Source organism: Streptomyces sp. 3N207 (assembly GCF_052246355.1).
In the GTDB taxonomy this organism is placed as follows: Bacteria; Actinomycetota; Actinomycetes; order Streptomycetales; family Streptomycetaceae; genus Streptomyces.
On the sequence record NZ_JBQQBV010000001.1, the window covers coordinates 57,672 to 112,833 of the forward strand.

Genomic DNA, 55,162 nt, shown 5'->3' on the forward strand with positions numbered 1-55,162 from the left:
GTGGGACGTGCGGGAAGTCACCCGCCCGGAGGCGGGCTGTTCCTCACGTAACACTGCCATGGGCTATCTCATTCCGAGACACCTGTTCCAAGGCACGAGACGAGCTCGTCCCAGTAGCCGGGCAGCGCCGCCCACGGGTCCTGGCCCCTGGCCCTTGTCCGGTCCGTGAAGCAGACAGTGCCGGCGCCCTGCCAGCGGGCGATCCGCAGCGCCTCCTCCAGATGCGTACGCGGCAGCGAGTGCACCAGATGACAGAAGCGCTCGGCGGGGTATGCGGCCGTCCACTCCTCGGCCCGTGACCAGCGGTAGTCCGCCCAGCTTCCGGTGTAGGTGACGAGCTGGTCGGCACATTGCAGATATTCCGGATGCGGGTGGCTGTCGTGAGCCAGCACCAGATGTCCACTGCGCACCTCTCCACACTGGGCACGGCGACCGGGCCCGGTTCCGCCGTCGGCACCGCCGCACAGGGCGCGCAGGGTGGCGGTGAGGCGCTGGACGTGCCCCAGCCGGCCCGGGTCGCCGGGACAGTGCGCCAGGCAGAAGCCGTCGACCCGGTACCAGTCGAGGAACCGGTGCGCCTCGGAGACCAGCTCACCGAACGTCCGCGCACCGTCTCGCATGTCGAGACGACCGAGCACGGCGACGCCCGCGGACCGCAGCGCCGCTGCGGCAGGGGCACAGAAGGGGTCGGGCCGAGCGCCCGGTCCGTCCGAAATATCCAGCACCACCCAGTGCAGCGGGCCCGCGTCACCGCCGGGCCCGGCACCGGCGCCGAGCCCGGGCCGGGAGAGCTCCGCCCACTCCATGGGCGCCAGCATCGGGTGAGCACAGCCCGGCACCCCGAGCCCCAGCCGCTGCCGGACCGCTCCACTGCTGTCACCGGCCGGCCGGACCTGCCCCGGAGGTGTCGTCAGATACGGCATGCCGCCTCCATCCAGATGTCGGCCAGCGACTCCTCCAGGCCGATCCGGGGCCGCCAGCCGAGCCGGTCGCGCGCCGTGCGGACATCCGCCTGCTGCCAGGCTCCGCAGCCGTCGGGATACGGATACGACGCGGGCTGCGGAGGGTGCACCGGGGCGGCCTGACTGCCGTGGCTCTGCGCCGGGATGACGGGAGCGCTGCCGGCCAGCCTGCCTGCCAAGCCGTCCGGGCCCGACGCAACACCTGCCGGATGGCCCTCTCCTGACCCCTGCCCCGCCGGCCCGCCGCCCTGCTCGTGCACGGCCCCCGCGTACCCGGCGACGCGGGCCAGCAGCGAGGCGGCGTCCCGCAGCCGCACCGCCCTCCCGGTGCCGATGTTGACGATGCCCTGCGCCGCCGACAGGGAGGCTGCGTGCACGGCCCGCGCGACGTCCCGGACGTCCACGAAGTCGCGCTGCACGCTCAGCCCGCCCAGCTTCAGTTCGCTGTCGCCCTGCTGCATCGCCCGCCGCATCGCCTCCGCGACCCGCCCCAGGGGCGAGCCCGCAGGGGTGCCGGGGCCGATGGGTGAGAAGACCCGCAGCACGACGGCGTCCAGCCCGGAGGCGAGTACCAGTTCGGTGCCGGCGAGCTTGCTCACCCCGTACGGCCCTCCCGGGCGCGGCGCCGCGTCCTCGCCGGTGGAGGAGCCGATCTGGGAGGGCCCGTACTCGGCGGCGCACCCGAGGTGCACCAGGCGCGCACCACAGCCGCTGCGGCGCAGCGACTCGCAGACGGCCGCCGTGGCGACCACGTTGTGCCGGATCAGTTCGCGCCCGTTGCCCCTGGTGGTCCCGGAGCAGTTGATGACGACGCCCGGGTGGACGGCATCCAGGAAGCGGGTGAGGGCGCCCGGGCTACCGGTGGACAGGTCGAAGCGGACGTCCGCCTCGTCGCTCCTGCCGAGCGCGGTCAGCTGCACGGCGGGGTCGGCAAGCAGCCGGTCGGCGACGAAACGGCCCAGGTATCCGCTGGCGCCCAGCAGTAGCACTCTCATCGTGCGACCTCCACGGACGAGAGGGGAACCCGGCGCTGCCGCACGCCGGCGTGCGGTTGTCGTCCGGTCGTGCCACTGTGTGCCAACTGCGCGTGGATCATGGGGGCTTGCTCCTTGTCGGTGTCGCACGGGCGGGTTCGTAAGCCCGTGCCGGAACGTGGGGTCGAGAGGGGGCCTGCGCTCATGCGGGCACCGCCTCCCGGTGGTGTGCCGAGGCGCCCGCCAGCACAGTGGTCGCGTACGCCAGCAGAACGAGCGCCGCACAGCCGCAGGCGGCGAGGGGGACGGCTGATGCGCCCTGGTGCGCCACCAGCGCCTCCACAGGGCGGCCCAGCACCGCGAGCCCGGGCAGCCGCGCGGCCGGTACGGAGAGCAGTGCCGCGGCCTCCAGTGCGCCGGCTGCGGCGAGCCCGGCCGAGGCCGCGCGCCGGAACCCGTGCGCAGCCAGCAGCAGGGCGACGAACAACAGCATGCCGAGGGCGCCCGCGCCCGCCGCCGCACCGGAGCGCACCGGGATCTGCGGACCCTGCCCGCCCCCGGGGACGCCGTCGGCGCCGGGGGTGCCGGACAGGGCGAGGGGGCCGTCGATGAGCAGGTGGGCCGCCCACTGGAGCGCCGGGAGGCTCACCGCGACGCCGCATACGGCGAGCGCCAGCAGGGGCCGCACCCCGGAGGCGAACTCCTCCAGGCTGCGACTGCCCACCAGCCTGCGCCGCGCCGCCAGAGCGAACCCCCGCGCACACCACACAGCGGGCGCGACAGCCAGCGCGAGCCCCAACGGAACGGCAGGCGAAGGGATACGGGGTGCCCCGCCCGGGAACTCGGGCCCGCCGGCCAGCAGTTGCTCCAGCAGCCAGTCGCCGTACAGCGCGTATCCGGTCAACCAGCAGGCACACAGGAAGAGCACTGCGGGAAACGCAGACGTGCCGACAGCGCGCGGGACGCGAGGAACGACGCGTACGGCCACGATCACGCCGACCAGCACGGCAGCCGCGCCCAGGGCACACAGACCGGCCCGCACAGCCGCGGGTCCGCCGCCCAGCAGAGCGAGCCAGGCGAGCGTGCCCGTACACAGCAGTCCGGGCAGCAGCGGAAGGGCGAACGGCGCCCACCAGGCGGGCAGCCGCCATCCGGCTGCCCTTCGCCACCGCCGCTTGCTCCCGGTGCCTTGGCAAACGCCATGTTCTGCGCGCGGGTCGCTGTCCGACGGGGCGCTGCCTGACGGGTACGGGGCGCGCGCATACAGCTCCTCCGCGAGGGAGAAGACATCACGATGGCGGCACCGGGCGGCCGTCCGGTCGGTGATTCCGCTGGCTTCCAGGCCGGCGGCGATCTCCAGCGGGTCGACGGCGCACTCGCACAATGCCCGGTGCCGGCGCAGCAGTACGCGTACCGGGTCACCGGCCGCGGGAGGTGTCGTCATGGCGCTGTCGCCTCCCCCGGCTCGGCACCGACGGCCGCCCGCTCCGACCGGGCCCAGCTCGGCACATGCCCGGATCCGCCCGGCACCCGCGGCCCGCCCGGGCGCCGCCCGGGTCGGCTGCTCGTACGGCGCCCCTCCGCCCAGCGGCCGGGCAGATGTGATTCAGTCGGGCGCGCGAAAGGGCGCGCCCCTTCCGTCCCCATGGCGTCCTCGGCCTCGGTCTCTTCCCGGCCGACCGGATGGCGCGACATCAGCTCCAGGTAGATACCGCGGAACGCCTCGACGTTCTGCTGCACCGTGAACAGCTCCAGTGCCCGCGCACGCGCGGCGGCGCCCAGCCGGGCGGCGCGCGCCGGGTCCCGCAGCAGCGCCGTACAGGCGTCAGCCAGCGCACCCGGGTCACGCGGCGGGACGAGGAGCCCGGTTCCGCCGACGACTTCGAGAGCTGCCCCGACATCGGTCGAGACCGTGGCCCGGCCGCAGAACATCGCCTCCACCAGCGGCACAGGAAAGCCCTCCACCACGCTGGAGAGCACCACGACCCCGCCCAGCGCGTAGGCGTCCGCGAGGGTCGGCACGGCAGCGCTGCCCAACTCCTCGAAGGTGACCGGGCTCTCGGCGTCGGGCGCCGGCACCGGGAAGAGCCGCGCGGCAAGCGCCCGGCAGTGCGCCGGATAGGCACCGTCCCGCTCCCCGGTCCCGTCCGCGTTCCCGCACGCTCCACCCGTACGCCCGGCCGGCACACCGTCCGGCCCGTCCGTACGCCCGTCCGCCCCCTCCGCGCCCCCAGCACGCCCGCCCGTCTCGACGATCCGCAGCCGTGCGGTCGGCAGCGCCTCGTGCACCCTGGCGAAGGCGTGCAGCAGGGTGCCCAGATCCTTGGCCGGGCTGCTCGCGCCGACCCACACCAGCGTGGGCGTTCCGGCGGACCGCGGACCGTCCGACGGCGGCAGATGTGCGGCCTGCTCCCCCACGGCGTCGAAGAGTGCAGCGTCCATCCCCGGGTAGACGGTGCGCAGCCGCTCGCTGTCGGCACCGCACCGCTCCTGCCAGCGCCGCGCGTGGGCGTTCCCCGGGGTGATCAGCTGCGCCTGTGCGTACGCCTCGCGGGCGAGCCGCCGCTGGAAGGAGGCGAGCAGCGCGCGTACGGGGGCGCCCGCGACCCCGCGTGCGACGGCGCCGAGGGCGCTGGTCAGATAGTGCTCCCGCAGCCGTACGCCGTACTCGCTGATCAGCAGCGGCACCCCGAACGCCCGCTTGGCCAACAGCCCCGGCAGCGCGGCGGGTCCGGCTCCGACGGCGTGGCACAGGTCGGCGACCGACAGCCCGGGGTCCTCGCCCCGCTGCCCGTACCAGTCCAGCGAGAGGGGGCGCAGGGCGCGTTCCAGGCGCTCGGTGACGGCGAGCAGGTCGGGTACCTGGGCTGCGTGCGCTGCGGGGAGTGCGCCGGGCGCGCGGCAGGCGGACTCCAGGATGCGCACGGCGCTCTCGGAGCGGAGCGCGGTGGCCAGTCCGCCGCGCTCGGCGGCCAGTTCGGCGAGCCCGTACAGACCTGTGGCGAAACGGTCCGCCTGACGGTCGGAGTGGACGGCGCCGAAGCTGGAGGCGCCCGCGGCACCGTCGGCCGCTGCCGTCGGCCGCCCCGCGGCGGGCCGGCCGGTGCCCGCCGGATCGGCGTCCGTCCCGGTTCCGCAGACGGCTTCGGCGAGGGCAGCGAAGTGCTCGCGGAAGCGGCGCTTCTCCCGCCGTCCGTAGGAGCCGCAAGCGAGCCCGCGTGCGCCCCCCGCGGTCGGCCCCGGGCCCCACAGCGGCGCGGTGCGCACCCTGGCGACGTTGGAGGGCAGCTCGCACCAGCCGCTCTCCTCCTGCCGGGCACTGCGGCTGAGGGCGTACACCGCGAACTCGTGGCCGTCCAAGCCGCGCAGCAGGCGGTCGCACCACAGCGCGGACTCACCCCTCACATAGGGGTAACCACCCTCCGTAAGCAGTGCGATGCGCACGTGCGCACCCCCGATCACTCTCGTGGCGTGCCGCGCACCGGACACGGCTCAGCGTGTGGCGCAGCGGCGGAACGTTGAAGACGCAGCAGACGCTATGCAAGCGCCCCCACCGCGTGCTGGACGGTTGTCCGTCACGCCACCAGAAGGGGTGAACACCCGTGACTTTCGAGCGAGTCGCGCGTTCGCACGCCGTTTACCCGGCAAACGGCCGGTGGCGAGAACGCTAACCGCGGGGGAACGGCCAGGCGTTGATGCTGCAGGTCCTGCCGTGCGTGGTGAGGTACTTGGTCTGCTGCATCATCACCGGCGCCGGCTTGCCGTCGGCCGGGCAGCCCACGTGGTCGTGGCCGAGCCGGTGACCGACCTCGTGGTTGACGAGCATCTGCCGGTAGGCGTGCATCTGACCGGGGCCGTACGTTGCGGCGCCGCGCGCCCACCGCCACGCGTTGATCATGATGCGCTCGGTGGCGGCCGAGTCGCAGGACACCTTCTCCTCGCTGGTGTCCAGTCCGGATTTGGCGCACCACTTGTCGGTGGTGCCGGGGCTGGCCAGGGTGATGACGAAGTCGGCCTTGCCGGAGGAGACCCGCTCGAAGCTGCGCTTGCCGCCGTGCGCCCAGCTGCGCTTGTCATTGAGCGTCTTGTGCACCGCCTCGGCGAACAGCTTGCCGTCCAGCGGCAGTCCGCTCTCGATGTCGACGCGGTAGCGCACCACCTTGCCCTTGCCCGGGGCCTTCTCGTGGCCGGGCACGGGCGTGAACTTGCCGGAGCCCTTCAGGTCGTCGGCCAGCGGGTACTGCCGTGCCATCTTCGCCTCGTACGAAGCCGGCCCGGCGCCCGGGGTGGGGCGGGTGCCACGGTCGGCACGCTCGGGTGCGGAGGGCACGTCGACTCCTTCCGGGGTGCGCTCGCCGGTCTTCAGCCCCCGGTCGGCCTCCCCGGCGCCGGGCTCGCCGCCCGTGACCTGGGCGGCAACGACGAAGGCCAGCACGGTCGTGATGGCTGCGGCGACGATCCCGGTGGTCGCACGGACGCGGGTGCCCTGCTTCGGCGGCTCCGGGCCCGGCTCGGCTGACGTCTGCGGCGCTGCGGACGGGGCATCACCGGCGGCGCCGTCCTGCCGCACTCCCGGCTCACCCGGGAAAACCGGCCCGGCCGGTGCAGGTGCAGCGGCGTGGGCGGCTTCCGCCGGGTTGCTGCCGGGCCGGACGGCACCGGGGGCACCCGCCGCGAAGACGTCGTCCTCGAAGGCGTCCAGATAATCCTGACGCGGCCCGCCGGACCGCCCCCGCTGACCGGGCACATGGCCGTAGCCGTAACTGTTCCCGTGGCTCTGGCCATAGCCCTGCCCGGGGCCGTGGTACGGCGAGGGGCCGCCCTCCGGCTGCTGCGGGTGGCCGCCGCGGGCGGGCTGCTCGTCGGTGAACACCGGCATGCCGTGCGCGGGGGTGCCCTGCGGCCCTGGGTGCCCCGGGTACCGACCGTGCCCCGGGGGCACGGCGGGTGACGGGGCGGCGCGGGCACCGGGCGCGGGGACGCCGTACTCCCGTCCTCCGGTGGCGCCGTGCTCGCCCGGGACGGTGCCGGGGCGGGAGCGGCCAGCTGCGACGGGACCTGGGCCTTGGGGTATCCGGGAGCGTTCCTCTCTGCGCCCGGTACCTGCCTTGCCCTTGCGGCTATGGCGTCCCACTAGTCACCTTCCGGAGTCGCCGGAGCCTGTATGACGGCACCGGCCGAGTTGTTCAGCCGCTGTATCGCCGTGGCCGAGTCGTCGATCAGCTCGCGAACGGCAGCCGCGACGATCTCCGGGTACTCCATCATGGCGACGTGCCCCGCCTCCGGCAGCGCGAGCAGCCGGGAGTCACGAAAAGCGGCAGAGGCACGCCGCGCCATACGGAAGGCGACCAGCTGGTCGCGCCCACCGTAGACCAGAAGCGTGGGTGCCAACACCCGCTCGGCCTGCCGCCACAGCGCGTGCTGCCCGCCCAGTGTGTAGGCGTCGACGATGCCCCGCGTCGAGCGGACCATGGCGTCCCAGAAATACGGCAGCTTCTCCCTGCGTGCGTACTCCTCGGCGGCGATCGCGAAGTCCTCGGGCGAGACCCGTGCGGGGTCGCCGTAACAGAGCCCGAGCACGCCGCCCGTGCGCCGTTCCGGGGGCCAGTCCCGGGTCAGCCTGGTGAACAGCGCGGCGATGCCGGGCACCGCCAGCATCGCCGTCGGCCAGGCGGTGCGCTGCGGCGGGATCTCCGGCAGCGCGGGCGAGACGAGCGTCAGCGTCCGGACGAGGTCGGGCCGCACCGCTGCCACCCGGGTCGTCACCGCGCCGCCCAGGGAGTTGCCCATCAGGTGTACGGGAGCGTGGCCGCAGGCATCCAGATAGCGGATGACGGCGCGGGCGTGCCCGGAGACCGAATAGTCCCCGCTGTCGGGCGGCGGGGAGTCACCGAAGCCGGGCAGGTCGATCGCCTCACCGCGCACATGGGGGGCGAGCTCACGCATCAGCGCTGACCAGTTGAGGGAAGAGCCCCCCAGCCCGTGCACATACAGGGCGGCCGGGCGAGTGTCGCCGGCCCGGTTCGCGCCATCCTCACGCCGCCCCCGCAGAGCCAGCGTCAGGCCGGGCAACGAGACCGTCCGCAGTGTCTCTTGCTCCCCGATGCGGGACCGCGTGAGCGAGGGCGACGGCGCAGCAGTGCGGGTCTTGGAGGTGGGGACTCCCGGCTGCTCGGTCGATGACATGGAGCAATGTTACGAGACGATCACATGCGTCCTCACGTGTTCACCGTCACAAGAAGAAGCACACTGGTGTACAGGAGAGGCATGGGTCCTCACCCGTCGCAGCCGCCGCCGGGAAGCATCCGGAAGTATGCAGTGGAGAAGCGGGAGGCATGCGGCGTGCGCCCCCGGTGACCCGCTCGTAGTCTCGTAAGTAGGGCCCGCGTGGTCGGGCCCCGCCTGGAAAGGGGAACGGCATGTCTGTCGATCCGACCGATCCGGAAACCATCGACCCCTATGACGCCTACGACGCCTATGACTCCTACGAGGAGGAACCTGAAGGGAACGGGGCCCCGGAGGCCCCCGAGGCGGACGCGGCGGAACAGCAGGCCGACCTGCTGGCACAACGCGACGACCCGCTGACCGGGCGCAGCAACCACGAGGTGGATCCGGCCGACGCGGCGGAACAAGCGCGCGTGGTGGAGCTGAACGAGGACGAGTACCGATAGCGCGTACCGGACGAGTGCCGAGAACGCGTACCGACAGAGCACACACAACAGAGCGCATACCGATAACAGGACGAGTGCCGCCAAAGCGCCCATCGCATCGGGACACCTGAGGGAACGGACCCGGACACCGGAGCGAAAATTCGCGGGCCGGGAAGCTACCACCTCCGTTACCGAAAAGTACGATGGCGGCGCAGCGCAGCTCGCGCTCAGGAACATTCAGGGAGGCGGCGTGACAGCCATCGAGCAGACCGAGGCGCGCCCGCGTGGCACGCGTCTGCCCCGCCGGGCACGGCGTAACCAACTGCTGGGCGCGGCTCAGGAGGTCTTCGTCGCGCAGGGCTACCACGCGGCGGCAATGGACGACATCGCCGACCGTGCCGGAGTCAGCAAGCCGGTGCTCTACCAGCACTTTCCGGGAAAGCTCGAGCTGTACCTCGCGCTCTTGGACCAGCACTGCGAGGCGCTGCTCCAGGCCGTGCGCGCGGCTCTGGAGTCCACCACGGACAACAAGCAGCGGGTGGCGGCGACCATGGACGCCTACTTCGCCTTCGTGGAGAACGAGGGCGGCGCCTTCCGGCTGGTCTTCGAGTCCGACCTGACCAACGAGCCCGCGGTCCGCGAGCGCGTGGACAAGGTCAGCCTGGACTGTGCACAGGCCGTCAGCGAGGTCATCTCCGAGGACACCAAGCTGCCCTCGGAGCAGTCGATGCTGCTGGCCGTGGGGCTGTGCGGAATGGCGCAGATCACCGCGCGCTACTGGCTGGGCGCGGGTCAGCAGATTCCGCGTGACGCAGCCGCCAAGCTGATCTCCTCGCTCTCCTGGCGCGGCATCGCCGGGTTCCCGCTGCAGTAGAGACGGTGCCGGGGCGCGGTTGTTCGCTGCCGGCGTGCGACCGCGCCCCCTCTGCGTTGCTGCTGAGAGCTAGGGTTGCTCCGTACGGCGCGGCTGGCCGCGCATCGCATCCCGGGCATCGCCACGGGATACCAGGACCGTCGGAGGGACATAGCCGTGGAGGTCAAGATCGGCGTGCAGCACGCGCCTCGCGAGATCGTCATGGAGAGCAAGCAGACTCCTGACGAGGTCGAGAGCACGGTGGCGGCGGCACTGGAGAAGGGCTCCGGAATGCTCAGCCTCACGGACGAGCACGGCCGGAAGATCCTGGTCCCGTCGGACCGCATCGCCTACGTCGAGATCGGTGAGGCAACGGGCCGCAGGGTGGGCTTCGGCGCGATCTGACCGGGCGGCGCCACCCGGGCGCCCGCACGAGACGCACGTCATGAGACACATGCAAGACGAGTCTCGTTCATGAGACTCACGCACGAGATACGCACAGAAGTACGCAGCTGACAGCACAGGCGTACGCAGGAAACGGCGGCCGCGGGATTCCTCCCACGGCCGCCGTTTCAGCCTCCGTACCCAAGGGGAGGACCGGAACGACCGCGGACCACCGGATCGCGGTCCCGCACCCGGCCCCACCCGAGGAGGTCCTCATGATCTGGGAGGCTCTCGGCTCCGCAGCCCTTGGACTCGCGCTCGCGCTCGCCGCGGCCAGGCGTTTCCCCGAGCGGCTTCCCGACCGGCGGCTGGTGCTGGCGACGGGCCCCGTCGCCGCTCTCACCGGCGGTCTCATCAGCCACACCGTGCTCGGCCCCGGCCACCCGCTGGCGAGCTGGTGCGTCGCGCTGGGCTTCAGCACGGCCCTGCTCTCGCTGCTGCTGCGGGACGAGTCGCCGGGACGACGGCAGTGGCGTCAGGACGCGCTGCCGACCGCCCCGGCACCGGTCGCCGCGAGCGCCGGCTACGGCCGGAACGCCGACTTCCGGCAGGACGTCGGCTTCCGGCAGAAGGCGGACTAGGCAGCAAGCCCCAGGGCGGCCATCCGCTTCGTATGGGCCTCGGTGATCCGGGAGAACATCTTGCCGACCTCGGCAAGGTCGAATCCGGCAGCCGCCCCGCCGACCAGCATGGTCGAGAGCGCATCCCGGTCCGCCACCACCCGCTGGGCCTGGGAGAGCGCCTCCCCCATCAGCCGCCGCGCCCACAGCGCCAGCCGACCGCCCACCCGCGGGTCGGCCTCGATGGCGGCGCGGACCTTCTCCACGGCGAAGCTGGAGTGCCCGGTGTCGTCCAGCACGCTCAGCACCAGGGCGCGGGTGTCGGCGTCGAGCCTCGTTGCGACCTCGCGGTAGAAGTCGGAGGCGATGGAGTCCCCGACGTACGCCTTGATCAGCCCCTCCAGCCAGTCGGAGGGGGCGGTGAGGCGGTGGAACTCGTCCAGCGCGGCGGCGAACGGCTGCATGGCGGCCGTGGGCTCCTCGTCGATCCGGGCCAGCTGTTCGCGCAGCTTCTCGAAGTGGTGGAACTCGGCGGAGGCCATCGAGGCCAGCTCGGCCTTGTCCGCGAGGGAGGGCGCCAGCTTGGCGTCCTCGGCGAGCCGCTCGAAGGCCGCCAGCTCTCCGTAGGCCAGGGCACCCAGCAGGTCGACGACCGCGGCGCGGTAGGTCGGGTCCGCCGACGCCTGCTCCCAGCTCTGGGTGGCGATCGAGGTGGCGGTGGCGGACTCGGATCCGGCGGCCCCGCTGTCGGCGGGCCCGGATTCGGCGGCGGTCTTGTCAGGCGTCTCCATACCTCGCACGATAGCCCGCAACCGCAGGTCGGGAAGGACCTCTCCGGCTCTCATGAGCCCCATGAGGGCTCAGGTGACCTCGTACACAACGATTGCCCCGGTACAGATGCGCGGATCCGGGGTACAGTGATATTGAGTCCACCGAATGGCGTGGACTCGCTGCATGCATGAAATGCGGATGCCCGGTCGGTGGCCCGATCGGCTCCGACCCGACAGCCTTCCGCCGGACCGTGCTCCCCGCGCGGACCGTGCTGAGAGGGACCGCTCGCGCAAGTGAGGCGCTTGAGCGGGAGACAGTGGTCCCGCGCCGCTTGGCGGGCCGCAACGACGGCCGCATGGTCGCGGTAGATCCTCTCCTCGCTCCGTCGGCCCGCCCAGAAGCTGGGTCGGCCGGACGCCGTAGCCGCATTAGCGCGTCACACAGAAGAGGCAAGCATCCTGTCCACAACGTTCAGAGATCTCGGGATTCTCCCCGAGACCGCCGAGGCCCTCGAAGCCGTCGGCATCACATCCCCCTTTCCGATCCAGGAGATGACGCTCCCCGTCGCCCTCGCCGGCACCGACGTCATCGGCCAGGCGAAGACCGGCACCGGCAAGACGCTGGGGTTCGGGCTGCCGCTGCTTGAGTCGGTCACCGTCCCCGCCGACGTCGAGCTGGGCCGCGCCAAGCCCGAGGAGCTCTCCGAGGCCCCGCAGGCCCTCGTCGTCGTCCCCACCCGTGAGCTGTGCCAGCAGGTGACGAACGACCTGCTCACGGCGGGCAAGGTGCGCAATGTCCGAGTCCTCTCGATCTACGGCGGCCGCGCCTACGAGCCCCAGGTCGAGGCCCTGAAGAAGGGCGTCGACGTGGTGGTCGGCACCCCCGGGCGGCTGCTGGACCTGGCGGGCCAGAAGAAGCTGCGGCTCTCCGAGATCAGGACGCTCGTCCTGGACGAGGCCGACGAGATGCTCGATCTGGGCTTCCTCCCCGACGTCGAGAAGATCATCGAGATGCTGCCGACCCGGCGCCAGACGATGCTCTTCTCCGCGACCATGCCCGGCCAGGTCATCTCGCTCGCCCGCCGCTACATGAGCCAGCCCACGCACATCCGCGCCACCGCGCCGGACGACGAGGGCCAGACGGTGGCGAACACCACACAGCACGTCTTCCGCGCCCACTCGATGGACAAGCCGGAGATGGTCGCGCGCATGCTGCAGGCCGAGGGCCGCGGTCTGGCGATGGTCTTCTGCCGTACGAAGCGCACGGCGGCCGATGTCGCCGAGCAGCTGTCGCGGCGCGGCTTCGCGGCCGGCGCGGTCCACGGCGACCTGGGCCAGGGTGCGCGCGAGCAGGCGCTGCGCGCGTTCCGCAACGGCAAGGTCGATGTGCTCGTGTGCACGGATGTCGCCGCGCGCGGCATCGACGTGGACAACGTCACCCACGTGATCAACTATCAGACGCCCGAGGACGAGAAGACCTACTTGCACCGCATCGGCCGCACCGGCCGTGCGGGCAACTCCGGCATCGCCGTCACGCTGGTCGACTGGGACGACATCCCGCGCTGGCAGCTGATCAACAAGGCGCTGGAGCTGGACTTCAACGACCCGGAGGAGACCTACTCCACCTCGCCGCACCTGTATGAGGCGCTGAAGATCCCCAAGGAGGCCAAGGGCATCCTGCCGCGTGCCGAGCGCACCCGTGCCGGGCTCGCGGCCGAGGAGATCGAGGACCTGGGCGAGCCCGCCAGCCGGTCGCACGGCAAGTCCGGCAAGCCTGCCGCGTCAGCCGAGCGCACCCGCCCGGCACGCCAGCCGCGCCAGCGGCGGCGCACCCGTGGGGCACTGCGCGACGATGCCGCCGCTCCGACCGCGGACACCGCGGCGGACACGGCCGTCGCCACCGCCGCGGGCGCCGAGGCGGGCGAGGGTGGCGCCGCGCGCAAGCCGCGCCGCCGTCGGCGCACCCGCGCCGGAGCCGCGCCCTCCGAGGCCGGGGCCCAGGCCCCCGCCGCAAAGCAGAGCGGCGAAGCCGCCCAGGCGGCGGTCGCCACGGAGGAGGCTCCGCGCAAGCCCCGCCGCCGCAGGACCCGCTCCAGCAGCGCGAGCAGCCGCACGGCCGGCACGGCCCAGCAGTCCGTGGAGGGCTGACCCACCGGCCCCCACCGGCCTTTCGGCAACAGCGCACGGCCCGGCATCCCACTGCGGGATGCCGGGCCGTGCGCTGTGCTGTGCCGGGCCGGAACGCCGCCCGTTCGGTGCCCCGCGGATGGCGCCGTTGGTGCCCCGGGGACGGCTGCAGGTAGCGTCGTGGCATGAGCAAGCCCCCGTTTCTCGCGCTGCCTGCCGGAGTGCGCGCGTACCGAATGGCTACCGCGCGTGGGGAGTTCGCCGTCCATGACACGGGCGGCACGGGCCGCACCGGGCCGACCGTGCTGCTGCTGCCCGGGTTCACCGGCAGCAAGGAGGACTTCATCGGACTGCTGGAGCCGCTGGCGCAGACGGGCTTCCGGGCCGTTGCGGTGGACGGGCGGGGGCAGTTCGAGACGGGCGGGCCGCCCGAGGAGGTCGCCTACGCGCAGGCCGAACTGGCCCGGGATGTGCACGCGATCGCGACCGTGCTCGAACTGGAGCGGCCAGGAACGGTGCATCTGCTCGGCCACTCGCTGGGCGGCCTGGTCGCACGCGCGGCCGTGCTGCTGGATGCCGCGCCGTTCGCCTCGCTGACGCTGATGAGCAGCGGACCGGCAGCTGTTTCACCCTCCCAGCAGAAGCGCGTCAGGCTGCTGCTGAGCGCGCTGGAGACCATGAGCATGGCGGCGATCTGGGAGGTCATGCAGGAGCTCGACCAGTCGGTCGGCTCGGCCGGCGAGGCGCCGTACTCGCGCCGGGAAGTGGAGGAGGCGTCCGCGGCGGTGGAGGAGTTCCTGCGTCACCGCTGGCTCGCCAACGTGCCTGAGCAACTTGCCGCGACGGGGCAGCAGTTGCTCGGTGAGCCGGACCGGGTTGGTGAACTGGCCTCGCTCGGGCTGCCGTTCCACGTCGTGTCCGGCACGGAGGACGACGCCTGGCCGGTGCCGCTGCTGGACCGGATGGCCCAACGGCTCGGCGCCCACCGTACGGTCGTCGCCGGCACGGGCCACTCCCCCAACGCCGAGCGGCCCGCGCAGACCGCGCGGGCCCTGGTGGACTTCTGGCTCAGCGTTTCCGCTGGATGACGCTCAACCTTTCCCCTGGATGAACTGGGTGATGCCGCCGGCGATCTGCTGGACGGCGATGGCCGAGAGCAGCATCCCCGAGAGCCCCAGCCGTCCGCGCGCTGCACGGCCAGGATGACGGAGACGATGGCGCCGGGCCCGGCCAGCAGCGGCATGCCCAGCGGGACGAGCGCCACGTTGACGTCCTTCGTCTGGGTGGGCTCGTCGGACTTGCCGGTCAGCAGGTCGAGCGCGACGAGCAGGAGCAGCAGCCCGCCCGCGACCATCAGCGCCGGGATGGAGACATGCACATAGTCGAGGATCTGCTTGCCGCAGATCCCGAACAGGGTGATCACCCCGAACGCAACAGTTGCCGCCTGCCATGCCATCCGGCGCCGGACCTTCACCGGCCGTCCGGAGGTGAGGCCGAGAAAGATGGGGGTGATGCCGGGCGGGTCCATGATGACGAAGAGGGTGAGGAAGACGGACCCGAAGAGCGCGAAATCGAACACGGTGGTGCCTGTGCCTTGCGGAGATGGAGAAGGTGGGAAGGGCGGGGAAGAAAGCCGGGAGCGCGGGCTCGTTGCAGCGCGGGCCGGGGCGCGTGCGCACGTCCGCGTAACGCCTGCGCGAGCGAGCGGGCGGTGACCCGCGGAATCGGCGCGCGGCCCTGCAGAGCGGCCTGAGCGCTGGAGAGTTGCGGTGCCGCTCAGCCCGGGATCGGCGTGGCGCCTGAGCCGCGTGCGGCGATCTCGGCGTACACGTCGGGCGCGGTGGTGAAGTCGCCGAGCGCGATGGGTTTGCGGCTGCCGTGGTAGTCGCTGGAGCCGGTGGCCAGCAGTCCGAGGTCGTCGGCGAGCGCGTGCAGCCGCTTACGGGTCTCGGGTTCGTGGTCGGCGTGGTCGGCCTCGATACCGTCGAGTCCGGCCTCCGCCAGCTCGGCTATCGCGCTCTCGGGGACGCACTGGCCGCGCTTGGCTGCCAGCGGATGCGCGAAGACGGCAACCCCGCCCGCGCCCTTGATCAGCCGCAGCGCGTCGAAGGGGTCAAGCTCGTGCTTGCTGACGTAGGCCCGCCCGTCGTTGGCGAGCCACTCCTCGGTGAAGGCGTCGGAGACGGTCTCGACGACACCCTGCTCCACCATGGCCGCCGCGATGTGCGGGCGGCCCACCGAACCGTCGCCCGCGATACGCAGGACCTGCTCCCACGTGACGGGCGCGCCCAGGTCACGCAGCTTGCCCACCATCGCCTTGGCACGCGGTACGCGGTCGTCCCGTACGAGCTCGCGCTCGCGGGCCAGTTCGGGCTCCGCGGGGTCGAAGAGGTAGGCGAGCATGTGCAGGCTGATGCCGTCCAGCCGGCAAGAGAGCTCGGCGCCGGTCACCAGGCTCAGCCCGGCGGGCAGCGCGGCGGCGGCCTCGGCGTGGCCCGCCACGGTGTCGTGGTCGGTGAGCGCCACCACGTCCAGCCCGGCAGCCGCGGCGTTGCGCACCAGCTCGGTGGGGGTGTCGGTGCCGTCCGAGGCGGTGGAGTGGGTGTGCAGGTCGATGCGCACTTCGACGGGCTCCGAACGGTGGACGGCGGGCATGACGGGCTCATGGCGAGCGCTCCCCAGGATAGCCGTACCGTCCGGCATCCCTTCCGGCCAGGAGCACCGGCACCCCCTTCCGACCAGGAGAAAGAGGGGGCGACAGGACCGTTCAGGAGATCAGGCGGGGGGAGAGTGCTCCGCAGGGCACCAGTTCCACCTCGGCTCCCGCGTCCCGCAGATCGGTCAGCACGAGTTCGTCGTAGAGCAGCAGTCCGGATTCCTGGGGCCAGACGATGGCCCACAGCCACAGCCCGCACGCCTCGCCCGCGAAGACGGCGCGGTCCTCGGGCGAGCCGCTGACGTGCCAGAGCGGGGTGGGGTGGCCCGCGGCATGGACCTTGGTCTGCGGCGGCTTGCCCGCACAGATGCCGGGCCCGGGGTCCAGGCCGTCGATACCGGCGTAGCGCGCGCCGAGGCCGACGCCCAGTTCCTCGGCGATCAGCAGCAGTTCACCGGGACCGCCGAGCGGTGCGGGGCCCGAGCAGGCGACGGCGGTGGCCCGGCCACCGCTCCTGTCGTCGCCCGCGCAGGCGACGCCGGTGAACAGCCACCCCACGGGCAGCGGCCAGGGCATCCATACGGGCACCTGTGTGCGCCCCACCACGACGGCGAGCGCTTCGACGCTGGGCGGGAGGACCGGCTGGAGCGGGTGCACGGCGCCGTGGACGCCGCACTGCCAGGTGTCGGCGAAGAGACCGGGCGCCCTGACCCGGCCACCGCACTTCGGGCAACTGGGTTCGCCCCTCATGGGCCCTAACGGTCCTACCGGGCCGCCCTCCCGTCAAGGACGATCACCCACCCGGACCTGGGGCCTTGGCAGCACCGTGCGTAAGGGACCCGGAGAACGAGGCGATGACCTGCTGATCATATAGCTGTAGCTTGCACTAGTTAGTCTGCCTAATTTAGCGTGTGTACACACCAATCATTTCTTCAGGCGAGAAACATAAGGAGCGGCAGGCATGAGTGGTGATCCGTTCGACGAAGGCGGTGGCAGTCTTCTCCGTCAGCCGAAGGCCGTATGGGCCACGGCAGGCGCGTCCGTCGTCGCCTTCATGGGCATCGGCCTGGTCGATCCGATCCTCCCCTCCATCGCGAAGGGCCTGGAGGCGACCCCCAGCGAGGTCTCCCTCCTGTTCACCTCGTACTTCCTGATCACCGCCGTGGCGATGCTGGTCACCGGCTTCGTCTCCAGCCGGATCGGCGGCCGCAAGACGCTGCTGCTCGGGCTGGCGCTCGTGGTGATCTTCGCCGGGCTCTCCGGCACCTCGCACTCCGTCGGCGAACTGGTCGGCTTCCGCGCGGGCTGGGGCCTGGGCAACGCCCTCTTCGTCTCCACCGCGCTCGCGGTGATCGTCGGCGCGGCGGCGGGAGGGAGCAGCGCGGCCGTTCTGCTGTACGAGTCCGCGCTGGGCCTCGGCATGGCCTGCGGGCCGCTGCTGGGAGCCGTGCTCGGCGATGCCAGCTGGCGCTTCCCGTTCTTCGGTACGGCCGCACTCATGGCGATCGGTTTCCTCGCCATCGCCGCATTCCTCAAGGAACAGCCCAAGCCCGCGCGGAAGACCTCGCTGCTCGACCCGGTCAAGGCGCTCGGCCACGGCGGGCTCGCCACGGCGGCCGTCTCGGCGTTCTTCTACAACTACGCCTTCTTCACGGTGCTGGCGTTCACGCCGTTCGTGCTCAACATGTCGCCCTACCGCTCCGGCGCTGTGTTCTTCGCCTGGGGCGTGCTGCTGGCGGTCTTCTCCGTACTGATCGCGCCGCGTCTCCAGCAGCGCTTCGGTTCGCTGCGGGTGCTGGGGGCCTCGCTGGTGCTCATGGCCGTCGACCTGCTGGTGCTGGGGTACGGCAACCACGCCGTGGCCATCGTCTGCACCGTGGTCTCGGGGGCCTTCATCGGGGTCAGCAACACCGTGTACACCGAGCTGGCGCTCGGGGTGTCGGACACGCCCCGGCCCGTCGCCAGTGCCGGATACAACTTCGTACGCTGGTTCGCCGCCGCCGCGGCGCCCTTTCTGGCGCCGAAGATCGAAGGGTGGGCGAACATCCATGCCCCGTTCCTGGTCGCAGCCCTTGCCGCGCTGGTGGGCGCCGGCATCGTGGCTGCCCGGCGCAGGGCTCTGACAACGGAGGCCGAGGAATTGCTCCCCGTACCCGCCGAGGCCGCAGCCTGAACCGTCTGCCGCACCGTCTGCCGCCGCCGGAAAGCAGGGGTCACTCCCCCAGCGGCACAGCCCCGCGCAGCGGATCGCGGAGGTCTGTCTCGTGGCGGAGCCACCGTTCGTGGAGCGCGTCCGCGCCATGGACTCGCTTCCACGCGGCCTCCGTCGGCGTCATGGGCAGCAGCTGCAGGAAGCGGACGGGGTCACGGGGCCCATCCAGGGCCAAGTCCTCGACCAGGCCGCCGGGTTCGGCGACCAGTACGGAGGTGAAGGGCGCTCCGGGCCACAGCGGTTCGCCGGTGTCCAGGGAGGCGCCCGGGGCGACGACGACGCCCTCGACCTGCGGCGACGCCGCCAGTACAGCCAGCGGTCGCAGCACCTTGTCCGTATCGGCGACTCCGGCCCGTACGGTCAGCAGCAGTTCGGCGCGCGGCCCCACCTCGGGATCGGCCAGCGCCTGGGCCGGGTCGGTCATCGGTGCGGCCGACATACCGAGGGTGGCATATCGCACAGTGCCCGCCTCGGCGTCCGGAAACCGCAGCACCTCGATGCGCTCCGTACCCAGAAAGGTGACCGAGGCACGGGCGTCGGGCTCGCCGAAGGCCCAGCGCAGCCGGGAGTCGACCAGAGTCAGGACGTCGTTCATCCGGCGAGCATAGAGCGCGGTTCGACCGCGCTTCGGTGCGGCTTCGGAGCAGCTCCGGTAGGTAAGGAGGCGGCAAAGGGCTGCCAGGATCGGGCGCGACGGGCACGGGGACCGTTTTTGCAGTGCTACCGTTGGCTGCCGGTCAAGGCGTGTACACATCGTCCCCCACAGGGGCCCGGCCGGAGGAGGTGGGACTGACATGGATCCGAGTCGACCGTGCAGTACCAGCCGCTCTTCCTGCCCGGCAATGACCGCGCCACTCAGACCCTGATCTTCTTTCAGACCTGATCTCCCAGCGGCCAGGGGCGCACTCTCCCCCAGGACCGAGAACCGGTTCCCACCGGGGTGCGCACGGCGGAAGAGCGTCCGCGTTTCGCAGTTTCGCATTGTTCCGTCTGTCAGCAACCGCCGTCGTCACAGCGTGCGTGTGGTGCCCGCTTTGCGGACCTCCGGGTGGTGGCCCGTAGGCCCCCGTTCCGGGCAGCACGACGCCTCGGCCGATGTCACGGCGGCATGGCACGGCACCGTTGGAGGGGCCTCATGTCGATGATCCGAGAGCTGCGCGCCGCAGTGCGCCCGGCCCTGCGCAGGGACAACCGTTCGGGATACGGCGCCGGATACGAGCGCGTCAGTGCGGCGGGCACCAGCAGCGCCGTCGTGGACTGCGGCGTCTATCTGGACGGCCGCCGGGCCCCCGAACACCTCACCCCGGCCCAGGCGCTGCGCAAGGTGCGCTCGCCGGAGGGCCAGAGCCGGAACGGGTTCGTCTGGATCGGTCTGCACGAGCCGACCGAGGAGGAGTTCTCCGACATCGCACAGGAGTACGGTCTGCACCCGCTGGCCGTCGAGGACGCGGTGCACGCGCACCAGCGCCCGAAGTTGGAGCGGTACGACGAGAGCCTGTTCACCGTCTTCAAGACGATCCACTACGTCGAGCACGCCGAACTGACCTCCACCAGCGAGGTGGTGGAGACCGGCGAGGTGATGTGCTTCACCGGCCGGGACTACGTCATCACCGTCCGGCACGGCGGCCAGGGCTCCCTGCGGGCGTTGCGGCACCGGCTGGAGGACGACCCCGAGCTGCTGAGCAAGGGCCCCTCTGCCGTGCTGCACGCCATCGCCGACCAGACCGTGGACGGCTATATGGCGGTGGCCGACGCGGTGCAGGACGACATCGACGAGGTCGAGATCGAGGTCTTCTCCGACCGCTCGGGCAGCGGCAAGCGCGGCGGTGACGCCAGCCGGATCTACCAGCTCAAGCGCGAGGTGCTGGAGTTCAAGCGCGCCGTCTCCCCGCTGATGCGGCCGCTGCAGACGCTGAGCGAGCGGCCGGTACGGCTGATCGACCCGGACATCCAGAAGTACTTCCGCGACGTGGCCGACCACCTGACCCGCGTCAACGAGCAGGTGCTGGGCTTCGACGACCTGCTCAACTCGATCCTCCAGGCGAACCTCGCCCAGGCGACGGTCGCGCAGAACGAGGACATGCGCAAGATCACCGCCTGGGCCGCCATCTTCGCGGTGCCGACGATGATCGCCGGGATCTACGGCATGAACTTCGACTACATGCCGGAGCTGCGCTGGAAGTACGGCTACCCGATGGTGCTGCTGCTGATCCTCGCCATCTGTTACGGCATCCACCGGGGCTTCAAGCGCAACGGCTGGCTGTAGCCTGCGGCTATGAGCGTGACACCGCAGCCGACCGACAGCCATCTGGACCGCGCGCTGATCGAGGAGACGGCCAAGAAGTCCGGACTCGTCTGGGTGCGCGGTCCCCAGGGTCCGGCACGCGGCCTGTGGCACGTATGGCACGAGGGAGCGGTGTGCCTGGTCGGCGACGGCTCGCTCGAACAGCCGCTCGCCGGCCTGGGCCTGACGGACGGCGGCAGCGCCACCGTCAGCGTGCGCGGCAAGGACAAGGGCGCCCGGCTCGTCGTCTGGCCGGCACGGGTACGGGAACTCCCCCCGCACGGCGAGGAGTGGGAGGCGGCCGTCGGTGAGCTCAAGGGCAAGCGGCTCAACGCGCCGGACGCCGACACCATGACCGAGCGCTGGGCCCGCGAGAGCCGGGTGCTGCGGCTGGAGCCGGAGGGCGAAGCGCTGGAGCGGCCCGGTGCGATGCCGCACGGCTCGCAGGCCGCGCCGCCACCGGCCACCCCCGTCACCACCCGTCGGTCCCAGCCCGCGGGGCTGCCGCGGCTGCTGTTCCGCCGCCGGAAGAACCGCGCCCGCGGCTGACCCCGGGCCGGTCAGCCGCCGTGCTGCTCGGGTGAGATCTTCTTGCCGTAGTCGACGGTCTCGTCCTTCTTGGGCGCGTGCAGCGCGAAGCCGTCGTTCCAGTCGCTCAGCTGCACCGTCCCCGCGCCCCCGGCGCGACGCAGCCGCAGCGGGTACGGGGTCCCCTCCAGCGAGACGTCCACGGTGCCGCCGCGGCCCTTGCCGGCCGTGACCCGGATCGTTCTGGTGCCGGCCACCGTCGAGCGCTCCCCCGTCTCGCGCTTGCCCTCCATGGTCAGCAGCCCGTCCAGGAGGGTGCTCATGTCGGTGAAGACGCTCAACTGCTTGTACGCCGGGTCCTGTTCGGGGACCTTGACGTACTTGCCCTTGAGCTTGCCCGCCGCGGCGATGTCGCTCTTGCCGGGCTTCTTGCCGCCTTCCTGCCGGGCCCAGAAGCCGGTGCCGGCCTTGAGGAAGAGGTCCCGGCCCGTGCGCAGCAGCTGGAAGGTGGAGCCGCCCTCGGCGGAGACCTCGCCGACGCCGCCGTTGCTGGTCAGCCGCATCTTGAGGCGGTAGGTCTGCCCCTTGCTGACGACGTTGCCGGAGACCCGTACGGCCTTGGCGCGCTCGGCCGCCGTTTTCGCCTTCCGTTCGATCTTCGTCGCCGAGAGCTTGCCGACCCCGTTGGTGCCCTCGTCCGGGTCCTCGCCCCCTCCTCCGCACCCGCTCAGTGCCGTACTCGCTCCGACGCAGACGAGAGCGAGCAGCGCTGCACTCCGGGGTGCGCGGGCGCGTCCAGTCACGAGGCGTTCCTCCTGTGGTCGGCGACGGCAGAGGGCACCCTACCCGGACGGACGCGGCTCCCCGGAAGGCAGCCGTCCGGAGCACCGGCTGCGACGGCTGTGGCCCCGGTCACGCTAGCCTGAAACCGGCATATATGGGCAAGAGTGATGTAAAGCCGTAAAGATCTCGACGGATCTCGACGTGGCAGCGAACGGTCGGCGCGGCCGAGGAGGGCAGGCAGCTCATGGCAGCGAGCGCTCCCCGGGTCTTCGTCTCCCACCTGGCCGGTGTCCCCGTCTTCGACCCCAACGGCGACCAGCTCGGCAGGGTCCGCGACGTGGTCGCCCTGCTGGGTGTCCGGCGGCGGCTGCCCAGCGTCCTGGGGCTGGTGGTGGAGGTCGTCAGCAGACGCCGGGTCTTCCTGCCCATGACCCGGGTGACGGGCGTGGAGTCCGGCCAGGTCATCACCACGGGGGTGCTCAACATCCGGCGGTTCGAGCGGCGCCCCAACGAACGGCTGGTCCTCGGCGAGCTGCTGGACCGCCAGGTGACCCTCCGGGAGACCGGCGAAGAGGTGACCGTCCTCGATGTCGGCCTCCAGCGGCTGCCCGCCCGCCGCGACTGGGAGATCGACCGGCTGTTCGTCCGCAAGGGGCGCAAGGGCGGCGGGCTGCGCGGCAGGCGCGGTGAGACGCTCACCGTGGAGTGGGACGCGGTGACCGGCTTCGATCTGGAGGAGCCCGAGCAGGGCACCGCCAATCTGCTGGCCACCTTCGAACAGCTGCGCCCCGCGGACCTGGCCAACGTACTGCACCACCTCTCCGCGAAGCGCCGGGCCGAGGTGGCCGCCGCGCTGCACGACGACCGGCTCGCCGACGTGCTGGAAGAGCTGCCGGACGACGACCAGGTGGAGATCATCGGCAAGCTCGCCGACGAGCGCGCCGCACTCGTCCTGGAGGCCATGGACCCCGACGACGCCGCCGACCTGCTCGGCGAGCTGCCGGAGGCCGACAAGGAGCGCCTGCTGGACCTGATGCAGCCGCAGGAGGCAGCACCGGTGCGGCGGCTGCTCAGTTATGAGGAGGGCACGGCAGGCAGCCTGATGACGCCCGAGCCGATCGTGCTGCGCCCGGACGCCAGCGTCGCGGAGGCGCTGGCCCGGGTGCGCAACGAGGACCTGTCAGCGCCGCTGGCCTCCCAGGTCTACGTATGCCGACCGCCGGACGAGACGCCGACCGGCAAGTACCTGGGCATCGTGCACTTCCAACGCCTGCTGAGGGAACCGCCGTTCGCGCTCGTGAGTGCCCTTGTGGACGCCGATCTGCGGCCGCTGCCGCCCACGGCCTCGGTGCCCGCGCTGACGAGCTATATGGCGGCCTACAACATCGTCTCGGCGCCCGTGGTGGACGAGGGCGGCCATCTGCTGGGCGCCGTCACGGTCGACGACGTGCTGGACGACCTGCTGCCGGAGGACTGGCGGGAGGCGGCGGCCGTGGGCGGGCTGCCCGGCTTCGCGCCCGGCCGGCACGAGGAACGCGAGGAGCACACGGAGCAGCAGGCACGAGGGAGCGGCGATGGCTGAGCGGGAGGGACCGCGGCTGGATCTACCGCGTACGCCCCGGCGTACGCTGCTGCCCACCTACGACCCGGACACGTTCGGGCGGGCCTCGGAGCGGATCGCGCGCTTCTTGGGCACGGGCCGCTTCCTGCTGTGGATGACGATCGTGATCATCGTCTGGATGGGCTGGAACATCGTCGCTCCGGCCGGTTGGAAGTTCGACGAGTACCCGTTCATCTTCCTGACCCTGGCCCTCTCCCTCCAGGCTTCCTACGCGGCTCCGCTCATCCTGCTGGCGCAGAACCGTCAGGACGACCGGGACCGGGTCAATCTGGAGCAGGACCGCAAACAGAACGAGCGCAGCATCGCCGACACCGAGTTCCTCAGCCGCGAGATCGCCGCGCTGCGGATGGGGCTGGGCGAGGTCGCCACCCGCGACTGGATCCGCTCGGAGCTGGCCGAACTGCTCAAGGAACTGGAGCACACCGACCGCGAGCCCGCGGGAGCCCGGGAGAGTGACCAAGACCGCTGACCGTTCGCTTAGGAGAGCCCAGCTACTGGGCCGTACCATTTGAGTCATGGCTACCGAGACCCAGGAATCCACCCCCACCGAAGACGCGGTGCGTGCGGCACTCGCCACGGTGAACGACCCGGAGATCCACCGGCCGATCACCGACCTGGGGATGGTCAAATCCATCGAGATCGCGCCCGACGGCGCGGTCGACGTCGGGGTCTATCTGACGGTCTCCGGCTGTCCGCTGCGCGAGACCATCACCGCGAACGTGACCGAGGCCGTGCAGCGGGTGCCCGGTGTCACCTCGGTCGGCGTCGAGCTGGACGTGATGAGCGACGAGCAGCGCCGGGAGCTGGCCGCGTCCCTGCGCGGCGGCAAGGCCGAGCGCGAGATCCCCTTCGCCCAGCCCGGCTCGCTGACCCGCGTCTACTGCGTGGCCTCCGGCAAGGGCGGCGTCGGCAAGTCCTCGGTGACCGTGAACCTGGCCGCGGCGCTGGCTGACGACGGCCTCAAGGTCGGCGTGGTGGACGCCGACATCTACGGCCACTCCGTCCCGCGGATGCTGGGCACGGACGGCCGGCCCACCCAGGTCGAGGACATGATCATGCCGCCCTCCGCACACGGCGTGAAGGTCATCTCGATCGGCATGTTCACCCCGGGCAACGCCCCCGTGGTCTGGCGCGGGCCCATGCTGCACCGTGCGCTCCAGCAGTTCCTCGCCGACGTCTACTGGGGCGATCTGGACGTGCTGCTGCTGGACCTGCCGCCCGGCACCGGGGACATCGCCATCTCGGTCGCCCAGCTGGTCCCGAATGCGGAGATCCTGGTGGTGACGACCCCGCAGCAGGCGGCGGCCGAGGTCGCCGAGCGCGCGGGCTCCATCGCGGTGCAGACCCACCAGAAGATCGTCGGCGTGATCGAGAACATGTCCGGCATGCCGTGCCCGCACTGCGACGAGATGGTCGACGTCTTCGGCACCGGCGGCGGCAAGCAGGTCGCCGAGGGCCTGACCCGCACCACCGGCGCGGAGGTGCCGGTGCTGGGCGGCATCCCGATCGACATCCGGCTGCGCGAGGGCGGCGACGAGGGCAAGCCCGTGGTCCTCAGCGATCCGGACTCCCCCGCCGGCAAGGCGCTGCGCACGGTCGCCGACAAGCTCAGCTCCCGCCAGCGCGGACTGTCGGGCATGTCACTGGGCCTCACCCCGAGCAACAAGTTCTGACGGCCGGCCGGACAACGCGCCTCGCCGGCGTCCCGCACAGCGCGCGGCCCCCGTACGGAAGACTCCGTACGGGGGCCGCGCGCTTGTCCGTGAGACCGGGGCGGAGTGCTCAGCTCTTTTCGTACGCGGTGATGTCCTTCACCACGGCGAAGCCGAGGCCGTACGCGCTCATCCCGCGCCCGTAGGCCCCCAGGTGGACGCCCTCCTGGGCCGAACCGGCGAGTACCCAGCCGTACTCGGACTCCCGGTAGTGGAAGTCGGTGGGGACGCCGTCCACCGGCAGCGAGAGCGTGCTCCAGCCGGAGCCGTCCAGATCGTCCGCAAGCTCCCAGGCGACGCCGGTCTGCTGGTCGAGCCAGTCCTGGCGCAGGCTGCGGTCCATCTCCATCGGGAAGCTGCACGAGAGCAGCCCCGAGCCCGCCAGCCAGGCGGCGGTGGACACGGAGGTGGCCTCCAGCGTCCCGGTGCCGTCGGCGCTGCGCCGCACCGGGCGGCTGGCGAGGGTCACGACGACGGCGAAGCTCTGGTCCTCAGGGGTGGTTTCGGCGCGGAGGGAGGGCTCCTCGCCATGGCCGGTCGAGCCGTGCTCGACGGTGCCGTCGGCCGCTGTACCGACCTGCATCAGCCAGCGTGGCCCGGTGAAGGCCGTGTCCAGGCCGTACCACGGAAAGGCAGCCATCAGATAGTCGTCCACCGCCCGCCGCGCGTTTGGTACCCCCTGCGCGGCGGGCCCGGATTCACCGGCTAGCCGACTCGTCGTCTCCATCTGTGCGACGCCTCCTCATTGCCCTGTTGCCTGGGCAGCCGAGCTCCTCGGACGGCGACCCCCGACACTGGGAGGATAGCCACACCGGTCCGCCGTGTCGGTCATGCCCGGTGGATCAGGACGCGGTACGGGTGGCGAGATGGACGGCAAACGCCGTAGATGTCCCAAGTGGTGCGAACGCCGAGGTGACGCGATCGTGGCCTGATGAGGCATCAGTCGAGGCTCAGGTCGCGTCCGCGTCGAACGGCGGCGGGTCACTCTTGCGCAGCACGTCCCCTTGCACCGGTCGGCCGTTCACCCCGTCGGAGGTGTGCTTGGTGAGGTCAGCGGCCTGCTGACCCGCGCCCTGCACGCTCTTCTTGGCCGTGTCGACCTTGCCTGAGCCGCCGTTCCGGCCGGCGCCGTTGCTGCCGCTGTCGCTGCCGTTGACCGCTTCGGTGACTTCGGCCAGATCCTTGCGCAGGTCGAAGCTGTTGCTGATCTCCTTGATGCCCAGGTCGTCGTTGTCCAGCAGATGCTTACGCGCGAACGTCTTCGGGTTCAGGTCCTCGAACTCGAAGTCCTTGAACTCCGGTCCCAGCTCACTTCTGATGTCCTCCTTCGCGCTGTCGGAGAACTGACGCACCTTGCGGATGAAACCGGCGACGTCCTGGATCACCTTGGGGAGCTTCTCGGGGCCGAACACCAGCACCGCGAGCACGATGAGTGCGACCAGCTCCAGTGGTCCTATATCGAAGAACACCGCGCAGCTCCCTCACTCCGTCCACGGCTCCTGCAGCCAGATGTCACGGTACCCGCCCACGGCCCGCAAGCGGGAGCCCGCCCTGTGTCCCGCCGGTCAACCCGTGGCGGAGCCGAGCGTCAGGCGCACCGTCCGCTGCGCGCCGTCGGGCCCGCCGCGCCGGACGGTCAGCTCCAGCTTCTCGCCGGGACGGTGGCTGCGGATGCGGACGATCAGTTCCTCACCGCTGGTCACCAGCTTGTCGCCGACCTTCGTGATCACATCGCCCGCCTTCAGCCCCGCCTTGTGCGCCGGTCCGCCGCGTACGACCGCCCCGCCATGGCCGCCCGCACCGCCGATCCGCGCGCCCTCTCCCTCGTACTCCGTATCGAGGGAGACGCCGATCACCGGATGGGTGGCCCGGCCGTCGTTGATCAGCTCCTCGGCCACCCGGCGGGCCTGGTTGACCGGGATGGCGAACCCCAGGCCGACGCTGCCGCCCTCGCCGACCTCTCCGTCGGGCAGCCCCGAGTCGCTGCCCGCGCCCTTGATCGCGCTGTTCACCCCGACGACCCGGCCCCGGCTGTCCACCAGCGGACCGCCTGAATTGCCGGGGTTTATCGGGGCGTCCGTCTGCAGCGCGTCCACATAGCTCAGCTCGCTGCCCGGCTCCCGGCTGCCCGCGGTGATGGGCCGCTCCGTTGCGCTGACGATGCCGGTGGTGACGGTGCCGTCCAGGTCGAAGGGTGCACCGAACGCGATGACGGGGTCACCGACGCGGACCGCGTCGGAATTGCCCAGCGGCAGCGGGGTGAGCCCGGAGACGCCGGAGACCTTGACGACAGCCAGGTCGTAGCCGCTGTCGCTGCCGATGACCTCGCCGGTCGCGGTCTGGCCGCCGTTGAAGGTGACCCGCACTCCGTCGCTGCCCTTGGCGGACTCCACGACGTGGTTGTTGGTGAGGATGTGGCCGCGCCGGTCCAGTACGAAACCGGTGCCGGTCGCCTCGGCACCGCCGCCGCGCGCGTGCAGTGTGACGACGCCGGGCAGGGTCTGCCGGGCGATCCCGGCAATGCTGCCCTTGGGCCGTTCACCGCCCTCGCCCGCCGGGCCCGCGGCGGTCTGGGGCAGCTTCACATCGCTCACATTGCCGTTCCGCTCCACGTACGCCCCGATGAGCCCGCCCACGCCACCCGCCACCAGCGCCAGCACCAGGGCCCCGATCGCGATACGGGACCTTCGGCGCGGACGGCCGGGAGAGGGCTGGAGGGCCGGCTGAGGCGACGGCACGGCGAGCTGCGGAACCGGCTGAGTCGGCAGAGTCGGCTGCGGCTCGGGGGCAGCCGACGCCGTGTGGGGCTGCTGTGCGCCCGACCGTTGGGCCGAGGCCGGGCCGAGCCCGGGAGCGCCGGTGGGCACCCCGTAGGGCGGCGTCGTGGCGCCGGGTGGCGGCGCCGCGGTGTCGAGTGGCCCTGTGGTGCCGGGCGCCAGGGCGACGCCGTGCGGCGGGGTCACCGTCGGTGGCGCCGCGGTGCCGCCGGGCGACAGGGGCACGCCGTGCGGCGGAGTGACCGTCGGCGGTGCCGCCGCGGTGCCGGGCGCCAGGGCCACACCGTGCGGCGGGGTCACCGTCGGCCGCTGGACGGGCGGTGCGGGCGCCCATGGGCCCGGTCCCCCGTACGGGGGTGTGGAGTACGGGTCCACACCGTGCAGCGGCTCCGGCCGGGCGGACGGTACGGGTACGGGCCCGGACACGGGCGCCGCGGTCTCCTCGGCCGCCGGTGCAGCGGAGGTGGCCTGCGCGGCCGGTGCCCCCGGTGCGGAGGCGTCCCGCGCGGGGGTGGGTTCGGTGACCGTCCGGGAGGGCTCGGCCTCGGGCTCCGGGCGCCTGCCCGGGGTCCAGCGTGGGCGGCTCCACCACTTCGGCTCCTGCCTGGTGGCTTTCGGCTCGTCCATGCCCTCTCCAGCTGGTCACCCGCACTGCTCACCCGCCCCCAGCCGGCGCCTTCGGCCTTCGGCCGAAGTACCGCCCGGTCCGGTCCGGGGATGGCCCGGAAGGTCTGCCTCCGGCTGGGCGACGGGATTGTCGAGAGGATTCAACCAGGAACGCGGCGCACCGCACAGCGGGCGTCAACGTGGTACCGCGTCAGCGACCCGCCGGGCCCGTCCCGGCAGCCGAAGCGGAGAGCGGCGAGCCCGTCGCCGGAGCCCGGCCGGGGAAGGACCGCAGCACCATGGGGTCGGGCCGCGTGCCCCCCATGGCGAGCCGTACCTCTGCAGACGGTTCCTGTGGGGCCCCGGGCAGCAGGGACGCCGACCCGCGCAGGGAGCTCATGGTCCCCGCAGCGCCGCTGTTCCCGTACCAGCCGGAGCTGTTGGTGGCAGGTGAGACCCGCGACGGCTTGAGCAGCGAGAGCGGTGAGGACCCCGAGCGCTGCAACAGGCTCACCGGCGCGGTCAGCCGCGTGGTGGGGGCAGCGACGCCGTGGGAGGCGACGGGTGCGAAGGTCGGGCCGGAGTCCGCAGCGCGGGTGCTCAGTGCTCCCCCGCGGTGGTCGCCGCCGCGGCGTCTGGCATCCCGGGAGGCACCGGAACCGGAGGCGCTGCGCACCGAGTTGGCGGACGGGTTGTCGGTGCTCCCTCCGGCGGAACTGCTCGCCGCACCGGACGCCAGGGTGCCGCCGAGGGCCAGGGCCGCGAGCGAGAACGCGCCCGCCGCTGCGAAGGCGAAGCGGCGCCCACGGGAGGCGGAGCGCTCCCGTTCGGCACGGTCCGCGGCCCGTTCGGCGGCCCGCTCGGTGCGGTCCGGCCCCGGGATCTCATGTATCCGGAAGCCGCGCTGCGGGGTGAGCGGGCTGCGCCCGCCGCCCCGGCCGGCCGGGAGGTAGTCGAACGTCCACGGGGAGCCGCCGGGCAGCGTGGTCGCGGTGAACGCGCTGCCCGCTGCTGCTTCCCCGTCCGATTTCCCGTCCGAGGAGCCCCCCGGTGTGCCGGGGCCGCGGCCGGTGTCGTCGATGCGGCCCGCGCGCAACTCACCGTCCGCGGGCAGCCCTTGAAGCCGGGCGAGGAGCCCGGCGGAGGGCGGGGGCGGGGCCGTGTCCGCGAAGACGTTCTTGAGCCGTCGCTGCGCATCGGCCTCGGCCTTGCAGCCCTGGCAGGTCGCCAGGTGCGCGAGGACCCGCTCGCGGGCGTCGTGCCCCAGCTCGCCGTCGACTAGGGCGGCGAGCCGGTCACCGAGGTGGTGTTCGGCGGAGGTCACCCGGCGCTCACCTCGCCCATCCGGGCCGTCGGCACCACCGCGCTCAGGGTGCGCTGCTGCTCGGCCCTGGCGGCGGGCGAGCGGTGCTGGAGTGCCTTACGCAGATGGGAACGGCCACGGTGGATACGGCTACGGACGGTGCCCAGCTTCACGCCGAGGGTCGCGGCGATCTCCTCGTACGACAGCCCTTCGATGTCGCAGAGCACCACGGCGGCGCGGAACTCGGGCGCGAGGGTGTCCAGGGCCTGCTGGACGTCCGCGTCGAAGTGGGTGTCGTTGAAGTGCTGCTGCGGGGTGGGCTCTCGGCTGGGGAGCCGCTCGGCGGCGTCGTCGGCGAGCGCGTCGAAACGGATGCGCTGCTTGCGCCGGACCATGTCCAGGAAGAGGTTTGTGGTGATGCGGTGCAGCCAGCCCTCGAAGGTGCCTGGCGTGTAGGTCGACAGCGACCGGAAGACGCGGACGAAGACCTCCTGGGTGAGATCCTCCGCGTCGTGCTGGTTACCGGTCAGGCGGTAGGCGAGCCGGTAGACCCGGGCACTGTGGGTGCTGACGATCTCCTCCCAGGAGGGAGGGGTCCACGCCTGCGCGTCCGCATCGGTCGCGAAAGTCGCCGTGGTCGCGGAGTCGGCGGTGCGGGACTGGTCAGCGGTGTCGGTCACGGATTTCGGCTGTCCCGTCGACCTGCGGAATCTCGAGAAGACGCCGCGGTCTCGGCTCGCAGCCGCACCTCCCCTGTCGGCTCTGGTGGTGTCCACTGGAGCCCCTACCATAGCCACATCTCCCGTTAGCTCCGGATAAGAAAATTTGCCCGGCTTTGCCGACCGCCTTTCCGCGGTCCCTGCTTTCTCAACGCCCAGTCCCATCAGCAGGTTCCCGGGCCAACGGATACAGTCACGATTGCGTGGAGGACGGGGACAGGAGAGGGCCATTACCGGCAACCGGCAGACGAGCTGGGGGTTCGCCGACGCGTACGGCGCCGAGCTGGTCGAGAACGCCGAGAGCGAAGCACTGCACTGGGCCCGCGACCGGGCCCAGGAAGCCGGGCTGCGCACGGTCTCCCCTGCCACCGGAGCGGCGCTGCGGCTGCTGGCTGCGGCCGTCGCGGCCAAGGCGGTCGCGGAGATCGGCACCGGAACCGGGGTCTCCGGGCTGCACCTGCTGCACGGGATGCGGCCCGACGGGGTGCTCACGACGGTCGACATCGAACCGGAGCGCCAGCAGTTCGCCCGCGAGGCGTTCCGTGCCGCCGGGTTCGTGGGCAACGGGGGCAACAGGGTGCGCTTCATCCCCGGCCGGGCCCTGGATGTGCTGCCCCGGCTCGCGGACGGCGGATACGACCTGGTCTTCTGCGACGGCGACCGGACGGAGTGCCTGGACTATCTCGCCGAATCGTTGCGGCTGCTGCGCGACGGCGGACTCATCTGCTTCGCGGGGGTCTTCGCCGAGGGGCGCACGGGCGAGGCGTCAGCGCACTCCCCCGAAGTACTGCGGCTGCGTGAGCTGTTGCGCACGGTGCGGGAGAGCAAGGTGCTGGTGCCCTCGCTGCTGCCCGTCGGTGACGGTCTGCTGTGTGCAGTCAAACGCGGTGAGTGACAGAGCAGTTGCACTGTGCTCATCCACCGTCACTCTCGGCGGCTGACCACCCCTGTGCCGGGAGACGACACCGCCCCGGGAGATACGCGCTGCGCGTACCTCCCGGGGCGGCGGTCTGTGACTGCTCAGCCGCAGACCTTCTTCAGTTCCTCGCCAAGCGCCGTCGCCTCATCCGGTGTCAGCTCGACGACGAGTCGCCCACCGCCTTCGAGCGGAACGCGCATGACGATGCCCCGCCCCTCTTTGGTCACCTCGAGCGGGCCGTCGCCCGTCCGCGGCTTCATGGCCGCCATGCTCGTTCCCCTTCCTGAAACCAGCCGATCGCGCCGGGGGTCCCGTAAGCGGGCACAGTTTCACCGGCATCGAACACATTGCTTCTCGGCCATTATCCCGCATGGCGGGACCCGATGACCAACATCGGTCCACATCTCTTCTTCCTCGACCGCACACAAAACCACCCAATGTGGCGATCAGCCTGCGGTACTGCCCATCTTCCGCCCTCTCGCCGGTGCCCCGCGGTTTGACGCAGGTCACATCCACCGGGTCCGGGAAGCGGGTGTGTGCCCTGTCCGGGCTCGATGATCTAGGTCATGCTGAGCGCATGTCCGACACCGTGCGCTACGAAGTGAACGAGGGACTCGCGACGGTCACCCTCAACCGCCCCGACGCGATGAACGCCCTCAACGACGAGATCAAGGTCGCCCTGCGCGACACCCTCCGGCGGGCCGCCGCCGACGACGGGGTACGCGCTGTGCTGCTCACCGGCAGCGGCCGGGCCTTCTGTGTGGGCCAGGACCTCAAGGAGCACACCAGCTCCCTGGAACAGAGCGGCGGGGACGCCCTCAACACGGTCGAGGAGCACTACAACCCGATCACGCTGGCGCTCGCGGGGATGCCCAAGCCGGTGGTGGCGGGCGTCAACGGGGTGGCGGCCGGGGCGGGCGCCGGCTTCGCGTTCGCCTGCGACTACCGGGTCGTGGCGGACACCGCGGCGTTCAACACCTCCTTCGCCGGGGTCGCGCTGACCGCGGACTCCGGCGTCTCCTGGAGCCTGCCGCGGCTGGTGGGCCCGGGGCGGGCCGCGGATCTGCTGCTCTTCCCGCGCAGCGTCAAGGCCGACGAGGCGCTGGAGCTGGGGCTGGCCAACCGTGTGGTGCCGGCCGCGGAGCTCGCCGCCGAGGCCGAGGCCGTCGCCCGCAAGCTCGCCCAGGGGCCGACCGCGGCCTACGCGGCACTCAAGGAGTCCCTCGCGTTCGGAGCCTCGCACTCACTCGCCGAGACGCTCGCCAAGGAGTCCGAGCTCCAGGTGCGGCTGGGGGCCTCCGCCGACCACCGCATCGCGGTGGAGGCGTTCGTGAAGAAAGAGCAACCGCGCTTCACAGGCCGCTGAGGATGTCGGCTAACGGCACCAGCACTCCGCCAGGTGGTCGTTGACCAGACCGCACGCCTGCATCAGCGCGTACGCGGTGGTCGGACCGACGAAGCGGAAGCCGCGCTTCTTGAGCTCCTTGGCCAGCGCTGTGGACTCGGGGGTGCTGCCGGGTACCTCCGCCGTCGTACGGGGAGCCCGCCGCGCTGCCGGGTCGGGGGCGTACGACCACACCAGGCGGTCCAGCTCGCCCGGCCCCCACTCGGCGGCCACCCGCGCGTTGTTGAGCGCCGCGCTGATCTTGGCACGGTTGCGGACGATGCCGCTGTCGGCGAGCAGCCGCTGTTCGTCGTCCTCGGTGAACCGCGCGACGGCGGGGATATGGAAGTCCGCGAAGGCGGCACGGAAGGCCGTGCGCTTGCGCAGGATGGTCAGCCAGGCCAGACCGGACTGGAAGCCCTCCAGGCACAGCCGCTCGTAGAGCGCGTCGTCACCGTGCACGGGTCGGCCCCACTCGGTGTCGTGGTAGGCCGCGTAGTCCTCCGGTGCCGTGCCCCAGGGGCAGCGCAGCCGACCGTCGGGCCCGGGCTGTGGCCCGCCTTCGGGCGCTGCGGGGGCGGTGGCCGTCACGGGTTCGGTGGTCATCGCGTGGTCCCCTCCGTGTCTTCGCCGGACTCCGGCCAGGAGGGGCCCCCGGCGTGCGGGCTGCGGTCCTGCGGTCCGTCTTCGGGCGCACCCGCTGCCTGTTGGACGCCTGCCCCCGTTGCGCGGCCCATTGCGACGGCCTGGGCACCGGCCAGCGCGGACTCCAGCTCGGCGATGCGTGCGTCGCGCTCGGCGAGCTCGGCGCCGAGCCGGTCGAGGACGTCGTCGACCTGCTCCATCCGGTAGCCGCGCACCCCGACGGCAAGGCGCAGCCCCGCCACGTCCGCGTGGGTGACGGGCCGCTCGGGCGGCAGCGGCTCGTCCAACAGGTCGGGCGGCACGTCGGAGAGCCCGCCCGTCGCGCCGTGGCTCCCGCTGCCGGACCGGTCGGCGCTCCCGACGACGGCGAGCGTCACCGCGGCGACGACCACGACAAGCGAGATCAGCAGGAACACGAACACGGATCGACTCCCGAGTGGTTGCCGGATGTGGGCCGACCCTGATCGTGCCACGGCCCGGTGACAGCTATGGTCGGCGGCGGGGATCGGTGCGCGGGCCACGCAGGTGCGGGCAGCAGGCGGGCACCGCCGAGAGGAAGAGGAAGGCTGATGTTGCGCCTGGGTACGCGCGAGTTCGGAGAACACGAGCCGGTGATCATGGCGATCGTGAACCGGACGCCGGATTCCTTCTACGACCGAGGCGCCACCTTCCGCGACGAGCCCGCGCTCGACCGGGTCGAGCAGGCGGTGGCCGAGGGCGCCGCCATCATCGACATAGGCGGGGTGAAGGCGGGCCCGGGCGACGAGGTCACAGCCGAGGAGGAGGCGCGGCGTACGGTCGGCTTCGTCGCGGAGGTACGGCGGCGCTGGCCGGAGGTGGTGATCAGCGTCGACACCTGGCGGCACGAAGTGGGCGAGGCGGTGTGCGAGGCGGGCGCCGACCTGCTCAACGACGCCTGGGGCGGCGTCGACCCCCGGCTGGCCGAGGTCGCCGCACGGTACGGCGCGGGCCTGGTGTGCACCCACGCGGGCGGCGTCGAGCCACGCACCCGTCCGCACCGGGTGATGTACGAGCCGCCGGCTGATACGGAGGGCGCGGCGGGACCCAGCGGGGTCGTCGACGACATCCTGCGGGTGACGCTCGGGCTGGCCGAGCGCGCGGTGGAGCTCGGGGTGCGCCGGGACGGCATCCTCATCGACCCCGGACACGACTTCGGCAAGTCCACCCGGCACTCGCTGGAGGCGACGCGGGAGCTGGGCCGGCTGACGGAGACGGGCTGGCCGGTGCTGGTCTCGCTGTCCAACAAGGACTTCGTGGGCGAGACCCTGGACCGCCCCGTCAAGGAGCGGCTGACCGGCACCCTGGCCACCACCGCGGTCTCCGCCTGGCTGGGGGCACGGGTCTACCGCGTGCACGAGGTGGCCGAGACCAAGCAGGTGCTCGACATGGTGGCCTCCATCGCGGGCCACCGTGCACCTGCGGTGGCCCGCCGCGGACTGGCCTAGCCCTCTTTGGGAGCTTGCACCCTCCGTTGTTCCGGTGAGGGGGTGCCCCTGCCTGTCCGACGCGGGCTGCACGCCCGTTGTGGCTTGTGGGGGCACCTCCCGGCCGGAGGCTGGGGGAGCAGTTCCCCGCGCCCCTTCGGGGCGCGCCCGGCAAGCCCTAGCCGCCGACCTCCTTGGTCACCAGCGCGATGGCCTCCTCGATGTCGTCGGTGACGTGGAAGAGCTCCAGATCCCGCTCGGACGCCTTGCCGCCGCCGACGACGGAGCCGCGCACCCAGTCGATGAGCCCCTTCCAGTACTCCGTGCCGTACAGCACGATCGGGAAGCGGGTGACCTTCTGGGTCTGCACCAGGGTCAGCGCCTCGAACAGCTCGTCCAGCGTGCCCAGGCCGCCCGGCAGGACGACGAAGCCGCTGGCGTACTTCACGAACATCGTCTTGCGGACGAAGAAGTAGCGGAAGTTGACGCCGATGTCGACGTACTTGTTCATGCCCTGCTCGAAGGGGAGCTCGATACCGAGCCCCACCGAGGTGCCGCCCGCCTCCAGCGCGCCCTTGTTGGCCGCCTCCATCGCCCCGGGACCGCCGCCGGTGATGACGGCGAAGCCCGCATCGGCCAGCGCCCGGCCGATACGCACGCCACTGTCGTACTCCGGGGATTCCACCGGGGTGCGGGCAGAGCCGAAAACGCTGACGGCGGGGCCCAGTTCGGCCAGGGCACCGAAGCCCTCGACGAACTCGGACTGGATGCGCATCACCCGCCAGGGGTCCTGGTGGATGAAGTCGGAGGGGCCCGCGGTGTCCAGCAGCCGCTGGTCCGTGGTCCCTGGCTGCACCTGGCCGCGGCGGCGCACGACAGGGCCCAGCCGTTGTTCCTTCGGCTCCTTGCCGGGTCCGTCGGTCATCTCGACACTCCTTCCGCCTGCGATCTTTCCGCTTCAGGGTATGCGGACGGCGAAGAGGCCCGTCGGGAATTCGCGCGGCCGACAGCTGTCGATCCTCTGACCGGCAGGTGGACCGGCTGCTCGCGGACAGCCGGAACAGGCGGTCCGGCCCGCGTGGATCAGGCGGTCAGCCAGCGCCGCAGCCGCTCCTCGCACCGGGTGATCAGCGCGGTCTCCACCCTCTCGTCCCTCTTGTGAGCGAGGTTGGGGTCACCCGGACCGAAGTTGACGGCAGGCACCCCCAGCGCGCTGAACCGGGAGACGTCGGTCCAGCCGTACTTGGGCAGCGGCTCGCCGCCCACCGCCTCGATGAAGGCGCGGGCCGCAGGGTGCGAGAGGCCCGGCAGCGCGCCCGGCGAGCTGTCGTCCACCTCGAACTCCTCGACGCCGCAGTCGGCGAACACCTCCCGCACGTGGTCGAGTGCTTGCTGCTCGCTGCGGTCGGGCGCGTAGCGGTAGTTGACGGTGACGGTGCACAGGTCCGGGATGACGTTGCCGGCGACCCCGCCCTCGATCCCGACAGCGTTGAGGCCCTCCCGGTACTCCAACCCGTCGATCACCGGCCGCCGCGGCTGATAGCCGGCCAGCCGCTCCAGCACCGGCCCGGCCGCGTGGATCGCGTTGGCACCCATCCAGCTGCGTGCCGAGTGCGAACGGGTGCCGCGGAGCCGCATCAGCACCCGCAGCGTGCCCTGGCAGCCGCCCTCGACCTGTCCCTCGGAGGGTTCCAGCAGTACGGCGAAATCGCCCGCCAGCCAGTCGGGATGGGCTGCTGCGACGTGGCCGAGGCCGTTGAGGTGCGCGGCGACCTCCTCGTTGTCGTAGAAGACGAACGTCAGATCGCGGTTGGGCTCACGCACGGTCGCCGCGATCCGCAGCTGCACGGCCACGCCCGCCTTCATGTCGCTGGTGCCGCAGCCCCACAGCACGCCGTCCTCGTCCAGCCGGGAGGGCACGTTCTCGGCAATCGGCACGGTGTCGATGTGGCCCGCGAGAATGACGCGCTCGGTGCGGCCGAGGCGGGTGCGGGCCACCACGTTGTTGCCGTACCGGTCGACGGTCAGATGAGGCAGCTCGGAGAGGGCCTCCTCGACAGCGTCCGCCAGCGCCTTCTCGTTCCCGCTCTCGGAAGGGAAGTCCACCAGCCGCGCGGTGAGCCGGGCGGCGTCCTGTTGCAGGTCGAGTGCGCTGTGAGACATGGGCACAGCCTACGGCGACCGCCCCGGGCTGTGCGGTGTGCCCGGGCGGAAGGCGCTGTCCCCACCAGCGCTACCTTTGAGCGCGTGCCCCACTCACGACCGGACCGCTCGCCACGCATGCCCGAGCGCACGCCCGCACCCCGGGACCGCGGCAGGCTGCCCAGGATCGCCGTGGCCTGCGCCGTGCTGCTCGCCGTCACCGCCTACGTAGCGATACGTGGACTGGCGGGCCAGAACGACCCGATGTGCACCGTACGCGCCACCGGCGGCAAGGGCGCAGGCTTCGACACGTCCGGCACCACGCGCGACGCGGACGCCTCGGAGGACTACGAACTCACGTCGGTACAGGCCGCCAACGCCGCGACCATCGCCGCCGTCGCCTCCCAACGCGGGCTGCCCGAACGGGCGGTGACCATAGCCCTGGCCACGGCCATGCAGGAGTCGCAGCTGCGCAACATCGCCCACGGGGACCGCGACTCGGTCGGGCTCTTCCAGCAGCGCCCCTCGCAGGGCTGGGGCAACGTCGAGCAGATCCAGGACCCCGTCTACTCGGCAGGGCGGTTCTACGACCACCTGGCGAAGGTTCCCGGCTACTCCAGGCTGCCGCTGACCGTCGCAGCGCAGCGGGTGCAGCGCAGCGGCTTCCCGCAGGCGTACGCCAAACACGAGATGAACGCGACGCTGCTGACCGGCGCGCTCACCGGCCGCGAACCCGCCGCGCTCACCTGCACGACAGGCGCCCAGAACGTGGGAAAGCCCGGCAACCCGCAGCACGTACGCAAGCGGCTGGTACGGGAGTTCGGCCGGGACGTACTGGCCGACGGCACCGGAACGCTCACCGCTCCGCCGGCGCGCGGCACCGCGGCACACACCGCGACGCGCCCCGCCGCGCCTGCCGCCGCCCGCACCACCGCCCGGGGGCCGATGCGCACCGCCGCGCATGTCCGGGCGCACACCGCAGCTCGCGCCGAGGCGGAGCCCACCGTCTCGGTGCCCGCGCACGGCCGGCGCCAGGGGTGGGAGCTGGCCCACTGGGCGGTCGCGAACGCCGCGGGGCTGCACATCGAGCGGATCTCCTTCGGCGGCCTGGAGTGGAGCGCCGAGCGCTCCGGGGACGGCTGGCGCGAGACGGGCACGGACGACGCGAAGAGCGGCGGCACCGGCAGCGCGGGGACCGGCGCGGTCGAGCTGCGGCTGGCCACCGGTCACTAGTCCACCCCCTCCCCCTGAGGGGGGAAGCCGGTCTACAGGATGGACGTTTCTTCCCTCGCGCGGCGGTCGCCGCGAGGGGTGAACGCGCTCGGTGAATCGTGCCTGGCAGCGGCCGGTTCGGCTCCTCCGGTACAGGTCAACCGGCTGCGAGGAATGCCCAGTTTGACGGCTCACGCGGCAAACCTGGATTGCCAATCCTTTACTCTCTTCCCCCGCAACCTTCCCGCCGTTCCGGCCGATAGGCACTGCGTCTGACCGGGGGACCCCGGCTGACACGCCAAGAACCCCTCTCCGTCAAAGGAGCACCATGTCCAACCCCCTCACGCGCCGGATCGCCCGCACCGCGCTGCTGACGGCAGCCGGCGCCGCCACCGTCGTCGGTGCCGCCGGAACCGCGAGCGCCGTGGAAATGCCCGCGAGCCCCGTGGGCGGGATCAGCAACCTGGACGGCGAGGGCGTCGGCAACACGCTGGACAAGACGGCCCGTGACACCACCACGGTCGCCGGCGAGACCGGCGGCGACGCCGTCAAGCAGGCCGTGCCGACCGTCGGCAGGACCGTGGGCAAGGCCGGCAAGACCGCGGCCCCCGCCGCGCACCACCTCGCGGGGAACGCCGCCGGTAAGGCCGGTGACGTACTGGGCGATGCCGCCTCTGCCGCTGCCGACACCAAGCTGCCCTCCACCACCAACCTCGGGGGCCTCCCCCTCGGTTGAGGGCCTGCCTGCGGCCGGACGAAGCTCGGGGGCTCCGCCCCTGAACCCCCGGCACACACCAGGGCCGCCCGGACCTCATGGTCCGGGCGGCCCTTCGCATGTGCGGAGCTCTCTTCGAGGGCTGGCGCGACGCCCCCGGCGCTACTCCTTCAACCGGCCCACTGCGGCGGCGACGCGCTCATCGGTCGCCGTCAGCGCGACCCTGACGTGCCGCGCACCGGCGGGCCCGTAGAAGTCGCCCGGCGCGACAAGAACGCCCCGCTCGGCGAGGCCGGCGACGGTGTCCCAGCAGGACTCGTCCCGCGTTGCCCACAGGTACAGCGACGCCTCGCTGTGTTCGATCCGGAAGCCCGCGGCTTCCAGCGCCCCGCGCAGCGCGGTGCGCCGCGTGCGGTAGCGCTCCCGCTGCTCGGCCACGTGGGTGTCGTCGCCGAGTGCGGCGACGGCCGCTGCCTGCACCGGTGCGGGCGTCATCATCCCGCCGTGCTTGCGGATCCCCAGCAGCTCGCCCAGAACGTCGCTGTCCCCCGCGATGAATGCCGCGCGGTACCCGGCGAGGTTGGAGCGCTTGGAGAGGGAGTGCACGGCAACCAGGCCCGCGTAGGAGCCGCCGCACACGTCCGGGTGCAGCACGGAGACCGGGTCGGTCTCCCAGCCGAGCTCCAGGTAGCACTCGTCGCTGAGGACCAGCACGCCGTGCTCGCGCGCCCAGGCGACGACGGCGCGCAGCTTCTCGGGCGGCAGCACCTGACCGGTGGGGTTGGAGGGCGAGTTGAGCCAGAGCAGCTTGAGCCCGGCCGGGTCCAGCTCCAGAGGGTCGTCGTAGGCGACGTAGTCGGCCCTGGCGAGCCGGGCGCCGACCTCGTAGGTGGGGTAGGCGAGCCGGGGGAAGGCCACCCGGTCGCCCGGGCCCAGACCGAGCTGGGTCGGCAGCCAGGCCACCAGCTCCTTCGAGCCGACGACAGGCAGCACGTTCCGGTCGGTGATGCCGTCCGCGCCCAGCCGGCGCTCGCACCAGCCGGTGAGCGCGTCCCGCAGCGCCCGGGTCCCCCACACGGTGGGGTAGCCGGGGCTGTCGGCCGCCTCGGTCAGCGCACGCTGGACCAGCGCCGGGACCGGGTCGACGGGGGTGCCGACCGACAGGTCGACGATGCCGTCGGGGTGCCCGGCGGCGGTGGTCTTGTACGGCTCGAGCCGGTCCCACGGGAAGGTGGGGAGGCGGTCGGAGACGGAGGGCATGGTGCTCACTTTCTCAGGCAGCCGGCGGCGCCCGGTCCGGCGGTACGGCAGTCCGGCGCGCCGGCGGTACGACGCGGAAAACACCGCAGTCCCGTACGGCAGGACACTGAGGCCGCCGTACGGGACTGCGAAGGAGCCACCGGCCGTGGGCCGGTGGCTCACTCGTCGGGGGTCACCCGTGGCTCACTCGTCGTGTTCCTGCGGCGGGAGCGCGGCGATGATCGGGTGGTCCTTCTCGATCAGGCCGAGTTTGCTGGCGCCGCCGGGCGAGCCGAGGTCGTCGAAGAACTCGACGTTGGCCTTGTAGTAGTCCTTCCACTCCTCGGGAGTGTCATCTTCGTAGAAGATGGCCTCGACCGGGCACACGGGCTCGCAGGCACCGCAGTCGACGCACTCGTCCGGGTGGATGTACAAGGACCGCTGGCCCTCGTAGATGCAGTCGACCGGGCACTCCTCGATGCAAGCCTTGTCCTTCAGGTCGACACAAGGCTCCGCGATGACGTAAGTCACGCTGTCGTTCCTCCTCGTTAGGGCTGGCGGGCCGGTGCCCGGCTCCGCCGCGGGCGCGCGGGAGCGCTCTTTCGCTTCGGACGGCGGCGATGCCCACACCTAGTATCTCCGTTCCCGGACACAAGACGAACAGGAGGGGCGGTCAGAACTGTGGAATTCACCACGGGCGGACGCTTGGAGGTCCGCATCACCCCTTCCGACGTGGGCAAACGTGTCTCGGTTCGGTCATTGACAGCTGCTGGAGAGCGGCACGGCCGGTTCACGGACACGGTCGGCATTCTCACATCGTGGACCGGTGGAGTGCTCAGGGTCACCCGGCGCGATGGTGAGCAGATCGAGATCGAGGAGGCGTCGATGGTCGCTGGAAAGGTGGTCCCGCACACGCCCGCGCGCCGCCGGGGGCTGCCTGCCGCCGACGTGACGGAACTCGTCACCGTCGCCGCCAGGGGCTGGCCGCCGGTCGAGTCCCGGCAGCTGGGCGGGTGGACGCTGCGGGCGGCCGGGGGGTTCACGGCGCGGGCGAACTCCGTGCTGCCGCTGGGCGACCCCGGGCTGCCGCTGCCCGAGGCGCTGGCGCGGGTCACCGGCTGGTACGCCGAGCGGGGGCTGCCGGCCCGGATGCAGGTCACCGCGGAGGAGCACGCGCTGCTCGCCGACCAGCTGCGGGAGCGCGGCTGGACGGCGGAGCGGCACGGGCTGATACAGGTCGGCGCGCTCGCCCCGCTGGCCGACCGGGAGCCGGACGGGAGAGTGCTGCTGCACCGTACGCCGGGCCAGCGGTGGCTCTCGCTCTACAACCGCGCCGACGGCGACCTGCCCGTGGACGACGCGCTGAAGGTGCTGGCCGGCGGACCCTCGGTGTGGTTCGCGACGGTGCTGGACGAGGCCGGATCACCCGTCGCGATCGGGCGGTGCGTGGTGGACGGCCGCTGGGCCGGGTTCGCCGCCATAGAGGTCGCACCCGAACGACGCCGGCAGGGGCTCGCGCAGGCGGTGACGGGCGAGCTGGCCCGCACCGCGCTGGCGGAGGGCGCCTCGGCCGCCTATCTCCAGGTGGAGCGGGACAACACGGCGGCGCGAGCCCTCTACGAGCGGCTCGGGTTCGCCGACCATCACGCGTACTGCTACCTCCGCGCCCCGCAGGACTGAGATGGGCGGCAGAAACGACGTAAGCGGCGGAAACGGTGTGGGCGACGAGGAAGTGCCCGGCGCGGCCCGGCGGCGGTTCGCCGAGGCGGCCCGCCAGGAGCGCCCCGATCTCGCGCTGCTGTGCCTGCTGATCGGCGCGGAGGCCGCCCGCAGCGCACCGGGCGACACCAAGAGCGCGTCCGGCGAGCAGGACGAGGAGGACGAGGAGGCGGCCGTCGACCGGATCGTGGACGAGGGTCAGGCGGAACTCGACCGGCTGGCCGGACTGTTGCCGTACGAGCGGGGCCGTACGCCCGCGCAGTGGGCACAGGCGCTGCGGCGGACGCTGGGTGAGGAGCAGGGGTTCGGCGGCTCCGCCTCGGACTACCAGCGGCTGGAGTCCTCGCTGCTGCCCGAGGTGCTGCGGCGACGGCGCGGGCTGCCGATCACGCTGTCGGTGGTCTGGATGGAGGTGGCCCGGCGCGCCGGTGCCCCGGTGTACGGGGTGGCACTGCCGGGACATTTCGTGGTCGGGTTCGGCGATCCGGCGGCCTTCCATGTGCTGGCCGACCCGTTCGGCGGCGGTAGGCAGCTCGACGAGGAGGAGCTGTCCCTCATGGTCGCCGGGGCCACCGGGGGGACGCCGCTGTCGGCGGCTTCGCTACGGCCGGCCGGGCCGCTGGAGACGGTGCTGCGCATCCTCAACAACATCAGGGCCTGGGCCGGCCCGCGGCCCGAGCAGTCCGGGGTGCGCCTGTGGGCGGTCGAGCTGTCGCTGCTGCTGCCGCACCACCCGGGCAGGCTCCGCTTCGAGCGGGCCCAACTGCTGGTGGAGCGGGGCGACTTCATACAGGGTGCGCGGGAGATGGAGAGCTACGCCGATGTCGTAGCGGCGATGGAGCCGAACGCTGCGGAGAACATCCGCCGGGCGGCGCGGGCAGCGCGGGCGCGGCTGAACTGATCGGGCCGGCCGCTGAACTGATCCGTCCGGCCGGAGACGGCCTACAGCCACCCTTTGTCGCGGGCGATACGGACGGCCTCGGTGCGGTTGCGGGCCCCGGTCTTCTGGATGGCCGTGGACAGGTAGTTGCGGACCGTGCCGTGCGACAGGTGCAGCGCGGTGGCGATCTCGGCGTTGCCGGCGCCCTCGCGGGCCGCGCTCAGTACGTCGCGCTCCCGGTCGGTGAGCGGGCTGGCGCCCTCGGCGAGCGCGGCCGCGGCCAGCCCCGGGTCGATGACGCGCTCGCCCGCCCGTACCCGGCGTACGGCGTCGGCGAGTTGGGCGGCGGGGGCGTCCTTGACCAGGAACGCGTCGGCGCCCGACTCCATGGCCCGGCGCAGATAGCCGGGCCGGCCGAACGTGGTGAGGATGACAACCTTCAGCGCCGGGTGCCGCGACCGCAGCCCCTCCAGAGCATCGAGTCCGGACAGGCCGGGCATCTCGATGTCCAGCAGCGCGACGTCCGGCTGGTGGGCCGTGACCGCGTCCAGTACCTCGTCCCCCCTGCCGACCTGGGCGGCGATCTCGATGTCCGGTTCCAGGCTCAGCAGCGCGGCGAGCGCCTCGCGGACCATCGCCTGGTCCTCCGCGAGCAGCAGTCTGATCACCGCCTCAGGGTACTGAGGGCACGGTGGCGCTCAGCGTGAAGCCCCCGTTAACACCCGCCGAGGTGGACAGCGAGCCGTCGGCCAGCGCCAGCCGCTCCCGCAGCCCGCTCAGCCCGTTGCCCTCCCGGGCGCCCGAGGGCCCCTTGCCGTCGTCGGCGACGGTGAGCCGCAGCAGGCCGTCACCGGCGCTCCCCCGGCCCCGGGCCTGGAGGGTCACCGTGCAGCGGGTGGCGCCGCTGTGCCGTACGACGTTGGTGACCGCTTCGCGCAGCGCCCACGCCAGGGCGCCCTCCTGCTCGGGCGCCAGCCTTACGGCCGGCGGCCGGTGCGGCAGCTCTGCGTCGATGCCGACCGTGTCCAACGCGGTGCGGGCTCCGGCCAGTTCGACGGCGAGGGTGGGCCGACGGTAGCCGCCGACCGCCTCACGGACGTCGACGAGTGCCTGCCGGCTGACCCGTTCGATGTCGGCGACCTGGGTGGCGGCCTCCTCGGGGCGTGCGGGCAGCATCCGGCCCGCCAGCTCGCTCTTGAGGGTGATGAGGGAGAGCGAGTGTCCCAGCAGGTCGTGCAGGTCCCGGGCGAGCCGCAGTCGCTCCTCGTTGGCCGCGAGCTCCGCCACCACCGCGCGGGCCTCCCGCAGCTCCCACATCGTAATGACGGTCTTCCGCGCGGACATCAGCGCGAACCCGCCCAGTACGCAGGGGATGACGACCGACGTCCACCCGCCCCACCCGGCCCGTGCCCCGAAGTCCGTACCGACCGCTGCCAGCGCCAGCACGCACGCCGCCACAGCAACCACCGCATGCCGCACGGGCAGCACCGCGCCGGTCGCCACCGCGACATAGACGAACAGCACCAGCCACCGCTCGCTCGCCGCGAGGGAGAGGGTGAGGGCCAGGGCATAGAGCGAGGCGACGAGCGGGTACACGACCCGCCCGGGGAGCGGCGACCTGGTGTGCCGGTAGACAAGCGTGACGTAGGCGACGAGGAACGCCGCGAATCCGGTGAGCGCCCCGGCGAGCGCCGGTCCACTGTGGTCGCCCGTCCACAGGTCGCCCACGGGGCCGGCGAGGAAGACCATCCAGACGGCGATCATGGCGATCCGGGCCCGCTTCTGCCGCGGGCTGTCGGCGGGGTTCCCGAGGGCCGGGATCCGGTCGTCGGCCTTCTCCGGCCACCAGGTGCCGAACGGCCCCCGGCGGCCTCCGCCGGGGCGGAGACCCTCCTCCGCCGCGGCCGGCTGCCGGGTGTCTGCCATGACACGGCTCCTCATGTCGTATGCGTCCCTATGTCGTGCGCGTTCTCATGTCATGCGCGTTCTCATGTCGTGCGCGGGTGCATCATGCCTTGCGGGTGTCCTTGCGGTAGAGCCAGGCGGCAGCTCCGGCGAAGAGCACGAGATAGCCCAGCAGCAGCCCCGCGTCGTCCAGATGCGGCGCCTCACCGACCTCCACCGCCTGGCCCAGCGCGGTGTAGGCGTGGGTGGGCATCCACTCACCGATGTTCTGCACCCAGTCGGGAAGGCTCGACATCGGCAGCCACAGCCCGCCCATGAACGCCAGCCCGAAGTAGAACAGCATCGTGATCGGCCGCACCGCGTCGCCTGTCGCCAGATAGCCGATGGCCACCCCCAGCGCCGCGAAGACGAAGCTTCCCGCCCAAGAGCACAGTGCGACAGCACCCCACTGCCACGCGTCCAGCCGTACGCCCATGACAGTGGCGCCGGTCAGCAGGACGAGCAGGATGGACGGCAGGCTGACGGTGGCGGCCGAGGCGATCTTCGCGGTGACGTAGCTGCGTCCCGGCAGGGCGGTGAGCCGCAACTGCCGGACCCAGCCGATCTCCCGCTCCTTGGCGATGCGTTCGCTGTTGCCCATCAGGACGGCGGTCATCGCACCGAAGGCGGCCATCGCGACCATGTAGTACAGCTTCAGGTCCACCGGCAGCCCCGGCATGTTCCCCGGAGTGTCCCGTCCTGCGATCAGCACATAGAGCAGCGGCGGGTAGATCACCGAGAAGAACATGAACTTCTTGTTGCGCAGCGAGCGCATGATCTCCAGCTTGACGAGGGTCTTCACTTGGCGGCCGCCTTCCGGTGCGTGTCGAGGCCGAGTTCGGGGTTGCTGGACGGGTGGGTCTGTTCCGCGCGGGAGGTGAGGGTGACGAACGCCTCCTCCAGGCCGAGCCCGGTGACCTCCAGGCCGTGCGGGTAGAGCCCCAGCGCGTAGAGGGCGTGCACGGTGGCGTCCGCGTCGGCGGAGCGCAGCCGTACGGCGGCTCCGGCCAGGTCCAGTTCGCTCACTCCCGGCAGGGCGCGCAGCTGCGCCTCCAGCACCCCGTCGGGCACCATCTCCAGCGTGAAGCCGACCCGGCGGACGCCCGCCATGGCCTTGATCTCGGCCGCGCTGCCGTCGGCGAGCAGCCGCCCGCGGTGCAGCACCAGTACCCGGTCGGCCACCTCGTCCGCCTCCTCCAGGTAGTGGGTGGCGAACAGCACCGTGCGGCCCGCGGCTGCCTGGGCCCGCATGGCCGACCAGAAGGTGCGGCGCGCGGTGACATCCATGCCGGTGGTGGGCTCGTCCAGCACGATCAGGTCGCTGTTCCCCGCGGTCGCCAGCGCGAACCGCACGCGCTGCTCCTGGCCGCCGGACAGCTTGCCCACCATCCGGTCGGCCAGCTCGGTGATCCCGGCCTCGGCCAGCACCCGCTCCGTGGCGTTCCCACGCGGATGCAGATCGCAGGCCACCTCGACGAGTTCGCGGACCCGTACGCCCTCCATCAGCCCGCCGGACTGGAGCATGGCGCCCACCCGGCCGTCGGTGACCGCCTGCCGCGGCGTCGTACCGAACAGCCGCACCCGGCCGCCCGGATCGGGATTACGGAGCCCGAGCAGCAGGTCGAGCGTGGTGGACTTGCCCGCCCCGTTGGGGCCGAGGAGGGCGACGGTCTCGCCGGGGTGGAGGCTGACGGTCAGCCCGTCGAGCGCCCGTACGGAGCCGTAGGTCTTGCCGGCCGAGGTGAACTCCACGGCCGGTGCCGTGGCGTGGGTCGATGTCATGCCCCAAGGCTCGCCGCACAGCAGGTGCCCAGGGCAGTGTCGGCGGTCGTGACCTGGCGCTGACAGATGTCATGCCCCGAAGATGACGGGAAGCGCCCGGGGCATCAGGCAGAGCGAGGGGCGCCCCACCAGCTCGGCGGGGCGCCCCTCGGTTCCGTCTCGCGGAGCCGGGTCAGCGGGAACTGGCTCCCGGAACCTCGGCGACGCGCTGCGCGGGCTCCGCCGGCGCCTTCTTCCGCAGGGCCTGGACCATGGTGGCAGCCGCGTGCCTCGGGGTCATCTTGACCTTGCCGGCACCGCCCTCGACCACCACGTTGTCGAACGCCGAACCGTAGGTGGCCTTCAGCTTCGCGGTGTCGATGACCGGCTGGAGCGTTCCGCTGCCGACCGCCCGCATCGTGAGGAACTTCCCGATGGTCTTCTGGCTGAACGGCACCTTCACATCGCCCGCCTTGAGCCACACCCAGCCGGACATCGCGGTACGGCCGAACCCGTTCACCGCCTTGTCCAGTTGCGCGTCGGTCACCTTGGGCTTGCTGACCGTGCCGGGCAGTTCGACCGGCTCGTTCTTGCCGGAGACCGCCCGCTGCTTGAACGCCTTCTCCAGCGCGGCGGGCGCCTTGTCGACGTCGACGACCTTGTGCGGAGTGCCCTTGACGGCCACCGCCTTGCCGCCGGTGAACTTGACCATGCCTTCGGACGGGGACTTCGCCTCGGCCTTCTCGACCACGGGTTTGAGCGCGGCCCGCACCTTGGCCTCGTCCACCTTGACGGCCGGGTCCGCCTCGCGGGTGCCGCCCATGAGGGAGCCGATGACGGAGACGGGGTTGTAGTCGCGGCCCGCGGCTGCGCGCACGGTGGCCTCGGTGTCGAGGGTCACCCCGGCGACGGTGGGCTTCAGCTCCGTACGGCCGCCGCTCGTCTCGATCTGGAACGGTTCCTTCGCCCGGTCGCCCAGCTCGGCGTCCAGTTTGTTGACGGCCTCGTGCTTGGTCAGCCCGCCGATCTCCACGCCGAGCACCGTGGTGCCCTTGGGGACGTCCGCGTGATCGAGCAGCAGGCCGGTGCCGTAGGCGACGCCGACCACGCCGACCACGGCGACTCCCGCGAGCACCAGCTTCGAACGGCCGCCCTTCTTGGCCGCTTTGGGAGGCTTCGTCCCAGCCGGTGCCGACTGCGCACCCGTGGGACCGGTGCCGGGCGGGGGCGACGCGGGGGCGGGCGGCGGCACGGCGGGCCCGTCGGCCGCACCGCCTGCCTGCGGTACGCCGCTGATCATGGTGTCGCTCGACAGCCGGGCCTCGCCACCGGGCCCGGCTTGCAAACCGCCGGGGTCCGCGGGGCCGCCCGGAGCGATGCCTGCAGCGCCGGGTGCACCAGGGAAGCCGGGTGGTGCTCCGGGTGCTCCGGAAGGCTCCATGCCGCCGGGTGCACCGGCGCCCGGAACCATGGGAGTTCCGCTCGGAGGCGTACCGCTGGGGCCGACACCGGGACCCCCGTGGCCGTCTCCCGGCCGGTGGTCGAACGCGTCCAGCCCGGAAGCACCCTGCCCCGCGCCGAAATCGGGACCCGCGCCGAAGTCCTGGCCCGGCTGCGGGTCCTGGCCTCCGCCCGGCGCGGTCAAGGGACCGGGGGCGACGCTGCCGGGGGCGGGCGGTACGGGCATATCGCCGGTCGCCGGACCCGTGGTGGGCCCGGCGGGGCCGCCCGGCCGGCTCGGGCCGATGTGCGGTACGCCGTCGGGCGGCGTGTCCATCGGACCCGCCCCGCCCGGGAACGAGGGCCCCGCGCCCGGCCCTTCGGGCATCCCGTGCGTACCGGTCGTCTCGGGCATCCCGTGCGTACCGGTTGTCTCGGGTCCCGGCCCGGAGAAGTACGGCAGATCGCCCTGGTCACCGGCACCGGAGCCGACGCCCGCACCCGCACCCGCACCCGCACCGGAAGCGGGCCCGGGACCGCCCGGTGCCGGGCCGGACGGCGCCGATGTGTTCTTGGGAGGCTTGCGGGGCGCGAACCAGTCGCTGGTCTGCTGGGTGAACGTGTCCTCCGTCCCGGACGCGTCCTCGCCGCCAGGGCCCGTGCCGTTCCCGGAAGCCGGGGAGGCCGCGGACGGCGACGCGTCCCGCGCGGCACCCGGGCCGCTGCCCGGCGGGGGCGGAGGCATGGCGGCGGAACCGTAGCCACCGCTGGTCGCACGCTTACCGGCACCGAGGTCCGGCGGGCTCTTCGGCTCCTGGCCGCCGCTCTTGTCCGCTCTCCCGGACGTGCCGTCGTCGCCGTCGTCAGCCACCGGTGTCCGCATCACCACGGGCGGAATCGGCCGCGAACCGGGGATGTTGATGCGGATGCGGGTGGTGAGCGTCGTCTCGGTCTTCGGCTCGTCCGACTTGGACCCGGCCGCCGGTTCGGCTCCCCGGTCGCCCTGGCCTCCGTCGGAGCCCGAGGTGCCGTACGGCTCCGTCCCCGAGGGGTACGACGAACCGCCGCGCCTCTTGGGCCCGGAGGACGAACTGTCAGTTTCACGACTCAAATCAGGTACTCCCGGATGGATTCGCCGTCTTCCTGTCGGCCTGAAGGCGGCTCGCCGGCGCGCACCACTGTACTTGGGGTACGGAGCACCGGCCCCGCGACCACCGAATCGTCCCGCAGACGGCTCTCTCAGCGGTTTTTACCGACTGGCACGGGGGGCGCGGGCAATGCAACGGTGGTACACATCACAGCCGCAAGCATGCCGCCGAACAGGTAGACATAGCTGGCGATTCCGGCAGCGAACAGGAAGTCGCCCTCCGACCGCGAGGGAGTGATCAGCAGCACCGCAAGCACCCACCCCGCACTCGGAGCGGCGGCGCCCACCTTGGTACGGCACAGCTTGGCGCCGCCCCAGAAGAGCCCGACGGCGGCCGCCAGCGCGAGCAGCAGCCCGAACGGGAACCACCCGCCCTGGACAAGCGTTCCGGCAGTCCCGGTGAGCAGGCCGAGGACGACCAGCGCCGCATAGACGGCGACCCGCGCCCCATAGGCCCGCGGATAGGCGCCCCAGTCCGCTCCGTTCCCGTCCCGGACCGCTCCGGTCCCGCCCGCCCCGCTCATACCCGTACCTCCGCGAACAGGTCGTCGGCGTCGCCCTGGGCCGCTCCTGTGCGGTCCGCGCGCTGGAAGAACTCCATGCCCGTCAGCGGCTGGGCCAGGCCGTTGGAGAGCACGAAGACGTGACCGCGTGAGGTGTGACGTACGGACACCTGGGTCTCGTGTGCTGCCATCGCCCTCGCCTTCGCCTCCACGTATGCGCCGGCGTCCACCGTGACATCGACCTCGGCTGCGCTCTCCACCACCCCCGGCACATCGTCCGGCTGTGCGAAGCCCGTTCTGCCCGAGAAGCCTGGGATGGGAAAGACCTCACCGTCGTCGGCGGCGGCGTGCAGCTGGGCGAAGCCCTCGTCCAGCACGGGACGCGGCACGACGTTCCAGTAGACGCGCTGCACCTGGTGCGGCTCGCCGCCCGTACGGCCGTTCTCCTGCGCGGCGAGCTCGACGGCGCGCATGGCGACGCGGTGGGCCTTGATGTGGTCCGGATGACCGTAGCCCCCGTCGGGGCCGTAGGTGACGAGCACCTGGGGGCGTACCTCGCGCAGTACGGCGGCGAGCAGCCGTGCGGCCTCGTCCAGATCCGCCTGCCAGAAGCAGCCGGGGCGGTCGTTGGTGGGAGCACCCATCATGCCGGAGTCGCGGTAGCGTCCGGGCCCGCCGAGAAAGCGGTGGTCGGTGACGCCCAACTCGCGCATGGCAGCGGCGAGTTCACCGATCCGGTGCGGGCCCAGGGTGTCGTCCTGGTCGGGTGCCAGATGCGCCAGCCCGTCCGGGATGACCTCGCCCTCCTCGCCGAGAGTGCAGGTGACGAGGGTGACGTGAGTGCCCTCCGCCGCGTACTTGGCCATCGTGGCGCCGGTGGTGATCGACTCGTCGTCGGGGTGCGCGTGCACCAGCAGCAGACGGCGCCTGGGGGCGGCCGGTGAACCGGGGGCCGCCCCCGGGGGAAACGCAGCGGTCATACCCCCGAGCCTACGACGGGCGCCGTACCGGGAACCGAAGCGGTCAGCGAGGAGAACCGGGTCAGAACTTGAGCTCTCCGATCATCCCGGCGACGTTGGTGGTCAGGTCGTTGATGGTGGGAGCCATCGACGAGCTGGCCAGATAGAAGCCCAACAGCACGCAGATCACCGCGTGTCCGGCCTTGAGCCCGGATTTCCTGACGAGCAGGACGACGATGATCGCCAGCAGCACCACCGCCGAAATCGAGAGTGCCACGGCGGTTCACCTCCAAGTACGCACGGTCGGTACGGGATCGGTACAGGTCACACGGACACGGCAGCACGCCTCCGGCATGAGGAGCCACCGGCTTCATACCCAGCACTCACCATGCGCAACGGATCATAATTATCCGCACGACCGCACGGCTCGGTGCACAGGTGCAGAGGAGGGGCGCATATTCAGTTCCAGCCAACTGCAGACCACCCGAACATCGTCACGGTGGGCACCCGGAGCGGATCACAGCCCGGCTCAAGCGCAGTACGGTCGGCCGCATGGCTACGACTTTCCCGCGGCAGCATGCGCGTACCCACAGATTCACACTTGGCGCCCCGAGGTCTTTCACTGTCGCCCCGGACGGCTCACGAGTGGTCTTCCTGCGCTCCCGTAGCGGCTCTGACCTGGCGAACCTGCTCTGGGTGCAGGAGGTGGCCGACGGGCAGGAGCGGATCGCGGCCGACCCGGAGGCGCTGCTGGGCGGTGCCGCCGAGGAGTTGTCCCCCGAGGAGCGCGCGCGGCGTGAGCGGAGCCGCGAGGGCACCGCGGGCGTGGTCGCATATGCCACCGACAGTTCCGTGAGGATGGCCGCCTTCGCCCTTTCAGGTCGGCTCTTCACCGCCGACCTGCTCTCCGAGCGGTCCCAGGAGCTTCCGACGCCCACCCCCGTGGTGGACCCGCGCCCCTCCCCCGACGGACAGCACGTGGCGTATGTGACGGGCGGCGCGCTGCGGGTGGTGACGGCCACGGGCAAGGACGACCGGGCGCTGGCCGAGCCCGAGGCGGAGACCGTCGCCTGGGGCCTGGCCGAGTTCATCGCCGCCGAGGAGATGTCCCGGACCCGCGGCTACTGGTGGTCCCCGGACTCGGACCGGCTGCTGGTGGCGCGGGCCGACGACGCACCCGTACGCCGCTGGACCATTGCCGATCCGGCCAACCCGCAGGAGGAGCCGGCGCGGGTCGCCTATCCGGCGGCCGGGATGGAGAACGCCGAGGTCACACTGCATCTGCTCGGCCTCGACGGGTCCCGGACAGAGGTTGTCTGGGACCGCGAGCGCTACCCGTATCTGGCCCGCGCGCACTGGTCGGACGCCGGTCCGCCGCTGCTGTTGGTGCAGACGAGGGACCAGCGCGAGGCCGTGTATCTGCGCGTGGACACCGCAACAGGTGCGACTTCCGTCACACTCACCGAGAATGATCCAATCTGGCTGGAACTCTTCGGCGGTGTTCCGGCGTGGGCACCGGACGGCGAGCTGATCCGGATCACCGATCGAGCCGCTACGGCCGAGGGCGGCGCACGGGTGCTCATGGCGGGCGCACGGCCGCTCACCACCCCGGCACTGCACGTACGGGCCGTTCTGGACATCGGCGACGACGACGTCTTGTTCTCCGCGTCGGAAGGCGACGGGGACGGTTCCGCAGGGCGCCGCGCCCCCGGCGACATCGGGGTGTACCGGGTGCCGCTCGCGGGTGGCGAGGTGGTGCGGGTCGCCGACGAGGACGGACCGCATCTCGCCTCTGCCACGCGGGGCGGCGGGACGCTGGTGCTGTCGACCGCGACCCTGTCGCGGCCCGGCGCGCGGGTGGTGCTGCTGCGGGAGAGCGACTCGGCGCGGATCGGCGCCGTCGCGTCGTACGCCGAGACGCCCGTGCTCACCACCGCGCCGCGGCTGCTGCACGCCGGGAAGCGCCGCATCCCGGCCGCGCTGGTACTCCCCACCGGTTACCGGGAGTCGGACGGGCCGCTGCCGGTGCTGATGGACCCGTACGGCGGACCGCACGGGCAGCGGGTCGTAGCGGCGCACAACGCGCATCTGACGGCCCAGTGGTTCGCCGACCAGGGCTTCGCGGTGGTCACGGCGGACGGGCGCGGAACGCCGGGGCACAGCCCCGGCTGGGAGAAGGCCGTCGCACAACGGCTCGCCTCCGTCACGCTGGACGACCAGGTGGAAGCGCTGCACGCGCTCGCCGAGGACTTTCCGCTCGACCTGTCCCGGGTCGGCATCCGCGGCTGGTCGTACGGCGGGTACCTCGCCGCGCTCGCGGTACTGCGGCGGCCCGACGTCTTCCACGCCGCGGTGGCCGGTGCCCCGGTCACGGACTGGCGGCTGTACGACACCCACTACACGGAGCGGTACTGCGGTACCCCGCAGGACGACCCCGAGGTGTACGCGGAGTCGTCATTGCTCACCGATGAAGGGCTGTCCCTGGTGGAAGCGGACAGCCCTCACCGGCCCATGATGATCATTCACGGGCTCGCCGACGACAATGTGGTGGTCGCGCATGCATTGCGGCTGTCCTCCGCACTGCTGGCTGCCGGACGCGCACACGAGGTGCTCCCCTTGTCGGGGGTGACGCATATGGCCAGCGGAGCCGAGGTCGCGGAGAACCTGCTGCTGCTACAGGTCGGCTTTCTGAAGCGGTCGTTGGGGATGGCGGGTACCCCGTAAGGGGCGCGGGGCTGTGTACATGTGCGGCTCCGCCGCGTGAGCGCGGCCAACCACAACCCACCCGCAGCCTGCAGACGCCGGACAGGGGCACCCCCTCCCAGCTCTCCCCCGGAGGGACTAGTGCGCGGTGTCCTCCATCTCGCGGAGCGCCTTGTCCATGACGATGTCCTCGCCGCGGGCCGCGATGGTCGGCTCCTCGGGGAAGTGGCAGGCCGTCAGGTGGCCTGCCTCGTTCCCGGGGAGCTGGACCAGCGGGGGCTCCTCGGTGGCGCACTTGTCCTGGGCCTTCCAGCAGCGGGTGCGGAAGCGGCAGCCCGAGGGCGGGTTGATCGGCGAGGGCACGTCGCCGGCCAGCCGGATGCGCTCCTTGGCCTCGCCCGCGTCGGACGCCGTGTCCTCCTGCAGTACTGCCTCCGGCACCGCGGACAGCAGCGCGTGTGTGTAGGGGTGGCGGGGGCGGCTGTAGATCGCCTCGCGCTCCCCCACCTCGACGATCTTGCCGAGGTACATCACCGCGACCCGCTCGGAGAAGTGCCGGACGATCGCCAGGTCGTGGGCGATGAACACGAACGCGATGCCCAGATCGCGCTGCACCTTCTGGAGCAGGTTGACCACCTGCGCCTGGATCGAGACGTCCAGCGCGGAGACCGGCTCGTCGGCGATGATCAGCTTCGGCTCCAGCGCGAGGGCGCGGGCGACGCCGATGCGCTGGCGCTGGCCGCCGGAGAACTCGTGCGGGAACCGGTTGTAGTGCTCGGGGTTGAGGCCGACGGTCTCCAGCAGTTCACGGATGCGCTTCTCCCGTCCGCCGGGCGGGTTGATGCCGTTGACCTCCATGGGGCCGCCGATGATGGCGCCGACCGTCTGCCGCGGGTTGAGCGACGAGTACGGGTCCTGGAAGATCATCTGGATCTCGGAGCGGATCGGCGCCATCTGCTTGCGCGTCGCATGGGTGATGTCCTGCCCGGCATAGCTGAGAGAGCCGCCGGTGGGCTCCAGCAGCCGGGTCAGCAGCCGCCCCGTGGTGGATTTGCCGCAGCCCGACTCGCCGACGAGCCCGAAGCTCTCGCCCGCGTGCACGGCCAGGTCGACGCCGGAGACGGCCTGGACCTCGCCCACCTTCCGTTTGAAGGGGAAGCCCCCCATGATCGGGAAGTGTTTGGCCAGGTTCTCGGCCTGCAGCAGCGGCTCTCCCGTCCGCGCCGGCTGGGCGTCCTGTGGTTCGCCCTCGCCTGGCTTGGTCAGGGTGAGGTCATCGCTCATTGGTCTGGTTCTCCCTCTGCCTGTCCTAGCTCAGCCTGGGCTTGATCTGCTCGACGAAGAACGTCCGCTTCTGCTCCGCCGTCAGATGGCAGGCGGCGCCCCGGCCGTCCGGCAGCAGCGGCCGGTCGGCGGTGCAGGACTTGCCGGCGACCTCGTCCACGTATCCGCAGCGCGGATGGAACGGGCAGCCGGACGGGGGCGAGAGCAGGCTGGGCGGGGAGCCGTGGATCGGTGAGAGCTCCTCGTTCACATTTCCGGTCAGCCGGGGCATCGAGGTGAGCAGGCCCCAGGTGTAGGGGTGCTGCGGCGCGCACAGCACCTCGGAGACCGCGCCTCGCTCGACGGCTCGTCCGCCGTACATCACCAGGATGTCGTCGGCGACGTTGGCGATGACGCCGAGGTCATGGGTGATGAAGATGATCGCGGAGCCGAACTCCTGCTGGAGGTCCTTGAGCAGGTCGAGGATCTGCGCCTGCACGGTGACGTCGAGCGCCGTGGTGGGCTCGTCCGCGATCAGCAGGTCCGGGTTGCACACCAGCGCCATGGCGATCATCGCGCGCTGCCGCATACCGCCGGAGAA

53 protein-coding genes and 1 pseudogene (1 of these 54 running past the window's edge) are annotated in these 55,162 nt (G+C 71.9%); 20 read left to right on the top strand and 34 right to left on the bottom strand.

Translation table 11 applies throughout. The features are described 5' to 3' along the window. Positions 1-68 precede the first annotated feature (68 nt). From ACTWP9_RS00250 to ACTWP9_RS00275, 6 genes are all read right to left on the bottom strand, one after another. Entirely contained in the window at positions 69-923 is an 855-nt protein-coding gene (locus ACTWP9_RS00250) for a spherulation-specific family 4 protein (protein ID WP_443243851.1), read from the bottom strand. After that, on the bottom strand, positions 911-1,957 hold the full coding sequence (locus tag ACTWP9_RS00255; protein WP_443243852.1) for an NAD-dependent epimerase/dehydratase family protein: 1,047 nt from the start codon (positions 1,955-1,957) through the stop codon (positions 911-913). The genes ACTWP9_RS00250 and ACTWP9_RS00255 overlap by 13 nt, the downstream gene beginning before the upstream one ends. Positions 1,958-2,138: 181 nt before the next feature. After that, entirely contained in the window at positions 2,139-3,380 is a 1,242-nt protein-coding gene (locus ACTWP9_RS00260; protein ID WP_443243853.1) for a hypothetical protein, read from the bottom strand. Then, positions 3,377-5,380 carry a DUF3492 domain-containing protein gene (locus tag ACTWP9_RS00265; protein WP_443243854.1) on the bottom strand — a complete coding sequence of 668 codons (2,004 nt, stop codon included), beginning with the start codon at positions 5,378-5,380 and terminating at the stop codon, positions 3,377-3,379. The genes ACTWP9_RS00260 and ACTWP9_RS00265 overlap by 4 nt, the downstream gene beginning before the upstream one ends. Before the next feature lie 223 nt (positions 5,381-5,603). Continuing rightward, positions 5,604-6,815, bottom strand: a complete 1,212-nt coding sequence (locus ACTWP9_RS00270) for a DUF3152 domain-containing protein (RefSeq protein WP_443243855.1) — start codon at positions 6,813-6,815, stop codon at positions 5,604-5,606. Between the two features lie 254 nt (positions 6,816-7,069). After that, positions 7,070-8,122, bottom strand: coding sequence for an alpha/beta fold hydrolase (locus ACTWP9_RS00275; RefSeq protein WP_443243856.1), 1,053 nt, complete (start codon positions 8,120-8,122; stop codon positions 7,070-7,072). 233 nt (positions 8,123-8,355) lie between these two features. On the opposite strand from ACTWP9_RS00275, the gene ACTWP9_RS00280 reads away from it, so the two are divergent. The 4 genes from ACTWP9_RS00280 to ACTWP9_RS00295 all read left to right on the top strand — a co-directional run bounded on the left by ACTWP9_RS00280 (position 8,356) and on the right by ACTWP9_RS00295 (position 10,464). Next, positions 8,356-8,607 (top strand): hypothetical protein, encoded by a 252-nt coding sequence (locus ACTWP9_RS00280; RefSeq protein WP_443243857.1) that lies wholly within the window; start codon positions 8,356-8,358, stop codon positions 8,605-8,607. A 229-nt stretch (positions 8,608-8,836) separates the two neighbouring features. Next, positions 8,837-9,460, top strand: a complete 624-nt coding sequence (locus tag ACTWP9_RS00285; RefSeq protein WP_443243858.1) for a TetR/AcrR family transcriptional regulator — start codon at positions 8,837-8,839, stop codon at positions 9,458-9,460. Positions 9,461-9,616: 156 nt separating this feature from the next. Further along, positions 9,617-9,844 carry a DUF3107 domain-containing protein gene (locus ACTWP9_RS00290; protein ID WP_443244363.1) on the top strand — a complete coding sequence of 76 codons (228 nt, stop codon included), beginning with the start codon at positions 9,617-9,619 and terminating at the stop codon, positions 9,842-9,844. A 254-nt stretch (positions 9,845-10,098) separates the two neighbouring features. Continuing rightward, entirely contained in the window at positions 10,099-10,464 is a 366-nt protein-coding gene (locus ACTWP9_RS00295) for a hypothetical protein (RefSeq protein WP_443243859.1), read from the top strand. On the opposite strand, the gene ACTWP9_RS00300 is transcribed toward ACTWP9_RS00295, so the two are convergent. After that, positions 10,461-11,234, bottom strand: a complete 774-nt coding sequence (locus ACTWP9_RS00300; protein WP_443243860.1) for a ferritin-like fold-containing protein — start codon at positions 11,232-11,234, stop codon at positions 10,461-10,463. The genes ACTWP9_RS00295 and ACTWP9_RS00300 overlap by 4 nt on opposite strands. A 531-nt stretch (positions 11,235-11,765) precedes the next feature. On the opposite strand from ACTWP9_RS00300, the gene ACTWP9_RS00305 reads away from it, so the two are divergent. Beyond that, positions 11,766-13,361, top strand: a complete 1,596-nt coding sequence (locus ACTWP9_RS00305; protein ID WP_443243861.1) for a DEAD/DEAH box helicase — start codon at positions 11,766-11,768, stop codon at positions 13,359-13,361. A gap of 164 nt (positions 13,362-13,525) precedes the next feature. Further along, a complete protein-coding gene (locus ACTWP9_RS00310) occupies positions 13,526-14,428 on the top strand; it encodes an alpha/beta fold hydrolase (RefSeq protein WP_443243862.1) in 903 nt (300 codons plus the stop codon). A gap of 3 nt (positions 14,429-14,431) precedes the next feature. On the opposite strand, the pseudogene ACTWP9_RS00315 reads toward ACTWP9_RS00310, so the two are convergent. The 3 genes and pseudogenes from ACTWP9_RS00315 to ACTWP9_RS00325 form a co-directional block, all read right to left on the bottom strand. Further along, positions 14,432-14,919, bottom strand: a pseudogene (locus tag ACTWP9_RS00315) (MarC family protein). A gap of 197 nt (positions 14,920-15,116) precedes the next feature. Further along, positions 15,117-15,962: a PHP domain-containing protein gene (locus tag ACTWP9_RS00320; RefSeq protein WP_443244364.1), complete on the bottom strand. Its 846-nt coding sequence runs from the start codon at positions 15,960-15,962 to the stop codon at positions 15,117-15,119. Positions 15,963-16,107: 145 nt separating this feature from the next. After that, the gene (locus ACTWP9_RS00325; protein ID WP_443243863.1) at positions 16,108-16,746 is read right to left on the bottom strand and encodes a DUF6758 family protein; all 639 of its coding nucleotides are present in this window, start codon (positions 16,744-16,746) and stop codon (positions 16,108-16,110) included. Positions 16,747-16,957: 211 nt separating this feature from the next. Between ACTWP9_RS00325 and ACTWP9_RS00330 the strand changes: the two genes are divergently transcribed. Next, a complete protein-coding gene (locus ACTWP9_RS00330; protein WP_443243864.1) occupies positions 16,958-18,169 on the top strand; it encodes an MFS transporter in 1,212 nt (403 codons plus the stop codon). Positions 18,170-18,209: 40 nt separating this feature from the next. Here the strand turns inward: ACTWP9_RS00330 and ACTWP9_RS00335 are convergent, their stop codons facing one another. Beyond that, a complete protein-coding gene (locus ACTWP9_RS00335) occupies positions 18,210-18,803 on the bottom strand; it encodes a suppressor of fused domain protein (protein ID WP_443243865.1) in 594 nt (197 codons plus the stop codon). A 540-nt stretch (positions 18,804-19,343) separates the two neighbouring features. On the opposite strand from ACTWP9_RS00335, the gene corA reads away from it, so the two are divergent. Together corA and ACTWP9_RS00345 are read left to right on the top strand one after the other, a co-directional pair. Then, positions 19,344-20,474, top strand: a complete 1,131-nt coding sequence (gene corA, locus ACTWP9_RS00340; RefSeq protein WP_443243866.1) for a magnesium/cobalt transporter CorA — start codon at positions 19,344-19,346, stop codon at positions 20,472-20,474. Positions 20,475-20,483: 9 nt separating this feature from the next. Further along, the gene (locus ACTWP9_RS00345; RefSeq protein ID WP_443243867.1) at positions 20,484-21,041 is read left to right on the top strand and encodes a hypothetical protein; all 558 of its coding nucleotides are present in this window, start codon (positions 20,484-20,486) and stop codon (positions 21,039-21,041) included. A gap of 11 nt (positions 21,042-21,052) precedes the next feature. On the opposite strand, the gene ACTWP9_RS00350 is transcribed toward ACTWP9_RS00345, so the two are convergent. Next, positions 21,053-21,823 carry a hypothetical protein gene (locus ACTWP9_RS00350; RefSeq protein ID WP_443243868.1) on the bottom strand — a complete coding sequence of 257 codons (771 nt, stop codon included), beginning with the start codon at positions 21,821-21,823 and terminating at the stop codon, positions 21,053-21,055. 224 nt (positions 21,824-22,047) lie between these two features. On the opposite strand from ACTWP9_RS00350, the gene ACTWP9_RS00355 reads away from it, so the two are divergent. Genes ACTWP9_RS00355 through ACTWP9_RS00365 form a run of 3 tightly spaced genes read left to right on the top strand, consistent with a single transcriptional unit; the run spans position 22,048 to position 25,097 of the window. Further along, positions 22,048-23,385: a magnesium transporter MgtE N-terminal domain-containing protein gene (locus ACTWP9_RS00355; protein ID WP_443243869.1), complete on the top strand. Its 1,338-nt coding sequence runs from the start codon at positions 22,048-22,050 to the stop codon at positions 23,383-23,385. Continuing rightward, positions 23,378-23,893 carry a DUF1003 domain-containing protein gene (locus ACTWP9_RS00360; RefSeq protein WP_443243870.1) on the top strand — a complete coding sequence of 172 codons (516 nt, stop codon included), beginning with the start codon at positions 23,378-23,380 and terminating at the stop codon, positions 23,891-23,893. Before ACTWP9_RS00355 ends, ACTWP9_RS00360 begins: the two co-directional genes overlap by 8 nt. 46 nt (positions 23,894-23,939) lie before the next feature. Continuing rightward, positions 23,940-25,097 (top strand): Mrp/NBP35 family ATP-binding protein, encoded by a 1,158-nt coding sequence (locus ACTWP9_RS00365; protein WP_443243871.1) that lies wholly within the window; start codon positions 23,940-23,942, stop codon positions 25,095-25,097. A 109-nt stretch (positions 25,098-25,206) separates the two neighbouring features. Here ACTWP9_RS00365 and ACTWP9_RS00370 read toward each other — a convergent pair whose 3' ends face one another. From ACTWP9_RS00370 to sigE, 5 genes are all read right to left on the bottom strand, one after another. Beyond that, complete coding sequence (locus tag ACTWP9_RS00370) at positions 25,207-25,863, bottom strand: hypothetical protein (protein ID WP_443243872.1); 657 nt, start codon at positions 25,861-25,863, stop codon at positions 25,207-25,209. A gap of 223 nt (positions 25,864-26,086) precedes the next feature. Then, a complete protein-coding gene (locus tag ACTWP9_RS00375; RefSeq protein ID WP_443243873.1) occupies positions 26,087-26,605 on the bottom strand; it encodes a sec-independent translocase in 519 nt (172 codons plus the stop codon). 96 nt (positions 26,606-26,701) lie between these two features. Further along, positions 26,702-28,540 carry a trypsin-like peptidase domain-containing protein gene (locus tag ACTWP9_RS00380; RefSeq protein ID WP_443243874.1) on the bottom strand — a complete coding sequence of 613 codons (1,839 nt, stop codon included), beginning with the start codon at positions 28,538-28,540 and terminating at the stop codon, positions 26,702-26,704. Between the two features lie 190 nt (positions 28,541-28,730). Beyond that, a complete protein-coding gene (locus tag ACTWP9_RS00385) occupies positions 28,731-29,843 on the bottom strand; it encodes an anti-sigma factor family protein (protein WP_443243875.1) in 1,113 nt (370 codons plus the stop codon). Further along, the gene (gene sigE / locus ACTWP9_RS00390; protein WP_443243876.1) at positions 29,840-30,613 is read right to left on the bottom strand and encodes an RNA polymerase sigma factor SigE; all 774 of its coding nucleotides are present in this window, start codon (positions 30,611-30,613) and stop codon (positions 29,840-29,842) included. The genes ACTWP9_RS00385 and sigE overlap by 4 nt, the downstream gene beginning before the upstream one ends. 127 nt (positions 30,614-30,740) lie before the next feature. Here sigE and ACTWP9_RS00395 point away from each other — a divergent pair, with 127 nt between their 5' ends. Beyond that, positions 30,741-31,436, top strand: coding sequence for an O-methyltransferase (locus ACTWP9_RS00395; RefSeq protein ID WP_443243877.1), 696 nt, complete (start codon positions 30,741-30,743; stop codon positions 31,434-31,436). A gap of 125 nt (positions 31,437-31,561) precedes the next feature. Here ACTWP9_RS00395 and ACTWP9_RS00400 read toward each other — a convergent pair whose 3' ends face one another. After that, complete coding sequence (locus ACTWP9_RS00400) at positions 31,562-31,729, bottom strand: DUF3117 domain-containing protein (protein ID WP_016469583.1); 168 nt, start codon at positions 31,727-31,729, stop codon at positions 31,562-31,564. 308 nt (positions 31,730-32,037) lie between these two features. Here ACTWP9_RS00400 and ACTWP9_RS00405 point away from each other — a divergent pair, with 308 nt between their 5' ends. Beyond that, the gene (locus tag ACTWP9_RS00405; protein WP_443243878.1) at positions 32,038-32,826 is read left to right on the top strand and encodes an enoyl-CoA hydratase/isomerase family protein; all 789 of its coding nucleotides are present in this window, start codon (positions 32,038-32,040) and stop codon (positions 32,824-32,826) included. Between the two features lie 9 nt (positions 32,827-32,835). Here ACTWP9_RS00405 and ACTWP9_RS00410 read toward each other — a convergent pair whose 3' ends face one another. Continuing rightward, complete coding sequence (locus ACTWP9_RS00410) at positions 32,836-33,450, bottom strand: DNA-3-methyladenine glycosylase I (RefSeq protein WP_443243879.1); 615 nt, start codon at positions 33,448-33,450, stop codon at positions 32,836-32,838. After that, positions 33,447-33,911, bottom strand: a complete 465-nt coding sequence (locus ACTWP9_RS00415; protein ID WP_443243880.1) for a DivIVA domain-containing protein — start codon at positions 33,909-33,911, stop codon at positions 33,447-33,449. Before ACTWP9_RS00415 ends, ACTWP9_RS00410 begins: the two co-directional genes overlap by 4 nt. A gap of 147 nt (positions 33,912-34,058) precedes the next feature. On the opposite strand from ACTWP9_RS00415, the gene folP reads away from it, so the two are divergent. After that, entirely contained in the window at positions 34,059-34,955 is an 897-nt protein-coding gene (folP, locus tag ACTWP9_RS00420) for a dihydropteroate synthase (protein ID WP_443243881.1), read from the top strand. Between the two features lie 157 nt (positions 34,956-35,112). On the opposite strand, the gene ACTWP9_RS00425 is transcribed toward folP, so the two are convergent. Next, positions 35,113-35,859 carry a TIGR00730 family Rossman fold protein gene (locus tag ACTWP9_RS00425; RefSeq protein ID WP_443243882.1) on the bottom strand — a complete coding sequence of 249 codons (747 nt, stop codon included), beginning with the start codon at positions 35,857-35,859 and terminating at the stop codon, positions 35,113-35,115. Positions 35,860-36,017: 158 nt separating this feature from the next. Then, positions 36,018-37,097, bottom strand: coding sequence for a succinyl-diaminopimelate desuccinylase (dapE, locus tag ACTWP9_RS00430; RefSeq protein WP_443243883.1), 1,080 nt, complete (start codon positions 37,095-37,097; stop codon positions 36,018-36,020). A gap of 117 nt (positions 37,098-37,214) precedes the next feature. On the opposite strand from dapE, the gene ACTWP9_RS00435 reads away from it, so the two are divergent. Together ACTWP9_RS00435 and ACTWP9_RS00440 are read left to right on the top strand one after the other, a co-directional pair. Beyond that, the gene (locus ACTWP9_RS00435) at positions 37,215-38,309 is read left to right on the top strand and encodes a heavy metal transporter (protein WP_443244365.1); all 1,095 of its coding nucleotides are present in this window, start codon (positions 37,215-37,217) and stop codon (positions 38,307-38,309) included. Positions 38,310-38,616: 307 nt separating this feature from the next. Beyond that, complete coding sequence (locus tag ACTWP9_RS00440; RefSeq protein WP_443243884.1) at positions 38,617-39,024, top strand: ATP-binding protein; 408 nt, start codon at positions 38,617-38,619, stop codon at positions 39,022-39,024. A 141-nt stretch (positions 39,025-39,165) separates the two neighbouring features. Here the strand turns inward: ACTWP9_RS00440 and dapC are convergent, their stop codons facing one another. Both dapC and fdxA read right to left on the bottom strand, forming a co-directional pair. Further along, a complete protein-coding gene (gene dapC / locus ACTWP9_RS00445; protein WP_443243885.1) occupies positions 39,166-40,263 on the bottom strand; it encodes a succinyldiaminopimelate transaminase in 1,098 nt (365 codons plus the stop codon). Between the two features lie 183 nt (positions 40,264-40,446). Next, positions 40,447-40,773, bottom strand: coding sequence for a ferredoxin (fdxA, locus tag ACTWP9_RS00450; protein WP_209265805.1), 327 nt, complete (start codon positions 40,771-40,773; stop codon positions 40,447-40,449). 150 nt (positions 40,774-40,923) lie between these two features. Here fdxA and ACTWP9_RS00455 point away from each other — a divergent pair, with 150 nt between their 5' ends. Together ACTWP9_RS00455 and ACTWP9_RS00460 are read left to right on the top strand one after the other, a co-directional pair. Then, the gene (locus ACTWP9_RS00455) at positions 40,924-41,922 is read left to right on the top strand and encodes a GNAT family N-acetyltransferase (protein WP_443243886.1); all 999 of its coding nucleotides are present in this window, start codon (positions 40,924-40,926) and stop codon (positions 41,920-41,922) included. Between the two features lies 1 nt (position 41,923). Then, a complete protein-coding gene (locus ACTWP9_RS00460) occupies positions 41,924-42,862 on the top strand; it encodes a transglutaminase-like domain-containing protein (protein ID WP_443243887.1) in 939 nt (312 codons plus the stop codon). 41 nt (positions 42,863-42,903) lie between these two features. On the opposite strand, the gene ACTWP9_RS00465 is transcribed toward ACTWP9_RS00460, so the two are convergent. The 8 genes from ACTWP9_RS00465 to ACTWP9_RS00500 form a co-directional block, all read right to left on the bottom strand. Beyond that, a complete protein-coding gene (locus tag ACTWP9_RS00465; protein WP_443243888.1) occupies positions 42,904-43,509 on the bottom strand; it encodes a response regulator transcription factor in 606 nt (201 codons plus the stop codon). A gap of 4 nt (positions 43,510-43,513) precedes the next feature. Continuing rightward, positions 43,514-44,767: a sensor histidine kinase gene (locus tag ACTWP9_RS00470; protein ID WP_443243889.1), complete on the bottom strand. Its 1,254-nt coding sequence runs from the start codon at positions 44,765-44,767 to the stop codon at positions 43,514-43,516. A gap of 82 nt (positions 44,768-44,849) precedes the next feature. Further along, positions 44,850-45,587 (bottom strand): ABC transporter permease, encoded by a 738-nt coding sequence (locus ACTWP9_RS00475; protein WP_443243890.1) that lies wholly within the window; start codon positions 45,585-45,587, stop codon positions 44,850-44,852. Beyond that, positions 45,584-46,567: an ABC transporter ATP-binding protein gene (locus tag ACTWP9_RS00480; RefSeq protein WP_443243891.1), complete on the bottom strand. Its 984-nt coding sequence runs from the start codon at positions 46,565-46,567 to the stop codon at positions 45,584-45,586. Before ACTWP9_RS00480 ends, ACTWP9_RS00475 begins: the two co-directional genes overlap by 4 nt. A 172-nt stretch (positions 46,568-46,739) precedes the next feature. After that, on the bottom strand, positions 46,740-49,097 hold the full coding sequence (locus ACTWP9_RS00485; protein ID WP_443243892.1) for a hypothetical protein: 2,358 nt from the start codon (positions 49,095-49,097) through the stop codon (positions 46,740-46,742). Positions 49,098-49,225: 128 nt separating this feature from the next. Next, positions 49,226-49,657: a DUF6113 family protein gene (locus ACTWP9_RS00490; protein ID WP_443243893.1), complete on the bottom strand. Its 432-nt coding sequence runs from the start codon at positions 49,655-49,657 to the stop codon at positions 49,226-49,228. Then, positions 49,654-50,616, bottom strand: coding sequence for an N-acetyl-1-D-myo-inositol-2-amino-2-deoxy-alpha-D-glucopyranoside deacetylase (gene mshB / locus ACTWP9_RS00495; RefSeq protein ID WP_443243894.1), 963 nt, complete (start codon positions 50,614-50,616; stop codon positions 49,654-49,656). Before mshB ends, ACTWP9_RS00490 begins: the two co-directional genes overlap by 4 nt. A 61-nt stretch (positions 50,617-50,677) precedes the next feature. Then, entirely contained in the window at positions 50,678-50,872 is a 195-nt protein-coding gene (locus tag ACTWP9_RS00500) for a hypothetical protein (protein WP_433099953.1), read from the bottom strand. A gap of 275 nt (positions 50,873-51,147) precedes the next feature. Between ACTWP9_RS00500 and ACTWP9_RS00505 the strand changes: the two genes are divergently transcribed. Further along, positions 51,148-53,319 carry a prolyl oligopeptidase family serine peptidase gene (locus ACTWP9_RS00505; RefSeq protein ID WP_443243895.1) on the top strand — a complete coding sequence of 724 codons (2,172 nt, stop codon included), beginning with the start codon at positions 51,148-51,150 and terminating at the stop codon, positions 53,317-53,319. 117 nt (positions 53,320-53,436) lie between these two features. Here ACTWP9_RS00505 and ACTWP9_RS00510 read toward each other — a convergent pair whose 3' ends face one another. Both ACTWP9_RS00510 and ACTWP9_RS00515 read right to left on the bottom strand, forming a co-directional pair. After that, positions 53,437-54,582 (bottom strand): ABC transporter ATP-binding protein, encoded by a 1,146-nt coding sequence (locus tag ACTWP9_RS00510; protein WP_443243896.1) that lies wholly within the window; start codon positions 54,580-54,582, stop codon positions 53,437-53,439. A gap of 25 nt (positions 54,583-54,607) precedes the next feature. After that, a protein-coding gene (locus ACTWP9_RS00515; RefSeq protein ID WP_443243897.1) for an ABC transporter ATP-binding protein crosses the window boundary here: on the bottom strand, positions 54,608-55,162 show its 3' portion. The gene runs 516 nt beyond the window's last position; the window shows 555 of its 1,071 coding nt (coding positions 517-1,071); its start codon lies off the right edge, out of view — the gene reads right to left on this strand; its stop codon occupies positions 54,608-54,610.

Excerpts from the sequence above, each read along its gene's own strand:
- ACTWP9_RS00250 (WP_443243851.1), bottom strand. The coding sequence starts at position 923 with ATGCCGTATCTGACGACACCTCCGGGGCAGGTCCGGCCGGCCGGTGAC.
- ACTWP9_RS00255 (WP_443243852.1), bottom strand. The coding sequence starts at position 1,957 with ATGAGAGTGCTACTGCTGGGCGCCAGCGGATACCTGGGCCGTTTCGTC.
- ACTWP9_RS00260 (WP_443243853.1), bottom strand. The coding sequence starts at position 3,380 with ATGACGACACCTCCCGCGGCCGGTGACCCGGTACGCGTACTGCTGCGC.
- ACTWP9_RS00270 (WP_443243855.1), bottom strand. The coding sequence starts at position 6,815 with ATGCCGGTGTTCACCGACGAGCAGCCCGCCCGCGGCGGCCACCCGCAG.
- ACTWP9_RS00275 (WP_443243856.1), bottom strand. The coding sequence starts at position 8,122 with ATGTCATCGACCGAGCAGCCGGGAGTCCCCACCTCCAAGACCCGCACT.
- ACTWP9_RS00280 (WP_443243857.1), top strand. The coding sequence starts at position 8,356 with ATGTCTGTCGATCCGACCGATCCGGAAACCATCGACCCCTATGACGCC.
- ACTWP9_RS00295 (WP_443243859.1), top strand. The coding sequence starts at position 10,099 with ATGATCTGGGAGGCTCTCGGCTCCGCAGCCCTTGGACTCGCGCTCGCG.
- ACTWP9_RS00300 (WP_443243860.1), bottom strand. The coding sequence starts at position 11,234 with ATGGAGACGCCTGACAAGACCGCCGCCGAATCCGGGCCCGCCGACAGC.
- ACTWP9_RS00305 (WP_443243861.1), top strand. The coding sequence starts at position 11,766 with ATGACGCTCCCCGTCGCCCTCGCCGGCACCGACGTCATCGGCCAGGCG.
- ACTWP9_RS00310 (WP_443243862.1), top strand. The coding sequence starts at position 13,526 with ATGAGCAAGCCCCCGTTTCTCGCGCTGCCTGCCGGAGTGCGCGCGTAC.
- ACTWP9_RS00325 (WP_443243863.1), bottom strand. The coding sequence starts at position 16,746 with ATGAGGGGCGAACCCAGTTGCCCGAAGTGCGGTGGCCGGGTCAGGGCG.
- ACTWP9_RS00330 (WP_443243864.1), top strand. The coding sequence starts at position 16,958 with ATGAGTGGTGATCCGTTCGACGAAGGCGGTGGCAGTCTTCTCCGTCAG.
- ACTWP9_RS00335 (WP_443243865.1), bottom strand. The coding sequence starts at position 18,803 with ATGAACGACGTCCTGACTCTGGTCGACTCCCGGCTGCGCTGGGCCTTC.
- corA (WP_443243866.1), top strand. The coding sequence starts at position 19,344 with ATGTCGATGATCCGAGAGCTGCGCGCCGCAGTGCGCCCGGCCCTGCGC.
- ACTWP9_RS00345 (WP_443243867.1), top strand. The coding sequence starts at position 20,484 with ATGAGCGTGACACCGCAGCCGACCGACAGCCATCTGGACCGCGCGCTG.
- ACTWP9_RS00355 (WP_443243869.1), top strand. The coding sequence starts at position 22,048 with ATGGCAGCGAGCGCTCCCCGGGTCTTCGTCTCCCACCTGGCCGGTGTC.
- ACTWP9_RS00360 (WP_443243870.1), top strand. The coding sequence starts at position 23,378 with ATGGCTGAGCGGGAGGGACCGCGGCTGGATCTACCGCGTACGCCCCGG.
- ACTWP9_RS00365 (WP_443243871.1), top strand. The coding sequence starts at position 23,940 with ATGGCTACCGAGACCCAGGAATCCACCCCCACCGAAGACGCGGTGCGT.
- ACTWP9_RS00370 (WP_443243872.1), bottom strand. The coding sequence starts at position 25,863 with ATGGAGACGACGAGTCGGCTAGCCGGTGAATCCGGGCCCGCCGCGCAG.
- ACTWP9_RS00380 (WP_443243874.1), bottom strand. The coding sequence starts at position 28,540 with ATGGACGAGCCGAAAGCCACCAGGCAGGAGCCGAAGTGGTGGAGCCGC.
- sigE (WP_443243876.1), bottom strand. The coding sequence starts at position 30,613 with ATGGTAGGGGCTCCAGTGGACACCACCAGAGCCGACAGGGGAGGTGCG.
- ACTWP9_RS00400 (WP_016469583.1), bottom strand. The coding sequence starts at position 31,729 with ATGGCGGCCATGAAGCCGCGGACGGGCGACGGCCCGCTCGAGGTGACC.
- ACTWP9_RS00405 (WP_443243878.1), top strand. The coding sequence starts at position 32,038 with ATGTCCGACACCGTGCGCTACGAAGTGAACGAGGGACTCGCGACGGTC.
- ACTWP9_RS00410 (WP_443243879.1), bottom strand. The coding sequence starts at position 33,450 with ATGACCACCGAACCCGTGACGGCCACCGCCCCCGCAGCGCCCGAAGGC.
- folP (WP_443243881.1), top strand. The coding sequence starts at position 34,059 with ATGTTGCGCCTGGGTACGCGCGAGTTCGGAGAACACGAGCCGGTGATC.
- ACTWP9_RS00425 (WP_443243882.1), bottom strand. The coding sequence starts at position 35,859 with ATGACCGACGGACCCGGCAAGGAGCCGAAGGAACAACGGCTGGGCCCT.
- dapE (WP_443243883.1), bottom strand. The coding sequence starts at position 37,097 with ATGTCTCACAGCGCACTCGACCTGCAACAGGACGCCGCCCGGCTCACC.
- ACTWP9_RS00435 (WP_443244365.1), top strand. The coding sequence starts at position 37,215 with ATGCCCGAGCGCACGCCCGCACCCCGGGACCGCGGCAGGCTGCCCAGG.
- ACTWP9_RS00440 (WP_443243884.1), top strand. The coding sequence starts at position 38,617 with ATGTCCAACCCCCTCACGCGCCGGATCGCCCGCACCGCGCTGCTGACG.
- dapC (WP_443243885.1), bottom strand. The coding sequence starts at position 40,263 with ATGCCCTCCGTCTCCGACCGCCTCCCCACCTTCCCGTGGGACCGGCTC.
- ACTWP9_RS00460 (WP_443243887.1), top strand. The coding sequence starts at position 41,924 with ATGGGCGGCAGAAACGACGTAAGCGGCGGAAACGGTGTGGGCGACGAG.
- ACTWP9_RS00470 (WP_443243889.1), bottom strand. The coding sequence starts at position 44,767 with ATGGCAGACACCCGGCAGCCGGCCGCGGCGGAGGAGGGTCTCCGCCCC.
- ACTWP9_RS00480 (WP_443243891.1), bottom strand. The coding sequence starts at position 46,567 with ATGACATCGACCCACGCCACGGCACCGGCCGTGGAGTTCACCTCGGCC.
- ACTWP9_RS00490 (WP_443243893.1), bottom strand. The coding sequence starts at position 49,657 with ATGAGCGGGGCGGGCGGGACCGGAGCGGTCCGGGACGGGAACGGAGCG.
- mshB (WP_443243894.1), bottom strand. The coding sequence starts at position 50,616 with ATGACCGCTGCGTTTCCCCCGGGGGCGGCCCCCGGTTCACCGGCCGCC.
- ACTWP9_RS00505 (WP_443243895.1), top strand. The coding sequence starts at position 51,148 with ATGGCTACGACTTTCCCGCGGCAGCATGCGCGTACCCACAGATTCACA.
- ACTWP9_RS00510 (WP_443243896.1), bottom strand. The coding sequence starts at position 54,582 with ATGAGCGATGACCTCACCCTGACCAAGCCAGGCGAGGGCGAACCACAG.